Annotated in this window: 45 protein-coding genes, 7 tRNA genes, 4 rRNA genes, 1 riboswitch and 1 other annotated feature (1 of these 58 running past the window's edge); of the genes, 38 read left to right on the top strand and 18 right to left on the bottom strand. The window is 47.1% G+C overall.

The features are described from left to right. Window positions 1-1,174, bottom strand: the 5' portion of a protein-coding gene (gene glyS, locus A8140_RS00295; RefSeq protein ID WP_005532861.1) for a glycine--tRNA ligase subunit beta. Its footprint begins 893 nt before the window's first position; 1,174 of the gene's 2,067 nt are visible here — the first part of the coding sequence; the start codon lies at window positions 1,172-1,174; the stop codon falls past the left edge of the window. A 13-nt stretch (window positions 1,175-1,187) separates the two neighbouring features. Beyond that, window positions 1,188-2,105 (bottom strand): glycine--tRNA ligase subunit alpha, encoded by a 918-nt coding sequence (gene glyQ, locus A8140_RS00290; RefSeq protein ID WP_005440855.1) that lies wholly within the window; start codon window positions 2,103-2,105, stop codon window positions 1,188-1,190. Window positions 2,106-2,590: 485 nt separating this feature from the next. Between glyQ and A8140_RS00285 the strand changes: the two genes are divergently transcribed. Both A8140_RS00285 and A8140_RS00280 read left to right on the top strand, forming a co-directional pair. Further along, the gene (locus A8140_RS00285) at window positions 2,591-3,145 is read left to right on the top strand and encodes a TMEM165/GDT1 family protein (RefSeq protein WP_005532864.1); all 555 of its coding nucleotides are present in this window, start codon (window positions 2,591-2,593) and stop codon (window positions 3,143-3,145) included. 158 nt (window positions 3,146-3,303) lie between these two features. Next, the gene (locus A8140_RS00280; RefSeq protein ID WP_005532869.1) at window positions 3,304-3,564 is read left to right on the top strand and encodes a hypothetical protein; all 261 of its coding nucleotides are present in this window, start codon (window positions 3,304-3,306) and stop codon (window positions 3,562-3,564) included. Between the two features lie 44 nt (window positions 3,565-3,608). On the opposite strand, the gene tusA is transcribed toward A8140_RS00280, so the two are convergent. Continuing rightward, on the bottom strand, window positions 3,609-3,857 hold the full coding sequence (gene tusA, locus A8140_RS00275; RefSeq protein ID WP_005532872.1) for a sulfurtransferase TusA: 249 nt from the start codon (window positions 3,855-3,857) through the stop codon (window positions 3,609-3,611). A gap of 132 nt (window positions 3,858-3,989) precedes the next feature. Here tusA and A8140_RS00270 point away from each other — a divergent pair, with 132 nt between their 5' ends. Beyond that, on the top strand, window positions 3,990-4,172 hold the full coding sequence (locus A8140_RS00270; protein WP_005426049.1) for a hypothetical protein: 183 nt from the start codon (window positions 3,990-3,992) through the stop codon (window positions 4,170-4,172). A gap of 167 nt (window positions 4,173-4,339) precedes the next feature. Next, the gene (locus A8140_RS00265; RefSeq protein ID WP_005532874.1) at window positions 4,340-5,281 is read left to right on the top strand and encodes a LysR family transcriptional regulator; all 942 of its coding nucleotides are present in this window, start codon (window positions 4,340-4,342) and stop codon (window positions 5,279-5,281) included. Window positions 5,282-5,354: 73 nt separating this feature from the next. Here A8140_RS00265 and acuI read toward each other — a convergent pair whose 3' ends face one another. The 3 genes from acuI to fadB all read right to left on the bottom strand — a co-directional run bounded on the left by acuI (window position 5,355) and on the right by fadB (window position 9,963). After that, window positions 5,355-6,335, bottom strand: a complete 981-nt coding sequence (acuI, locus tag A8140_RS00260; protein WP_005532876.1) for an acrylyl-CoA reductase (NADPH) — start codon at window positions 6,333-6,335, stop codon at window positions 5,355-5,357. Between the two features lie 266 nt (window positions 6,336-6,601). Continuing rightward, window positions 6,602-7,777 carry an acetyl-CoA C-acyltransferase FadA gene (gene fadA, locus A8140_RS00255; RefSeq protein WP_005426042.1) on the bottom strand — a complete coding sequence of 392 codons (1,176 nt, stop codon included), beginning with the start codon at window positions 7,775-7,777 and terminating at the stop codon, window positions 6,602-6,604. A gap of 14 nt (window positions 7,778-7,791) precedes the next feature. Then, a complete protein-coding gene (fadB, locus tag A8140_RS00250; RefSeq protein ID WP_005532879.1) occupies window positions 7,792-9,963 on the bottom strand; it encodes a fatty acid oxidation complex subunit alpha FadB in 2,172 nt (723 codons plus the stop codon). A gap of 268 nt (window positions 9,964-10,231) precedes the next feature. Between fadB and A8140_RS00245 the strand changes: the two genes are divergently transcribed. The 19 genes from A8140_RS00245 (at window position 10,232) to thiH (ending at window position 27,773) form a co-directional block, all read left to right on the top strand. After that, complete coding sequence (locus tag A8140_RS00245) at window positions 10,232-10,855, top strand: YigZ family protein (protein ID WP_005532881.1); 624 nt, start codon at window positions 10,232-10,234, stop codon at window positions 10,853-10,855. 46 nt (window positions 10,856-10,901) lie between these two features. Next, on the top strand, window positions 10,902-12,359 hold the full coding sequence (locus A8140_RS00240; protein WP_005532883.1) for a TrkH family potassium uptake protein: 1,458 nt from the start codon (window positions 10,902-10,904) through the stop codon (window positions 12,357-12,359). Window positions 12,360-12,368: 9 nt separating this feature from the next. Continuing rightward, window positions 12,369-12,896, top strand: coding sequence for a menaquinone-dependent protoporphyrinogen IX dehydrogenase (gene hemG / locus A8140_RS00235; RefSeq protein WP_005532886.1), 528 nt, complete (start codon window positions 12,369-12,371; stop codon window positions 12,894-12,896). Between the two features lie 441 nt (window positions 12,897-13,337). Next, window positions 13,338-14,890 (top strand): 16S ribosomal RNA (locus tag A8140_RS00225). A gap of 91 nt (window positions 14,891-14,981) precedes the next feature. Next, a tRNA-Glu gene (locus A8140_RS00220) sits at window positions 14,982-15,057 on the top strand. Between the two features lie 2 nt (window positions 15,058-15,059). Beyond that, a tRNA-Lys gene (locus tag A8140_RS00215) sits at window positions 15,060-15,135 on the top strand. Window positions 15,136-15,159: 24 nt separating this feature from the next. Further along, a tRNA-Ala gene (locus A8140_RS00210) sits at window positions 15,160-15,235 on the top strand. Between the two features lie 35 nt (window positions 15,236-15,270). Then, a tRNA-Val gene (locus A8140_RS00205) sits at window positions 15,271-15,346 on the top strand. A 294-nt stretch (window positions 15,347-15,640) separates the two neighbouring features. After that, window positions 15,641-18,530, top strand: a 23S ribosomal RNA gene (locus tag A8140_RS00200). A gap of 165 nt (window positions 18,531-18,695) precedes the next feature. Beyond that, window positions 18,696-18,812 (top strand): 5S ribosomal RNA (rrf, locus tag A8140_RS00195). Together the 16S, 23S and 5S rRNA genes with 5 tRNA genes alongside form the textbook arrangement of a ribosomal RNA operon. 31 nt (window positions 18,813-18,843) lie before the next feature. Then, a tRNA-Asp gene (locus tag A8140_RS00190) sits at window positions 18,844-18,920 on the top strand. A gap of 294 nt (window positions 18,921-19,214) precedes the next feature. Beyond that, window positions 19,215-20,597: a multicopper oxidase family protein gene (locus tag A8140_RS00185; protein ID WP_005535874.1), complete on the top strand. Its 1,383-nt coding sequence runs from the start codon at window positions 19,215-19,217 to the stop codon at window positions 20,595-20,597. A gap of 123 nt (window positions 20,598-20,720) precedes the next feature. Continuing rightward, window positions 20,721-21,104: a fluoride efflux transporter CrcB gene (gene crcB, locus A8140_RS00180; RefSeq protein ID WP_005535872.1), complete on the top strand. Its 384-nt coding sequence runs from the start codon at window positions 20,721-20,723 to the stop codon at window positions 21,102-21,104. A 61-nt stretch (window positions 21,105-21,165) separates the two neighbouring features. Continuing rightward, window positions 21,166-21,264: riboswitch (TPP riboswitch) on the top strand. Between the two features lie 165 nt (window positions 21,265-21,429). Then, window positions 21,430-23,370, top strand: coding sequence for a phosphomethylpyrimidine synthase ThiC (gene thiC / locus A8140_RS00175; RefSeq protein ID WP_005535870.1), 1,941 nt, complete (start codon window positions 21,430-21,432; stop codon window positions 23,368-23,370). Continuing rightward, window positions 23,370-24,785, top strand: a complete 1,416-nt coding sequence (locus tag A8140_RS00170) for a thiamine phosphate synthase (RefSeq protein ID WP_005535868.1) — start codon at window positions 23,370-23,372, stop codon at window positions 24,783-24,785. Before thiC ends, A8140_RS00170 begins: the two co-directional genes overlap by 1 nt. Continuing rightward, window positions 24,772-25,545 carry a HesA/MoeB/ThiF family protein gene (locus A8140_RS00165; protein WP_005535865.1) on the top strand — a complete coding sequence of 258 codons (774 nt, stop codon included), beginning with the start codon at window positions 24,772-24,774 and terminating at the stop codon, window positions 25,543-25,545. The genes A8140_RS00170 and A8140_RS00165 overlap by 14 nt, the downstream gene beginning before the upstream one ends. A gap of 38 nt (window positions 25,546-25,583) precedes the next feature. Beyond that, window positions 25,584-25,838, top strand: coding sequence for a sulfur carrier protein ThiS (thiS, locus tag A8140_RS00160; RefSeq protein ID WP_005535863.1), 255 nt, complete (start codon window positions 25,584-25,586; stop codon window positions 25,836-25,838). A gap of 5 nt (window positions 25,839-25,843) precedes the next feature. Further along, entirely contained in the window at window positions 25,844-26,611 is a 768-nt protein-coding gene (locus A8140_RS00155) for a thiazole synthase (RefSeq protein ID WP_005535861.1), read from the top strand. Between the two features lie 34 nt (window positions 26,612-26,645). Continuing rightward, window positions 26,646-27,773 (top strand): 2-iminoacetate synthase ThiH, encoded by a 1,128-nt coding sequence (gene thiH / locus A8140_RS00150; RefSeq protein WP_005535859.1) that lies wholly within the window; start codon window positions 26,646-26,648, stop codon window positions 27,771-27,773. A 135-nt stretch (window positions 27,774-27,908) separates the two neighbouring features. Here the strand turns inward: thiH and A8140_RS00145 are convergent, their stop codons facing one another. Continuing rightward, entirely contained in the window at window positions 27,909-29,699 is a 1,791-nt protein-coding gene (locus A8140_RS00145) for an aminopeptidase P family protein (RefSeq protein WP_005535857.1), read from the bottom strand. A 203-nt stretch (window positions 29,700-29,902) separates the two neighbouring features. Further along, window positions 29,903-30,844: a LysR substrate-binding domain-containing protein gene (locus tag A8140_RS00140; RefSeq protein ID WP_005447244.1), complete on the bottom strand. Its 942-nt coding sequence runs from the start codon at window positions 30,842-30,844 to the stop codon at window positions 29,903-29,905. A gap of 107 nt (window positions 30,845-30,951) precedes the next feature. On the opposite strand from A8140_RS00140, the gene A8140_RS00135 reads away from it, so the two are divergent. Both A8140_RS00135 and tsrA read left to right on the top strand, forming a co-directional pair. Next, on the top strand, window positions 30,952-32,145 hold the full coding sequence (locus A8140_RS00135) for a multidrug effflux MFS transporter (protein WP_193789254.1): 1,194 nt from the start codon (window positions 30,952-30,954) through the stop codon (window positions 32,143-32,145). Between the two features lie 91 nt (window positions 32,146-32,236). Beyond that, window positions 32,237-32,518 carry an H-NS-like global regulator TsrA gene (tsrA, locus tag A8140_RS00130; protein WP_005535853.1) on the top strand — a complete coding sequence of 94 codons (282 nt, stop codon included), beginning with the start codon at window positions 32,237-32,239 and terminating at the stop codon, window positions 32,516-32,518. A 31-nt stretch (window positions 32,519-32,549) separates the two neighbouring features. On the opposite strand, the gene A8140_RS00125 is transcribed toward tsrA, so the two are convergent. From A8140_RS00125 to A8140_RS00110, 4 genes are all read right to left on the bottom strand, one after another. Then, window positions 32,550-33,005, bottom strand: a complete 456-nt coding sequence (locus tag A8140_RS00125) for a DoxX family protein (protein ID WP_038863561.1) — start codon at window positions 33,003-33,005, stop codon at window positions 32,550-32,552. 10 nt (window positions 33,006-33,015) lie between these two features. Further along, complete coding sequence (locus tag A8140_RS00120) at window positions 33,016-33,774, bottom strand: HvfC/BufC N-terminal domain-containing protein (protein ID WP_005536403.1); 759 nt, start codon at window positions 33,772-33,774, stop codon at window positions 33,016-33,018. Continuing rightward, on the bottom strand, window positions 33,771-34,643 hold the full coding sequence (bufB, locus tag A8140_RS00115; protein WP_005536404.1) for an MNIO family bufferin maturase: 873 nt from the start codon (window positions 34,641-34,643) through the stop codon (window positions 33,771-33,773). The genes A8140_RS00120 and bufB overlap by 4 nt, the downstream gene beginning before the upstream one ends. 87 nt (window positions 34,644-34,730) lie before the next feature. Then, complete coding sequence (locus A8140_RS00110) at window positions 34,731-34,991, bottom strand: BufA1 family periplasmic bufferin-type metallophore (protein ID WP_005536405.1); 261 nt, start codon at window positions 34,989-34,991, stop codon at window positions 34,731-34,733. A 279-nt stretch (window positions 34,992-35,270) separates the two neighbouring features. Between A8140_RS00110 and uvrD the strand changes: the two genes are divergently transcribed. Then, window positions 35,271-37,445: a DNA helicase II gene (uvrD, locus tag A8140_RS00105; RefSeq protein WP_033000658.1), complete on the top strand. Its 2,175-nt coding sequence runs from the start codon at window positions 35,271-35,273 to the stop codon at window positions 37,443-37,445. A gap of 819 nt (window positions 37,446-38,264) precedes the next feature. Here uvrD and ggt read toward each other — a convergent pair. The 4 genes from ggt to rarD form a co-directional block, all read right to left on the bottom strand. Then, on the bottom strand, window positions 38,265-40,031 hold the full coding sequence (gene ggt, locus A8140_RS00095; protein WP_005536407.1) for a gamma-glutamyltransferase: 1,767 nt from the start codon (window positions 40,029-40,031) through the stop codon (window positions 38,265-38,267). A gap of 111 nt (window positions 40,032-40,142) precedes the next feature. Then, window positions 40,143-40,802, bottom strand: a complete 660-nt coding sequence (locus A8140_RS00090; RefSeq protein WP_033000660.1) for a LysE family translocator — start codon at window positions 40,800-40,802, stop codon at window positions 40,143-40,145. A gap of 91 nt (window positions 40,803-40,893) precedes the next feature. After that, entirely contained in the window at window positions 40,894-41,691 is a 798-nt protein-coding gene (locus tag A8140_RS00085; protein ID WP_005536409.1) for an AraC family transcriptional regulator, read from the bottom strand. Window positions 41,692-41,762: 71 nt separating this feature from the next. Further along, a complete protein-coding gene (gene rarD / locus A8140_RS00080) occupies window positions 41,763-42,677 on the bottom strand; it encodes an EamA family transporter RarD (RefSeq protein WP_038863559.1) in 915 nt (304 codons plus the stop codon). A 176-nt stretch (window positions 42,678-42,853) separates the two neighbouring features. Here rarD and recQ point away from each other — a divergent pair, with 176 nt between their 5' ends. The 3 genes from recQ (at window position 42,854) to A8140_RS00065 (ending at window position 45,913) form a co-directional block, all read left to right on the top strand. Further along, the gene (gene recQ / locus A8140_RS00075; protein WP_005536003.1) at window positions 42,854-44,689 is read left to right on the top strand and encodes an ATP-dependent DNA helicase RecQ; all 1,836 of its coding nucleotides are present in this window, start codon (window positions 42,854-42,856) and stop codon (window positions 44,687-44,689) included. A gap of 9 nt (window positions 44,690-44,698) precedes the next feature. After that, the gene (locus A8140_RS00070) at window positions 44,699-45,004 is read left to right on the top strand and encodes a DUF3630 family protein (RefSeq protein ID WP_005536002.1); all 306 of its coding nucleotides are present in this window, start codon (window positions 44,699-44,701) and stop codon (window positions 45,002-45,004) included. A gap of 234 nt (window positions 45,005-45,238) precedes the next feature. Beyond that, entirely contained in the window at window positions 45,239-45,913 is a 675-nt protein-coding gene (locus tag A8140_RS00065) for a 7-cyano-7-deazaguanine/7-aminomethyl-7-deazaguanine transporter (RefSeq protein WP_005378770.1), read from the top strand. A 203-nt stretch (window positions 45,914-46,116) separates the two neighbouring features. On the opposite strand, the gene gppA is transcribed toward A8140_RS00065, so the two are convergent. Together gppA and rhlB are read right to left on the bottom strand one after the other, a co-directional pair. After that, window positions 46,117-47,610: a guanosine-5'-triphosphate,3'-diphosphate diphosphatase gene (gene gppA / locus A8140_RS00060; protein WP_005536001.1), complete on the bottom strand. Its 1,494-nt coding sequence runs from the start codon at window positions 47,608-47,610 to the stop codon at window positions 46,117-46,119. A 19-nt stretch (window positions 47,611-47,629) separates the two neighbouring features. Further along, window positions 47,630-48,943 (bottom strand): ATP-dependent RNA helicase RhlB, encoded by a 1,314-nt coding sequence (rhlB, locus tag A8140_RS00055; protein WP_005536000.1) that lies wholly within the window; start codon window positions 48,941-48,943, stop codon window positions 47,630-47,632. 111 nt (window positions 48,944-49,054) lie between these two features. Between rhlB and trxA the strand changes: the two genes are divergently transcribed. From trxA to A8140_RS00010, 9 genes are all read left to right on the top strand, one after another. Next, window positions 49,055-49,381, top strand: a complete 327-nt coding sequence (gene trxA / locus A8140_RS00050; protein WP_004745500.1) for a thioredoxin TrxA — start codon at window positions 49,055-49,057, stop codon at window positions 49,379-49,381. Window positions 49,382-49,577: 196 nt separating this feature from the next. After that, the gene (gene rho / locus A8140_RS00045) at window positions 49,578-50,837 is read left to right on the top strand and encodes a transcription termination factor Rho (RefSeq protein WP_005535997.1); all 1,260 of its coding nucleotides are present in this window, start codon (window positions 49,578-49,580) and stop codon (window positions 50,835-50,837) included. 106 nt (window positions 50,838-50,943) lie between these two features. After that, on the top strand, window positions 50,944-51,936 hold the full coding sequence (locus A8140_RS00040) for a hypothetical protein (RefSeq protein WP_005535995.1): 993 nt from the start codon (window positions 50,944-50,946) through the stop codon (window positions 51,934-51,936). Between the two features lie 130 nt (window positions 51,937-52,066). Next, a complete protein-coding gene (gene ubiD / locus A8140_RS00035) occupies window positions 52,067-53,920 on the top strand; it encodes a 4-hydroxy-3-polyprenylbenzoate decarboxylase (protein WP_005535993.1) in 1,854 nt (617 codons plus the stop codon). Next, window positions 53,917-54,186: a 2Fe-2S iron-sulfur cluster-binding protein gene (locus A8140_RS00030; protein WP_005535991.1), complete on the top strand. Its 270-nt coding sequence runs from the start codon at window positions 53,917-53,919 to the stop codon at window positions 54,184-54,186. Before ubiD ends, A8140_RS00030 begins: the two co-directional genes overlap by 4 nt. 14 nt (window positions 54,187-54,200) lie before the next feature. Beyond that, on the top strand, window positions 54,201-54,914 hold the full coding sequence (gene fre, locus A8140_RS00025) for an NAD(P)H-flavin reductase (protein WP_005535989.1): 714 nt from the start codon (window positions 54,201-54,203) through the stop codon (window positions 54,912-54,914). Between the two features lie 471 nt (window positions 54,915-55,385). After that, window positions 55,386-56,938: ribosomal RNA gene (locus A8140_RS00020) — 16S ribosomal RNA — on the top strand. Window positions 56,939-57,003: 65 nt separating this feature from the next. Further along, window positions 57,004-57,080 (top strand) — tRNA-Ile (locus A8140_RS00015). 43 nt (window positions 57,081-57,123) lie between these two features. Continuing rightward, a tRNA-Ala gene (locus A8140_RS00010) sits at window positions 57,124-57,199 on the top strand. Window positions 57,200-57,478: 279 nt separating this feature from the next. After that, window positions 57,479-57,671: a sequence feature (23S ribosomal RNA rRNA prediction is too short), on the top strand.

Below are 57,671 nucleotides of genomic sequence, written 5' to 3'. Positions count from 1 at the left end.
CTAGTAGACCAGCACGCTTTGATTTCTCAACGTCAGCACCGATTTGCTCAGCAATGTAGCCAGCAAGTTCTGTGATGCGGTCTGTTTTATCTTTGATCGTACCCAGCTGCTTTTGGAAGATCGCTTGCTCTAGTTCAGGCAGACGGTCGATAAGCGGACGCTTACGGTCTGTGTTGAAGAAGAACTCTGCGTCAGCAAGGCGAGGACGAACCACTTTCTCGTTACCTTCGATTACGTAACGAGGCTCTTTTGATTCGATGTTCGATACGAAGATGAAGTTAGGTAGTAGCTTCTTGTTGTCATCGTAAACAGGGAAGTATTTTTGGTCACCTTTCATGGTGTACACCAACGCTTCAGAAGGCACTTTTAGGAACTCTTCTTCGAACTTCGCTGTTAGTACTACTGGCCATTCAACCAGAGACGTTACTTCTTCTACTAGGTCATCTTCTAGATCAGCGATACCGCCAACCGCTGCTGCCGCTTTTTGTGCGTCAGCTAGGATGATTGCTTTACGCGCTTCGTAATCTGCCATTACTTTACCGCGCTCTTCTAGGATCGCAGGGTATTGTTCAGCAGAATCGATAGTGAACTCTTGCTCACCCATGAAGCGGTGACCACGGATAGTGCGGTCAGAAGCGACACCAAGGATCTCGCCTTCGATTAGGTCGCTGCCCATTAGCATGGTTAGCGTCTTAACTGGACGGATAAATTGAGTCGTTTTGTTACCCCAGCGCATTGGTTTTGCGATAGGTAGGTTTGCTAGTGCTTTCGCTGCAAGTTCAACTACGATCTCAGACGTTGGCTGACCTTTCACTTCTTGTTTGAACAGTAGCCATTCACCTTTGTCTGTAACCATGCGCTCTGCTTGGTCAACCGTGATGCCACAACCGCGTGCCCAGCCTTGAGCCGCTTTTGTTGGGTTGCCTTCCGCGTCAAACGCTGCAGAAACCGCAGGGCCTCGTTTTTCAACAACTTTGTCAGACTGGCTGTCTGCTAGTGCTGCAACTTTAAGTGCAAGACGACGAGGCGCCGCGAACCATTTAACGCCTTCGTGAGCAAGCTCAGCGCCTTTTAGTTCTGCTTCGAAGTTTGCTGCGAATGCTTCAGCTAGAGTGCGAAGTTGTGTTGGTGGTAGCTCTTCTGTGCCTAGCTCGATTAGAAATTCTTTTGCCATGTTACTCTACCCCTTACGCTTGTTCTTTCTTACACATTGGGAAGCCAAGAGCTTCACGCGATGCGTAGTATGCTTCTGCAACTGCTTTCGTCAGGTTGCGGATGCGTAGGATGTAACGTTGGCGTTCAGTTACTGAGATCGCTTTACGCGCGTCTAGTAGGTTGAATGCGTGACCAGCTTTTAGAATGCGCTCGTAAGCAGGCAGTGGCAGTGGCTTTTCAAGCTCAAGCAGCTCTTTACACTCTTTCTCACACTGTTCGAAGAAACCAAATAGGAATTCAACGTCTGCGTGCTCGAAGTTGTAAGTCGATTGCTCTACTTCGTTTTGGTGGAAGATGTCACCGTAAGTCACTTTGCTGCCGTCTGGTGCGATGTTCCAAACTAGGTCGTAAACAGAGTCTACTTCTTGGATGTACATTGCTAGACGCTCGATACCGTAAGTGATCTCACCAGTTACTGGCTTACACTCAAGACCGCCAACTTGTTGGAAGTAAGTAAACTGAGTCACTTCCATGCCGTTTAGCCAAACTTCCCAGCCTAAACCCCATGCGCCTAGTGTTGGGTTTTCCCAGTTGTCTTCTACGAAACGGATGTCGTGAACAAGTGGGTCGACACCAAGAACCTCTAGAGAACCTAGGTACAACTCTTGGATATTGTCTGGCGATGGTTTTAGCGCTACTTGGAATTGGTAGTAGTGCTGAAGACGGTTAGGGTTTTCACCGTAACGGCCATCAGTAGGACGACGTGAAGGTTGTACGTAAGCTGTAGACATTGGCTCTGGGCCAAGTGCTCGTAGACAGGTCATTGGGTGAGAGGTACCCGCACCAACTTCCATATCTAGTGGTTGAACAATGGTACAACCATTTTGAGCCCAATAATCCTGCAGCGCGAGGATCATTCCCTGGAAGGTTTTGATATCGTATTTTTGCATAAGTCAGGTTCGCGCGATTCTCTTATTACTCGTGAATTCGTCTCTTTTTTTGTTGGTTTTTCTTGTCCCAACAATGGCGATTCAAAGTAATTACGGTTGAATAAATTAACAATCAAGTATACCCAGATATTGAGCATGGGAGTAGAGCTAATCTTGATTAATTCGTGGGCAATTTTCTCCTTTAATGGATTTTTACCGCTTTATCTGCTGAATTTTTCCTAAAAGGGAGTTTTCACTGGCTTTCACTCTTGAGGTGATGAGGAAACATGGCTAGAATTGCGCTGTCTTTGGGGAGTAGCTTACTCGATGAAATGTCTGTTTCATCCAGTTCGTTCGTCAACATAATTGGTGCAAAATCACCATGGCGTTCGAGACTCATCAGCCCGATGAGTTTAGCAAGACCTTAGACAAATCATCACGAACCGGGGTGGGGCGTGAGATTTGTCTTAGGTTAAAAATAATTATCCCGCCCCAATGAGCATGTCGTGAGCGTTTTAGCTATTTCAATTACTACTGTAGCGTTAGCAGAAATTGGCGATAAGACCCAATTGCTATCTCTATTACTTACCAGTCGTTACCGCAAGCCAATCCCTATTATTGCAGCAATCTTTTTGGCAACTATTGCCAACCACGCTTTGGCTGCATGGTTAGGTGTGGTGGTAGCCGATTATTTTTCGCCTGAAGTTCTCAAATGGGTGCTGGTGGTCAGTTTTGTCGCCATGGCGGCTTGGGTGTTGATCCCAGATAAACTGGATGACAACGAGCAGATCTCCAACCGTGGTCCATTCATTGCCAGCTTTATTGTTTTCTTTGTTGCGGAGATTGGCGACAAGACTCAGATTGCGACTTCTATCTTGGGTGCGCAATACGCAGATGCGTTGAGTTGGGTAATTCTTGGTACTACGATCGGTATGCTTCTGGCTAATGTGCCTGTAGTTTTAATCGGTAAGCTATCGGCGGATAAGATGCCTTTAGGGTTGATTCGTAAGGTAACCGCTTTCCTATTTGTTGCTCTTGCTATCGGTGCAGCACTATTCTGACTTTTTTACATAAATAGTGTTAATTATCAATACTTTGTGAACTAGTGCGCGAATTAAAACTCTGGCTTAAAATCGTTCAAGACCGTGACGGGTGACATATTAGTGCCATACTTGTCATGGTACTTTAATGGTGTGAATGATGGCGAGAGGGCAAGTTGATGCTTACACGTTATATGGGGATGTCCCCAAAGAGTCAGAGTTATTTATTCACCTTTGGTTTGGCGTTGTGCTTGTTGGCTATGGTGCTGACTGATATGTGGTTGCCGATTGTGGCAGGGACCTTCATTCTTACCGGTCTAACGGTAGAGGCTTGGATTCGAGTCGCGCATATTATCCCAATGCACGAAGAGATGCGTGCAATGAGAAAGCAACTGAAAAAGCTACAATCTGAAGTTCGCACACTAGAATACGATGAATAAACAAACGGCAGCCTATTGGGCTGCCGTTTTTGATCTTGCTGAGATTATTCCAAACCTTTCTTGATCAGGTACTGGTATGGAAGTTGATCCGTTTGTGCCGCAATCAACTGGTGATCCATAAATCGGCAGAAACTCGGGATATCTCGAGTCGTAGATGGGTCGTCCGCTTTCACTAGCAATACTTCACCATCTTGCATGTTTCGAATTGTCTTCCTGACCATCATCACTGGCTCTGGGCAGCGTAATCCTTCCGCCTCTAATGTTTTGGTCGCCAGTTCAGGATTAAAACTCATAGTGTGATTCTCGTAACTAACTGAGCATTGAATTTTACTTTCGTTGAAAAAATATTCAATAACCACTTGGCAAACCGAATTTTTTGATTTACCTTAAATTAACAATTTGGTAACAACTGGCAAGGAGAGACGATGTTAACAGCGTTAGACAGACTAACCATCTATTCGGTTTTATGTTTCATCTCGTTCTGTGCATTGGTACTTAGGACGCCAGGTGAAACCTCATTGATGCCTCTCGTAGGCATGAGTGCAACAATTATTGGGATTTGGATTGAGATGCACAAATGGTCAGGTGCATCTGAGCAAGAAAATTAGCGCTTCTTGCTGTAATCGGAACCTATTTATATACCGCTCACCAAGTTTAACGACACTTCATTCCGACACTATCCCCATTTTTCTTGGGCTTCCCCGCTGAAAGGCGGGATTTTTTTTGCCTGAAGAGTACAATTTATCTAAATCCCCTACATGTTAAGTGGTAAATCGTGGAATTAGAAGACATCTATCGTCGAGATCTGAACTTATTGGTTGCGTTACGTGTGCTGATCGAAGAGAGTAGTGTAAGTAAAGCTGCAACGCGTCTCAATTTAAGCCAATCGGCTATGAGTCGTGTACTAGGGCGTTTACGTGACCTGCTTGGTGACCCACTGTTTACTCGTCAAGGTCAGCACTTGATCCCAACCCAAAAAGCGTTAGAAATCGATCGCTCTTTGGGTGAGCCGCTGGAATCACTGCGCCAATTACTTTCTCCACGCGAGTTTGATCCACGCAGTTGCGATCAGACGTTTAATATCGCCACGACTGACTACGCGATGCAAACCATTCTGCCTTTCGCTTTGCCACGTATCTATAAGGAAGCGCCGAACGTGTCGTTTAACTTCTTGCCGCTGCAACATGACCGTTTATCTGATCAATTAACATACGAAGGCGCGGACTTAGCGATTTGTCGTCCTACAGGTCCTGTGGAGCCACTGCGTAGTGAAGTGCTAGGGCGAGTTGGTGTGTTGTGTCTGCTATCTAAGCAGCATCCGCTAGCTGAGAAAGAGATGAGTCTGGATGATTATCTCAGTCATCCGCATGCCATGATTGCCATCAGTGATGGGGTTAAGGCACTGATTGAACAAGCGCTCGTGGAGAAGCCGCAACGTCAGATGGTATTGCGCGCTTATCACTTGGAAGCGGCGCTGGCGATTGTTGATACTTTGCCAATCATCATTACCGTACCAGCCGATTTAGCGTACTTGGTTGCTGATCGTTATGACTTGGTGGTGAAGCCATTACCATTCCAATTCACGCCGTTTGAATATTCGATGATTTGGCATGCACGGTGCGAGCTCTCTCCCGCTCAAGAATGGTTGCGTGCGGTGGTTCGAGAAGAATGTAGCCGTCTTATTGCCAAACGAATTGAAGATATGGGATTGGACTAATTTTTCCTAGAATCCAAATAGCAAAAAGCCGGGTGATGACCCGGCTTTGTTCATTCTATTAAAGAGTTAACGCTTATAGCTTGATAACCACGCGACCAGTTACTTGACCGTTTGTGATGTCTTCAGCGTATTTTGGTGCTTCTGCCAGTTCAACTTCAGTACAAGCTTGTTCGAAGTAGCTGTCTGGTAGTAGCTCAACCAATTTTTCCCATGCTGCAGTACGTTTTTCAAATGGGCATGAAACAGAATCCACACCTTGTAGACGAACGTTACGTAGAATGAATGGCATCACTGTCGTCGGTAGATCGAAGCCACCTGCAAGACCACAAGCCGCAACTGCACTGTTGTAATCCATTTGTGCCAATACTTTTGCTAGTACTTTACTGCCCACAGTATCAACGGCTCCTGCCCATACTTGCTTTTCAAGCGGGCGTGCTGGCTCTTCAAATTCAACGCGGTCGATGATACGGCTAGCACCAAGTTTTTCTAGTAGTGGGCCATTTTTATCTACGCGACCTGTCACTGCAGCAACTTTGTAGCCAAGCTGTGCTAGGAGCGTTACGGCTACTGAGCCTACACCGCCACTTGCGCCAGTTACTAGGATTTCGCCATTTTCAGGTTTGATGCCTGCATCAAGCAGTGCTTGAACACATAGCATGCCAGTGAAGCCAGCAGTACCCACCATCATTGCTTTCTTGCTGTCTAGACCTTTTGGTAGTGGTACTAGCCAATCCGCCTTTAGACGAGCACGTTGAGACATACCGCCCCAATGGTTTTCACCTACACCCCAACCAGTAAGAACAACTTTGTCGCCTGCTTGGTAGCGGTCGTCTTCTGAGCTTACTACTGTACCTGCTAGGTCAATACCCGGCACCATCGGGAAGTTACGGATGATTTTACCTTTACCTGTAATTGCAAGGCCGTCTTTGTAGTTCAACGATGAGTAATCAACGTCAATCAGAACGTCGCCTTCAGGCAGTTGTGTTTCATCGATTTGCTCGATGCTAGCGATAGTACGTTTGTCTTCTTGATTAAGAACTAGAGCATTAAACATAAGGTTCTCCGATTGTGCGGTGGCGTGACTCTGGGTCACATGCAGCAAGATATCAACTGCTGCTAAGTGTATGTCTTCTTTGTCTATGAATAAAATGAAACTTGAGCATTTAATGTATGCTTATTGTGCATGTAAGCAATGTTTGGCGTAAAACAAAGGGCGACATCAGATGCCGCCCTTAAGTGTAATACTAAAAATTTTCAGTATTGGTTCATTTGCTCGTGATTGTTGGATTGATCACTACAACCTAGCGTTTCTTATACAAACTATGGTCGTTCAAATACCGTCGCAATACCCTGACCTAAACCGATACACATGGTTGCCAGGCCGTATTTCGCGTCTTTGGCTTCCATTAGGTTGATCAGAGTCGTCGAGATACGTGAGCCAGAACAACCAAGCGGGTGACCCAATGCAATCGCACCACCGTTAAGGTTGACCTTCTCATCCATCACATCAAGCAGACCCAAGTCTTTAGCACATGGTAGAGATTGCGCGGCAAATGCTTCGTTTAGCTCAACCACATCCATGTCTTCAATTGAAAGACCAGCACGTTTGAGTGCTTTTTGCGTCGCAGGTACAGGGCCGTAACCCATGATAGAAGGATCACAGCCGGCAATTGCCATACCTTTAATGCGTGCGCGAATCTTCAAACCAAGTTCATTGGCTTTTTCTTCGCTCATGATCAACATCGCTGATGCACCATCAGACAGCGCCGATGATGTACCGGCTGTTACTGTACCGTTTGCTGGGTCGAAAACAGGACGAAGTTGAGACAGACCTTCAACGGATGTTTCAGGGCGAATCACTTCATCGTAATCCAAAGTGAACAGCGTGCCGTCAGCTGCATGACCTTCAATTGGTAGGATTTCGTTTTTAAAACGACCCTCTACGGTTGCAGCATGTGCACGAGCATGAGAGCGCGCAGCAAACTCGTCTTGTTGCTCACGGCTAATGCCATGCAGCTTACCAAGCATTTCTGCCGTTAAGCCCATCATGCCTGCTGCTTTTGCAACTGTCTTTGACATGCCAGGGTGGAAGTCCACGCCGTGGTTCATTGGTACGTGTCCCATGTGCTCAACACCACCAATTAGGCAGATTTCAGCGTCACCCGTCATAATGGCACGTGTACCGTCGTGAAGCGCTTGCATGGATGAACCACACAGGCGGTTAACCGTCACGGCGCCAATCTCAATTGGTAGGCCAGCAAGCAACGCCGCATTACGGGCAACGTTAAAGCCTTGTTCTAGGGTTTGTTGTACACAGCCCCAGTAGATATCTTCAATCTCGCTTGGGTTTACCTGTGGGTTACGCGCAAGAATGCCCTTCATCAGGCGCGCAGATAGATCTTCTGCTCGTGTATGACGGAAAGCACCACCTTTAGAGCGACCCATTGGCGTACGTAGACAATCGACTACGACAACATTTCTTGTTTGATTAGTCATTTTAGAATCCCTCCTTAGATAGAACCTTGCTGTTGTGCACCGTAAAAGCTTTCACCTTTCGCCGCCATATCAATCAGCATCTGTGGTACTTGGTACATAGCACCAAGCTCTGAGTATTGTTTTGCCATTGCAACAAACTCAGCAATACCTACGCTATCTAGGTAGCGGAATACGCCGCCGCGGAATGGAGGGAAACCAAGACCGTAAACCAATGCCATATCCGCTTCTTGTGGAGTGGCAATGATGCCTTCTTGTAGACACAGTACCACTTCGTTGATCATTGGAATCATCATACGTTGAATGATGGTGTGATCGTCAAAGTCCTGCTTATCGGCACAAACGTCAGCGAGCACCGGCAAGATCTCTTCAGAGAAGGTTTTCTTCGGCTTACCTTTTCTATCTATGGTGTAGCTGTAGAAGCCACTGCCATTCTTCTGACCGTATTTGCTTGCTTCGAACAGTGCATCGATCGCATCACGACCTTGTTTACCCATACGCTCTGGGAAACCTTGCGCCATAACGGCTTGTGCGTGGTGAGCAGTATCAATACCAACAACATCGAGCAAGTATGCAGGTCCCATCGGCCAGCCAAACTTACGTTCCATGATTTTGTCGATTTTCGTAAAGTCAGCACCGTCTCGAAGTAGCATGCTGAAGCCACCAAAGTATGGGAATAACACGCGGTTTACAAAGAACCCAGGGCAGTCATTAACGACAATTGGTGATTTACCCATTTTCGCTGCGTACGCAACAACACGATTGATGGTTTCATCAGAGGTATGTTCACCACGGATGATCTCAACAAGAGGCATGCGGTGCACTGGGTTGAAGAAGTGCATGCCACAGAAGTTTTCTGGGCGTTTTAGTGATTTCGCTAATAGATTGATAGGAATCGTCGAGGTGTTTGAGGTGATAACCGTGTCGTCACCGACATGTGATTCCACTTCACTCAAAACTGCTGCTTTTACTTTCGGGTTTTCTACTACGGCCTCAACAATCACGTCTGATTCTTCGATGCCTGCGTAATGTAGGCTTGGTGTGATAGACGCTAAAATACCAGCCATCTTAAAGCCATCAATGCGACCACGAGATAAGCGTTTATTTAGTAGCTTAGATGCTTCAGTCATGCCTAAATCGAGTGAAGGTTGCGCGATGTCTTTCATTAACACCGGTACGCCTTTTAATGCAGATTGGTAAGCGATGCCGCCGCCCATAATGCCCGCACCAAGCACAGCCGCACGTTGCGTGTCTTTACTCGTTGACTTAGCGGATTTTTTAGCAAGCCCTTTAATGTATTGGTCGTTAAGGAACAAACCAACCAGTGATTTTGCCTCTTCAGACTTAGCCAGTTTTACGAAGTGTTTACGCTCAATGTCGAGTGCTTCGTTACGAGCAAAGCGAGCACCTTCTTCAATAGTAATAACGGCTGTCATTGGAGCAGGGTAGTGAGGACCCGCTTTTTGTGCCACCAGACCTTTCGCCATGGTAAAGCTCATCATTGATTCGAGCTTACTTAGCGTAAGTGGTGATGTCTTTTGCTTACGACGAGCTTGCCAGTCCAACTTCTCGTTGATTGCGGAGGTCAGTGTCTTGAGTGCTGATTCGTAAAGTGCGTCGCTATCGACAACCGCATCCAGAAGACCAATCTTTAATGCCTCATCCGCACGACACGCTTTGCCTTGTGTGATCACTTCCATCGCACTGTCGGCGCCAATAACACGTGGCAGACGCACACAACCACCAAAGCCTGGCATGATGCCCAGTTTTGTCTCTGGTAGACCGATGCTGGTGGTCTTGTCACCAATTCGCATGTCAGTGGCAAGCACGCACTCACAACCGCCACCTAACGTGTGACCTTTTAGTACCGAGATAGTCGGAACCGGTAAGTCTTCCAGCTTGTTAAAGATGCTGTTAGCAAATTGCAGCCACTGATCGAGTTCAGCGTCTGTCTTAGCGAAAAGACCCAAGAATTCGGTGATATCAGCGCCAACAATGAACGCGTCTTTATCTGAGGTGAGCATCAAGCCCTTCAGTCCTTGGTGCGCTTTTAGTGCATCAAGGGCTTTGTCGAGTGACTCTAGTGTCGCTAGGTCGAGCTTGTTAACGGATTTTGGAGAGCAGAAGCTTAGTTCTGCAATACCATCTTGTACTTCCTTTACCTGTAGGGTTTCGGCTTGGTAAATCATTGTCTATCTCCATGACATACAATCTTGGATTGTCTGTATACCGATTTGATGCGGGCTGAGCGCCTGTAGGGCAACAAATAGATATAGAGGAAAGTCGTTATATTTGTTGTTCTGGTTTGACCAGTGGAGTTAGTTTGGACCTCGGATTGGTTAATTTCAATACATTTCTTAAACAAGTGTTTAACATTGTGCGCTGGTGCAGATCTTATGCGACTCACAATTCCGTCTCGTGATAGACTTTGAACAAAGAGAAAAGTGAGCTAATCCTATGAATGACCTGCCTTATCTGATTCCTGCCCAACCAGCTCAATTTGAAGAAGAGATTAAAAAGAGTGTCTTTATTACTTACTTAGCGCATACACCAAGCGTGGAAGCGGCGAAAGCATTCGTTGAGCAGATCAAAACCAAACATTCTGATGCAAGGCACAACTGCTGGGGATTTGTTGCTGGTCGACCAGAAGATTCGATGAAGTGGGGCTTTAGTGATGATGGAGAACCTTCAGGGACGGCAGGTAAACCAATCCTCGCGCAGCTGTCTGGCTCTGGAGTTGGAGAGATCACTGCGGTGGTCACTCGTTACTCTGGCGGCATTAAGCTTGGCACAGGCGGTTTGGTCAAAGCTTATGGTGGTGGAGTGCAACAAGCGCTCAAGCTGCTTCAAACAATTGAGAAAAAAATAACCACAAAACTCCGACTAGAGTTAGACTATGGGTTTATGCCTATCGCACAGTCGCTTATGCCCCAGTTTGGTGTGGTTGAAGTGGATGCTGAATACAGCGATCAGGTGGTATTAGTGGTGGAAATTGAGCTACGTGAAGTGAGCGCGTTTACCCAAGCTATCATCAACAAAAGTGGTGCAAAGGCAATTGTCACCCCACTAGACGGAAAATAATGAAAAATAGGAAGCCACAGGGACAGCTTCGCTAGTCAATCAATCCATGCAATTTCGTTCAATTATTCGAATCGTCGGGCTATTGCTCGCACTTTTTAGCGTCACAATGCTCGCGCCTGCGCTGGTTGCGCTTATTTATCGAGATGGTGCGGGTGTACCTTTTGTCACGACTTTCTTCGTACTTCTCGTATGTGGTGGGATCTGTTGGTTCCCAAACCGCAGGCACAAACACGAGCTAAAAGCACGCGATGGCTTCCTTATTGTTGTTCTTTTCTGGACTGTACTTGGCAGTGCGGGCTCTATCCCTTTCCTTATCTCAGATAATCCCAATGTATCTGTGACTGACGCATTTTTTGAGTCTTTCTCTGCTTTAACGACAACGGGAGCGACGGTCATTGTTGGGCTCGACGAACTGCCAAAAGCGATCTTATTTTATCGCCAGCTCCTGCAATGGTTTGGCGGCATGGGTATCATCGTGTTGGCGGTAGCCATTCTTCCTGTTCTTGGTATCGGTGGTATGCAGCTGTATCGAGCTGAAATACCAGGACCGGTAAAAGATACTAAGATGACCCCGCGTATTGCTGAGACAGCAAAAGCACTGTGGTATATCTATTTGAGTCTGACTATTGCGTGTGCCTTGGCATTTTGGTTAGCAGGTATGACACCGTTTGATGCCATTAGTCACAGCTTCTCAACCATTGCTATCGGTGGTTTCTCTACCCACGATGCCAGCATGGGCTATTTCGATAGCTATGCGATTAACATGATTACCGTCGTCTTCTTGTTGATTTCGGCATGTAACTACTCTTTGCACTTCGCCGCATTCGCGTCTGGCGGCGTGCATCCTAAATACTATTGGAAAGATCCAGAGTTCCGCGCGTTCATCTTTATACAAGTTGTTTTGTTCTTGGTGTGCTTCTTATTATTGTTGAATCACCATTCTTACGACTCAACCTATGACGCATTCGATCAAGCGCTTTTTCAGACCGTGTCCATTTCAACTACGGCTGGCTTTACCACAACCGGGTTTGCTGATTGGCCATTATTCTTACCAGTGCTGTTGTTGTTCTCTTCTTTTATAGGTGGTTGTGCTGGCTCGACTGGCGGCGGCATGAAAGTGATCCGTATTCTGCTACTGACCTTACAAGGTGCGCGTGAGCTGAAGCGTTTGGTGCACCCTCGTGCGGTGTACACCATCAAAGTGGGTGGTAGTGCGCTACCGCAAAGAGTCGTTGATGCGGTTTGGGGATTCTTCTCTGCTTACGCTTTGGTATTCGTGGTTTGTATGTTGGGCTTGATTGCTACAGGGATGGATGAGCTAAGCGCGTTCTCTGCGGTTGCAGCAACGCTCAACAACTTAGGTCCTGGCTTGGGTGAAGTTGCGCTTCACTTTGGTGATGTGAACGACAAAGCAAAATGGGTATTGATTGTTTCTATGCTGTTTGGACGTTTGGAAATCTTTACCTTACTTATTCTACTTACGCCGACGTTTTGGCGTAGCTAAGGGGAAATCGTGGCAAAAGCATTATTTCTATACTCTTCCCGTGAAGGGCAGACGAAAAAAATTCTCCACTATATAGATGAACAACTACCAGACTTCGATTGCGAGCTGGTGGATTTACATAATGTAGAGGCGATGGATTTCAGCCAATACGACAGAGTATTGATTGGCGCATCTATTCGTTATGGCCATCTTAATAAGAAGCTATACCAGTTTATTAAGAAAAACCTAACTCAACTAGAGCAAAGTAAAGTGGCATTTTTCTGTGTGAATCTAACCGCTCGTAAAGAAGACCAAGGAAAGGATACGCCTGAAGGCAGTGCTTACATTCGTAAGTTCCTAATTAAGTCGCCATGGAAACCAACCTTAATTGGTGTTTTTGCTGGTGCACTTTATTACCCACGTTACAGCTGGTTCGATAGAACTATGATTAAGTTCATTATGTCGATGACTGGTGGCGAAACCGATACGACTAAAGAGGTGGAATACACCAATTGGGAAAAAGTGGCTCTTTTCGCAGATAAATTCAAAGAACTGTAGAAATAACGTGCTCTTTTGACCGCTTTTGATGCAAATTTATCCGAACGATAAAAAAAACAAAAAAAACGAGAAAAAGGGCTTGCCAATGTGATCGCAATCTCTATAATGCCACCTCGCTGACACGGCAACGCTTCGAAAGAAACGAAAGCCAAGTTAGCAAGCCAATTAGCCAAGCGGAAACGCTTGAAAAAAGTGATTGACACTAAACTTTAACTCGCTAAAATGGCCGTCCGATTTGAGCAAAGCTCAATAGGAAAGCTCTTTAACAATATAGACCTATCAATCTGTGTGGGCACTCGTTGATGATAATCCAATTAGAAGCTTCGGCTTCAAATTAGGTTTCAATGAAACGAAGTGACCATTGAATCAAAAGATTCAGCACAGTCAATTCAAACATTACTTTATGTAATGTTCAGTATTCATTGAGCCGAACAAAATCTTAAATTGAAGAGTTTGATCATGGCTCAGATTGAACGCTGGCGGCAGGCCTAACACATGCAAGTCGAGCGGAAACGAGTTATCTGAACCTTCGGGGAACGATAACGGCGTCGAGCGGCGGACGGGTGAGTAATGCCTAGGAAATTGCCCTGATGTGGGGGATAACCATTGGAAACGATGGCTAATACCGCATAATGCCTACGGGCCAAAGAGGGGGACCTTCGGGCCTCTCGCGTCAGGATATGCCTAGGTGGGATTAGCTAGTTGGTGAGGTAAGGGCTCACCAAGGCGACGATCCCTAGCTGGTCTGAGAGGATGATCAGCCACACTGGAACTGAGACACGGTCCAGACTCCTACGGGAGGCAGCAGTGGGGAATATTGCACAATGGGCGCAAGCCTGATGCAGCCATGCCGCGTGTGTGAAGAAGGCCTTCGGGTTGTAAAGCACTTTCAGTCGTGAGGAAGGTAGTGTAGTTAATAGCTGCATTATTTGACGTTAGCGACAGAAGAAGCACCGGCTAACTCCGTGCCAGCAGCCGCGGTAATACGGAGGGTGCGAGCGTTAATCGGAATTACTGGGCGTAAAGCGCATGCAGGTGGTTTGTTAAGTCAGATGTGAAAGCCCGGGGCTCAACCTCGGAATTGCATTTGAAACTGGCAGACTAGAGTACTGTAGAGGGGGGTAGAATTTCAGGTGTAGCGGTGAAATGCGTAGAGATCTGAAGGAATACCGGTGGCGAAGGCGGCCCCCTGGACAGATACTGACACTCAGATGCGAAAGCGTGGGGAGCAAACAGGATTAGATACCCTGGTAGTCCACGCCGTAAACGATGTCTACTTGGAGGTTGTGGCCTTGAGCCGTGGCTTTCGGAGCTAACGCGTTAAGTAGACCGCCTGGGGAGTACGGTCGCAAGATTAAAACTCAAATGAATTGACGGGGGCCCGCACAAGCGGTGGAGCATGTGGTTTAATTCGATGCAACGCGAAGAACCTTACCTACTCTTGACATCCAGAGAACTTTCCAGAGATGGATTGGTGCCTTCGGGAACTCTGAGACAGGTGCTGCATGGCTGTCGTCAGCTCGTGTTGTGAAATGTTGGGTTAAGTCCCGCAACGAGCGCAACCCTTATCCTTGTTTGCCAGCGAGTAATGTCGGGAACTCCAGGGAGACTGCCGGTGATAAACCGGAGGAAGGTGGGGACGACGTCAAGTCATCATGGCCCTTACGAGTAGGGCTACACACGTGCTACAATGGCGCATACAGAGGGCAGCCAACTTGCGAGAGTGAGCGAATCCCAAAAAGTGCGTCGTAGTCCGGATTGGAGTCTGCAACTCGACTCCATGAAGTCGGAATCGCTAGTAATCGTGGATCAGAATGCCACGGTGAATACGTTCCCGGGCCTTGTACACACCGCCCGTCACACCATGGGAGTGGGCTGCAAAAGAAGTAGGTAGTTTAACCTTCGGGAGGACGCTTACCACTTTGTGGTTCATGACTGGGGTGAAGTCGTAACAAGGTAGCGCTAGGGGAACCTGGCGCTGGATCACCTCCTTATACGATGATTACTCACGATGAGTGTCCACACAGATTGATACGGTTTATAAAGTAAAAGAGATAGAACATCTCCCAAGATGTTCAACTTAGTGTCCCGTTCGTCTAGAGGCCTAGGACACCGCCCTTTCACGGCGGTAACAGGGGTTCGACTCCCCTACGGGATACCATTGGGTCGTTAGCTCAGTTGGTAGAGCAGTTGACTTTTAATCAATTGGTCGCAGGTTCGAATCCTGCACGACCCACCATTCTTTAAGAATGACTATCAAGATGGGGCTATAGCTCAGCTGGGAGAGCGCCTGCCTTGCACGCAGGAGGTCTGCGGTTCGATCCCGCATAGCTCCACCATTCTTGACGTCTACCACAAGACGAAAAACTTATGTGGGCGATTAGCTCAGTTGGGAGAGCACCTGCCTTACAAGCAGGGGGTCACTGGTTCGAGCCCGGTATCGCCCACCATCTTTAAACATTCTCTCTTGAGAGTTTTTAAAAATGGTTACTTCATAAGAAGTGATTAGCTCTTTAACAATTTGGAAAGCTGACAAAACAATCTTTAAGATTGTTTGTAAAGTTCTCAAAGTATTCTTAATTGAATACTCCAAACAACACATTCAAGTGTTCTTGGGTTTTGTCTTACTGTTTAAGTAAAACAAAACATATTTGAGTCCGGCAAAATCGAGTCTGCATCATGTATAAAAATTGCAGACAACTTTGGTGACTTGTTCATCAACTCGAAACTCCTTCGGGTTGTATGGTTAAGTGACTAAGCGTACACGGTGGATGCCTTGGCAGTCAGAGGCGATGAAGGACGTATTAACTTGCGATAAGCCCAGATTAGGTAGTAAAAACCATTTGAGTCTGGGATTTCCGAATGGGGAAACCCACTAGCATAAGCTAGTATCGCTGCGTGAATACATAGCGCAGCGAGGCGAACCGGGGGAACTGAAACATCTAAGTACCCCGAGGAAAAGAAATCAACCGAGATTCCGAAAGTAGCGGCGAGCGAAATTGGATTAGCCCTTAAGCTTTTTATGCGTCAGGTGAAACTTCTGGAAAGTTGTGCGATACAGGGTGATAGCCCCGTAACCGGCAACGCATTTAAAGTGAAATCGAGTAGGGCGGGACACGTGATATCCTGTCTGAATATGGGGGGACCATCCTCCAAGGCTAAATACTACTGACTGACCGATAGTGAACCAGTACCGTGAGGGAAAGGCGAAAAGAACCCCTGTGAGGGGAGTGAAATAGAACCTGAAACCGTGTACGTACAAGCAGTAGGAGCACCTTCGTGGTGTGACTGCGTACCTTTTGTATAATGGGTCAGCGACTTATATTCAGTGGCAAGGTTAACCATCTAGGGGAGCCGTAGGGAAACCGAGTCTTAACTGGGCGTTCAGTCTCTGGATATAGACCCGAAACCAGGTGATCTAGCCATGGGCAGGTTGAAGGTTGAGTAACATCAACTGGAGGACCGAACCGACTAATGTTGAAAAATTAGCGGATGACTTGTGGCTAGGGGTGAAAGGCCAATCAAACCTGGAGATAGCTGGTTCTCCCCGAAAGCTATTTAGGTAGCGCCTCGGACGAATACTACTGGGGGTAGAGCACTGTTAAGGCTAGGGGGTCATCCCGACTTACCAACCCTTTGCAAACTCCGAATACCAGTAAGTACTATCCGGGAGACACACGGCGGGTGCTAACGTCCGTCGTGGAGAGGGAAACAACCCAGACCGCCAGCTAAGGTCCCAAATTACTACTAAGTGGGAAACGATGTGGGAAGGCTCAGACAGCCAGGATGTTGGCTTAGAAGCAGCCATCATTTAAAGAAAGCGTAATAGCTCACTGGTCGAGTCGGCCTGCGCGGAAGATGTAACGGGGCTAAGTAGTAAACCGAAGCTGCGGCAATGCACTTTAGTGCATTGGGTAGGGGAGCGTTCTGTAAGCGGTTGAAGGTGTGTGGTAACGCATGCTGGACGTATCAGAAGTGCGAATGCTGACATGAGTAACGATAAAGGGGGTGAAAAACCTCCTCGCCGGAAGACCAAGGGTTCCTGTCCAACGTTAATCGGGGCAGGGTAAGTCGACCCCTAAGGCGAGGCCGAAAGGCGTAGTCGATGGGAAACGGGTTAATATTCCCGTACTTCTTACAATTGCGATGGGGGGACGGAGAAGGCTAGGTGGGCCTGGCGACGGTTGTCCAGGTTCAAGTGCGTAGGCTGAGAGATTAGGTAAATCCGGTTTCTCTTAAGGCTGAGACACGACGTCGAGCTACTACGGTAGTGAAGTCATTGATGCCATGCTTCCAGGAAAAGCCTCTAAGCTTCAGATTGTAAGGAATCGTACCCCAAACCGACACAGGTGGTCGGGTAGAGAATACCAAGGCGCTTGAGAGAACTCGGGTGAAGGAACTAGGCAAAATGGTACCGTAACTTCGGGAGAAGGTACGCTCTCGACGGTGAAGTCCCTTGCGGATGGAGCTATTGAGAGTCGCAGATACCAGGTGGCTGCAACTGTTTATTAAAAACACAGCACTGTGCAAAATCGTAAGATGACGTATACGGTGTGACGCCTGCCCGGTGCCGGAAGGTTAATTGATGGGGTTAGACTTCGGTCGAAGCTCTTGATCGAAGCCCCGGTAAACGGCGGCCGTAACTATAACGGTCCTAAGGTAGCGAAATTCCTTGTCGGGTAAGTTCCGACCTGCACGAATGGCGTAATGATGGCCACGCTGTCTCCACCCGAGACTCAGTGAAATTGAAATCGCTGTGAAGATGCAGTGTACCCGCGGCTAGACGGAAAGACCCCGTGAACCTTTACTACAGCTTGGCACTGAACATTGACCCTACATGTGTAGGATAGGTGGGAGGCTTTGAAACTAGTACGCCAGTATTAGTGGAGCCGTCCTTGAAATACCACCCTTGTAGTGTTGATGTTCTAACGTCGACCCCTTATCGGGGTTGCGGACAGTGCCTGGTGGGTAGTTTGACTGGGGCGGTCTCCTCCCAAAGCGTAACGGAGGAGCACGAAGGTGGGCTAATCACGGTTGGACATCGTGAGGTTAGTGCAATGGCATAAGCCCGCTTGACTGCGAGAATGACAATTCGAGCAGGTGCGAAAGCAGGTCATAGTGATCCGGTGGTTCTGAATGGAAGGGCCATCGCTCAACGGATAAAAGGTACTCCGGGGATAACAGGCTGATACCGCCCAAGAGTTCATATCGACGGCGGTGTTTGGCACCTCGATGTCGGCTCATCACATCCTGGGGCTGAAGTCGGTCCCAAGGGTATGGCTGTTCGCCATTTAAAGTGGTACGCGAGCTGGGTTTAGAACGTCGTGAGACAGTTCGGTCCCTATCTGCCGTGGGCGTTGGAAGATTGAAGGGGGCTGCTCCTAGTACGAGAGGACCGGAGTGGACGAACCTCTGGTGTTCGGGTTGTGTCGCCAGACGCATTGCCCGGTAGCTAAGTTCGGAATCGATAACCGCTGAAAGCATCTAAGCGGGAAGCGAGCCCTGAGATGAGTCTTCCCTGATACTTTAAGTATCCTAAAGGGTTGTTCGAGACTAGAACGTTGATAGGCAGGGTGTGTAAGCGTTGTGAGGCGTTGAGCTAACCTGTACTAATTGCCCGTGAGGCTTAACCATACAACACCCAAGGGGTTTTGATGGACTCAAAGCAAGAACGAATTGAATGTGTATAAATAGAACTTAAAATCAGTTTTCCGAATTATTCGATTTGCAAGCAAATCTCACCCTAAAGGGCCGTACTAAAGTACGTTTGAATTTGCGAGCAAATTGATAAAGAATTTGCTTGGCGACCATAGCGATTTGGACCCACCTGATTTCCATTCCGAACTCAGAAGTGAAACGAATTAGCGCCGATGGTAGTGTGGGGCTTCCCCATGTGAGAGTAGGACATCGCCAGGCTTTAAATTTAGACTTAAGGTCTAACCAGTGCGGAGCGGTAGTTCAGTTGGTTAGAATACCGGCCTGTCACGCCGGGGGTCGCGGGTTCGAGTCCCGTCCGCTCCGCCACTTATTTAGAAAGCCTTGCTAGAAATAGCAAGGCTTTCGTCGTTTCTGAAGCCTTCAATTTCCTACTTGCTTTAGCCTTATTTACCATTAGACTCTCTTCTTCTTAAACCGATCTCTTTTATTTACTATATGTGTGTGGGTGCTTACTATCTTGTTAGTGACCATTAAATATAGGTCTTCATTTATAATCTCTGAATCTAAGCATTATGACTGCACATCTTTAAAAGATAACTGAGAATCATTATTAATATTTAGTTACACTCACATCAATTGGAATAATGGGTGACTAAATACATGGATATATCTCGTCGACGCTTTCTTCAATCTTCCTTAGCGATCTCTGCGCTTACCGTTCTGCCTGCATGTTCTCTATCTAGGGGCACTAACAAACAAGGTCAGCATATATACGACATCACTGCAGAGCCCTCTATTGCTGAATTGGTACCAGGATTTAATACGGATGTACTCGCGTTTAATGGATCGATTCCAGCTCCTACGATTCGTTGTCGCCAAGGCGAGAAAGTTATTATCCGATTTACCAACAAGCTTTCAGAGCCAACTACGATCCACTGGCATGGCTTGCGAATCCCTATTGAAATGGATGGTGTCCCTTTCTTGAGCCAGCCGCCTATCATGCCGGGTGAAACATTTGTTTATGAATTTACACCGCCAGATGCGGGCACATTTTGGTATCACCCACACATGAATAGCGTTAAGCAGCTTGGTATGGGGTTAGTTGGTCTAATTATCGTTGAAGAGGCTGAGCCCGTTCAGTTTAATGAAGAGCATGAAGTCGTTCTCAAGCATTGGCATTTAGACAAACAAGGTCAGTGGAAGAATCTAATGGTGCCGCGCTTGAGTGCACGCATGGGAACGCCAGGAGAGTGGAGTAGTGTTAATGGTGTTCATGAGCCTGTTTATGCGTTGAAGCAGAATGCTACCACACGTTTAAGAATTGCTAATGTCGATAACACCATTACTTACCCGATCGCTATAGAAGGCACAGAGGCTTGGGTTATTGCTATTGATGGGAATCCTGTTAAAACGCCTTATATGCTCACTCAACACAAAATTGGTCCGGGAATGAGGTTAGATGTCGGATTGATTGCTCCGAGGGCAGGAGAACGTGTTTATGTGCGTCAAATGAAAGGGCGCTTCCCATTCCCTTTGTGTGAGTTCGAAGTTGTTGAGTCTGACCTGCCGACCAATCAGAAACTGCCTTTATTGCCTCTTAACCCTGTGCCTGATCTTGATTTGGAAAATGCTGAGCAAATTGATTATGTGTTTGAATGGGAGGGGGCAGTCACTCCTGCCGATAAATCGGGCAAAGCGATACCTAAGTTTTGGCTAATGAATAAACGAGCTTGGGAGGGAATGAGCAAAGATAATATTCCTGCGCCGCTTTCAACATTGGAGGTGGGAAAAACCTATATCTTCAACCTTAAGAACGTCACCCAATATCATCATCCTATTCATCTTCATGGACATACATTTACCGTTCTTGAATTAGATGGCAAAAAACTCGATGAGCCGTTTCATACCGATACGGTCTTACTTGGAAAAAATGGCAGTGCGAAAGCGGCATTTGTTGCAGATAACCCAGGGCGTTGGATGTACCATTGTCATGTGATCGAACACATGAAGACGGGGTTGATGGGTTATATTGAAGTAAAGTGACTCCTGTAACTTTTTAAATCTTGATAAGTTTTAAGCGCTATACTTTGCTGAATTCTAAGATTGTATAATCACTATTGCCGTAAATTTGATTACAATGTCGCCATTAACTTTTCTGGGGGAATTATGGGGCAACTATCCATTTTGGGTTTTATTGCATTGGGTGGGGCATTTGGTGCATGTTCTCGTTACTTAATTTCTGAACTTTGTGTGATGCTACTTGGTCGTGGTTTTCCATACGGTACATTAACGGTTAACGTTGTTGGCTCATTTATTATGGGTCTACTAATTGCTGCGTTTGAAACTGAGTTAATGGTCACTGACCCATGGCGTCAAATTATCGGGCTTGGCTTTTTGGGCGCATTAACTACGTTCTCGACTTTCTCAATGGATAACGTGTTGCTTATGCAGCAGGGAGCTTTCTTTAAGATGGGATTGAACGTATTGCTGAATGTCGTGTTAAGCATTTCGGCTGCGTGGATTGGTTTCCAATTATTGATGCGTAGCTAGCAAAAACACTCAAATCTTCATCAGGTCGGCTTGGTTTAACCAAGCCGTTTTTATATACTGATCTCACTTGTCGGAGTGCCATAAGGCTGAGACCGTTAATTCGGGATCCGTTGAACCTGATCAGATTAGAATCTGCGAAGGGAACAAGAGAAGATATCTACACCAGAGTTCTATCTGGTTGACCTATCAAATATTCGAATGTTGTTATAGACGAAGAGCACTCGCTCGACTTGTCTTTAATTCGATTCCTCTTGTCGCATCTATCCGCCAAGCATTTTTATCCCAATACTTTTTATCTAAGCATAACAAAGCAAGGAAAAATGCTATGTCGAGTCGCAAGCAAGCGAGACTGGAAGCAAAACAGTTCATTGATACACTCTCGGTACAACCGTACCCAAATTCAAGCAAAGTCTACGTAGAGGGTTCACGTCCTGATATTCGTGTGCCAATGCGTGAAATATCACTCGCTGATAGCCTTATTGGAGGCACAAAAGAAGCGCCTATTTTCGAGCCTAATGAGCCAGTACGCGTTTACGATACCTCGGGTGTATACACAGATCCAGAACACACCATTGACCTCTACAACGGCTTACCTAAGCTGAGAGAAGGGTGGATTGAAGAGCGCTCCGATACTGAGCTACTTGATGAAGTAAGCTCGGTGTACACCAAAGAGCGCTTAGAAGACGAAACGCTAGACGATCTTCGTTACGGAAATCTACCACGTATTCGACGTGCCAAAGATGGGCAATGCGTGACTCAATTGCACTATGCTCGCCAAGGTATAATCACCCCAGAAATGGAATACATCGCTCTACGTGAAAATATGGGGCGTGCTCAATACCGTGATGAAGTGCTGAATCAACAACATCCGGGTCAAAGCTTCGGAGCGAATCTTCCAAAAGACATTACCGCCGAGTTTGTGCGTAAAGAAGTCGCCGAAGGTCGCGCGATTATCCCTTCTAATATCAACCACCCAGAATCCGAACCAATGATCATTGGACGTAACTTTTTGGTCAAAGTGAACGCCAACATCGGTAACTCATCGGTCACTTCTTCGATTGAAGAAGAAGTAGAGAAGTTAGTATGGGCAACGCGCTGGGGTGGAGATACCGTTATGGATCTCTCTACTGGACGTAATATTCACGAAACTCGCGAGTGGATTCTACGTAACAGTCCAGTTCCGATCGGTACCGTACCAATGTATCAAGCGCTTGAGAAAGTGAATGGTGTGGCGGAAAACCTTAACTGGGAGGTGATGCGCGATACTCTGATCGAGCAAGCAGAGCAGGGCGTTGATTACTTCACCATCCATGCCGGTTTACTACTGCGCTATGTACCGATGACAGCAAAACGCGTTACTGGCATCGTCTCTCGTGGTGGTTCTATCATCGCTAAATGGTGTTTAGCACATCACCAAGAAAGCTTCTTATATACTCACTTCCGAGAGATCTGTGAAATCTGTGCTAAGTATGATGTGGCACTTTCTCTCGGTGATGGTCTTCGTCCTGGTTCGGTTGCCGATGCTAACGACGAAGCGCAATTTGCAGAGCTTCGTACTCTTGGCGAATTGACCAAGGTTGCGTGGGAATACGACGTACAGGTGATTATCGAAGGTCCTGGTCATGTTCCAATGCATATGATCAAAGAGAACATGGAAGAGCAGTTAGAGCACTGTCATGAGGCTCCTTTTTATACCCTTGGTCCATTGACGACAGACGTCGCTCCAGGTTACGACCATATTACTTCAGGCATCGGCGCTGCCATGATTGGTTGGTATGGCTGTGCAATGCTTTGCTACGTAACTCCTAAAGAGCATCTTGGCTTACCAAACAAAGAAGATGTAAAGGTAGGTATGATCACTTACAAGCTTGCTGCGCACGCCGCTGATTTGGCGAAAGGACACCCTGGTGCACAAGTTCGTGATAACGCGCTTTCTAAGGCTCGCTTCGAGTTCCGCTGGGAAGACCAATTTAACTTGTCGCTCGACCCCGATACTGCTCGTGCCTTCCATGATGAAACCTTGCCTCAAGAGTCTGGAAAAGTTGCTCACTTCTGTTCGATGTGCGGACCAAAGTTCTGCTCCATGAAGATTTCGCAAGAAGTCCGAGAATATGCGAAAGACACTAAGCAAGTTGCTGCGGACCAAGCTATCTCAATCAAAATGCTAGATGATCCTCTTGAGGGGATGCGTCAGAAATCGCAAGAATTTAGAGACACAGGTTCTGAGTTATACCACCCTGCAGTACATGCCGAGGTAAGTGACTGATGAGCAAAATCCTTATTCCGTCATCATTGATTGAACTAACTGGTTTAGTTCAACAATGTTTGTTGTTGGCGAAAGAACAGGGTTTTAGCATCGAAGACGTTGAGTTGGGTGTGAGCCCAACTCAATCTATTCAGCTTGTTCGCAACCAACAGACCACACGCATAACGACAGATCTTGTTGATGGTTATGACTCCGAGCATGAGAGTTCATTTGTGCTCTACTACCGCTCTTCTTTATCGGTAGAAGCGTGTGCTAAGCAACCGTCGAAAGCGATTTATATTGGCATTGCTGATACGCAGGTATCCGATGAAAAAGAGAAAGTGCTTCAGTTTGATATCTGGCGTCACCCCATTAACAACGAAGTGAGAGCGCTTTCCGTTAAGTCCAAATTCAACGCAATGTTCGATCCCGAACATCACCTTGCTTGGATTGTAACGCTGACAGTCCTCGACTTTCCTATCGAAGATGCGTTAACACTTGCTCGAGGAATGCTAACTCAACAAGCGAATGTTTCACGTGAAACACTGTTGAATGACAACCTTGACGAGGGAAGATCTACTCAGTGGGCTGACCAATTTGATGATTTCCCCACACCTGTACTGGAGGATAACCGACTCGATATTCAAGTTGGTTGGTCTGCACAAGGGGAGTGCGTTAGCTTTCCAACTCTAACCAAGCAAAGTCTTGGGCTCTACCCAGTCGTTGATGATGTTGCTTGGATTGAACGTCTATTGCCACTAGGCATCAACACTATCCAACTGCGAATCAAGAACCCACAACAAGCCGATTTAGAACGACAGATCATTCGAGCAATTGAGCTAGGTCGTCAGTATCAAGCACAAGTGTTCATCAATGACTATTGGCAGTTGGCAATCAAGCATGGCGCTTATGGCGTTCACCTAGGACAAGAAGACATAGAAGAATCGAATTTGGCTCAGCTAACTAAAGCCGGTATTCGTCTTGGTCTTTCTACTCATGGATATTACGAACTACTGCGCATCGTACAAATTCATCCTAGCTACATCGCGCTAGGGCATATTTTCCCAACCACCACAAAACAGATGCCATCGAAACCACAAGGTTTAGTGCGCTTGGCACTGTATCAAAAGCTGATTGATAGCATTCCTTATACAAATACAGAGGCTGCTTTCCGTCCAGCAAAAGACAAAGCAGGTAGTGACTATGTGCTTGGCTTTCCGACGGTTGCGATTGGTGGTATTGACCAATCTAATGCAGCCCAAGTTTGGCAAACAGGTGTTTCTAGTTTGGCAGTTGTGCGAGCTATTACGTTGGCAGAATCACCTCAGTCCGTCATCGAGTTCTTCGCAAAACTGATGAAGGAAAGACAGCTAACGTTTACTGATCAGAATAGTGAATTGGCGCATAACAAGAGAGGCGAGCATGCTCACGGATAAGCAGTTTCTTCGCTATCAGCGCCAAGTCGCTCTGCCTGAAATTACCGAAATTGGGCAAGAACGTTTGAGCAAATCTCATGTGCTGATCATCGGTTGTGGTGGGTTAGGGAGCGCAGCGAGTTTGTACTTGGCATCCGCGGGTGTTGGTAAATTGGTTGTGGTCGATGACGATGAAGTTGATAGCAGTAACCTGCAACGCCAGATCATTTATCGCGAACAAGACCTCCAAGTTGCGAAAACAAAAGCGACTGTAAAGCAACTGAGTGACCTTAATTCTATGGTTCAAATTCGCGCTCTTAATAAGCGATTAGACAAAGCACAGCTGCAGCTTGAGGTGATGCTAGCGGATTTGGTGCTCGACTGCACCGATAACATGCCAACGCGCCAGCTAATTAACCAAGTTTGTTTCGAGCAAAATACGCCGCTCATCTCGGCGGCGGCAATTGGTTGGCAAGGCCAATTCGCTGTCTTTGATTACCAAACACCAAGTGAACAAGAAGCGCAGAGTAAAGCCTGTTACCGCTGTTTGTATCCGTTCGACGAATTACCGCAAACGCAAAAGTGCAGTGAGAGCGGTGTCGTTGGTCCGGTGGTGGGTACACTTGGCAACTACCAAGCGATAGCGGCAATTCAAAAACTGGCGACGGGAAAGTTTCATGTCGAGACTGCCAAGTTACACCTGTTCGATGGATTGAAGCTGCAATGGCAAACCATGGCGATAAGTAAAGATAAACAGTGCCAAGTGTGTGCTCAGATTTAGTTTACGAGTAATGGGCAGAATTAAGAGAGTTGGAAGCAATGACGTTATCAGAACAACAAACAACACAAATAACAGCTGCTGACTTAGATGTGATCACTATTGTCATCAATGACCAGTCACATCAAGTTGCCAGTGAGTCAAATCTACAGCAAATCATTAGTCAATTTGCGCTGCCTGAAATGGGCTGTGTTTTTGCAATTAATAACAATGTTGTGCCGCGCAGTGAGTGGGCTAGCACAGTTCTTTCACAGGGAGATAGCATCTCTTTGTTTCAAGCGATCGCAGGGGGTTAACGTCGATGCTTAAAATTGGTGATAAACAATTCGAATCAAGACTGTTCACGGGAACAGGGAAGTTTGCCAACAGCCGATTAATGGCAGAAACGATTCAAGTATCGGGTTCTCAACTTGCGACCATGGCGTTGAAGCGTGTGGATGTGAACGACCAACAAGACGATATTTTGCTGCCGTTAGTACAAGCGGGGGTGAACTTATTGCCGAACACCTCGGGTGCAAAGAATGCTAAAGATGCTGTGTTTGCTGCACGACTGGCGCGAGAAGCGTTGGGCACTAACTGGCTAAAACTGGAAATTCATCCAGACCCGAAGTACTTGATGCCAGATCCAATTGAGACACTTGCAGCCGCTGAGCAACTGGTTCGTGAAGGCTTTATTGTGCTTCCTTACTGTCATGCTGACCCGGTTCTGTGTAAACGATTGGAAGAAGTAGGCTGTGCTGCGGTCATGCCATTAGGTGCACCGATTGGTTCCAACAAAGGGATAGTTTCTCACGATTTCCTAGAGATTATTATCGACCAAGCTAATGTTCCTGTGGTTGTGGATGCGGGTATTGGCGCTCCTTCACATGCCGCGCGTGCGATGGAAATGGGTGCGGATGCTGTGCTCGTCAATACTGCGATTGCAGCTTCGAGCGATCCCGTTGCGATGGCGAAGGCATTTAAGTTGGCGGTAGAGTCGGGGCGTATGGCTTATGAAGCCGGACTTGCCGGTAAGGTTTCTCATGCGGTTGCGTCGAGTCCACTGACGTCATTCCTAAATGAGCTTTAGTCCTAGATTGGTTTAGCTATTAAGCGAGGAAAAAATGAGCTTCGTTGAACAATTTAAGCAGCTTAATTGGGATGACATTTCGATGTCGATCTATGCGAAAACGGCACAAGATGTCGAGCGAGCATTGAATAAACCCAAGCGTGATTTAGAAGACTTTAAAGCGCTAATTTCACCAGCGGCTGAAGCATACTTAGAGCAAATGGCGCAGCTGTCATACTCGGCAACTCGTAAGCGTTTTGGTAATACCATGTCGCTTTATATTCCATTGTACCTTTCTAACTTGTGCGCCAATGCTTGTACTTATTGTGGCTTCTCAATGGAGAATAGAATCAAGCGTCGTACCTTGAATAGGGACGAAGTGGCTGCAGAAGTTGAAGCTATTAAACGCATGAAGTTTGATAGCGTATTGCTGGTGACTGGCGAGCACGAAACCAAAGTGGGCATGAAATACTTTCGCGAAATGGTGCCGATGATTAAGCAACGCTTTAACTATTTAGCGATGGAAGTACAGCCGCTAGATCAAGACGAATACGCCGAGCTTAAGACATTGGGTTTGGATGCGGTGATGGTCTATCAAGAAACGTATCATCCTTCGACTTATGCCGAGCACCATTTGCGTGGCAATAAGATGGATTTCGAATACCGATTGGATACACCCGATCGTCTTGCAAAAGCGGGCATCGATAAGATCGGTATTGGCGCTTTGATAGGATTGGAAGAGTGGCGTACCGACTGCTTTTATGTGGCAGCGCACTTAGACTATCTTGAGCGCACGTATTGGCAGACTCGTTACTCTATTTCATTTCCGCGTTTGCGTCCTTGTGAGGGGGCCAGTTCTTTAAACGGAAAGCAGCCAAAATCAGTCATGACGGATAAGCAACTTGTTCAGTTGATTTGCGCTTATCGCTTGTTGAATCCAGAGGTGGAGTTGTCATTATCGACTCGTGAATCACCCAAGTTCAGAGACAATGCATTGCCGTTAGGCATCACCAGTATGTCTGCTGCATCGAAAACTCAGCCGGGGGGTTATGCGATGGATGATGTTGAACTCGAGCAGTTTGAGATCAGCGATGAGCGAAGCGCGGGTTCTGTGGAAGATATGATTCGAGCCAAAGGATTTGACCCTGTATGGCGAGATTGGCACTCAGCGTATTCTGGTTAAGTAGCAAAGAAAGCCACTGGTCATCGTTATGTTTCACGTGAAACATAGGCAAAAAAAGAGGGTTGATGCAAAACATCAACCCTCTACTTTTTTCTAGCTTCTAGCTTCTAGCTTCTAGCTTCTAGCTTCTAGCTTCTAGCTGTGTGCTACTGGTAGCGTTGCTTGACGAAGCCACTCTTTCACATCACCTTCAATCAGCGGGCTGATCTCATCCCATACTTTATGATGGTAGTCATTCAGCCAAGCAAGTTCTGGGCGAGTTAGCATATCTACGTTGATATTGCGCTTGTCGATTGGACAGCGTGTTAGCGACTCAAATGACAGAACAGGGAAGTCACCGTTAGTTGGTGTTTCAACAACAAGCTCTAGGTTTTCAATACGTATACCAAACGCATCTGCACGGTAATAACCTGGCTCGTTGGACAACACCATACCTTCTGTTAGAGGCACGTCGATTTGCTTCTTCGAAATGCTCGCTGGACCTTCATGAACACTTAGGAAGTGACCAACCCCGTGACCAGTACCGTGATCGTAATCGTAGCCTTCCGCCCACAGGTGCTGACGAGCTAGCGTATCGATTTGGTAACCACGTGTGCCTTTCGGGAAGCGTGCACGAGCAACACCGATGTGACCTTTTAGCGCGAGAGTGAATTGTTTAATCATCTCTTGTGAAGGCTGACCGATCGCAATAGTACGCGTGATGTCTGTTGTGCCATCTAGGTACTGACCGCCTGAATCCACTAGGTAAAGTGTGTTCAGCTCTAGCTTGCCAGGTTCAGGTTGGTTCTCGTGGTTGTAGTGACACATCGCTGCATTGCCACCTGCTGCCGAAATAGTATCGAAGCTAAGATCCATAAGTGTTGGGTCTTCGCTACGGAACGCTTCCAGTTTGTCTGCCAACGTCGCTTCATCATGCAGGTTACCCGCAACGACTTCCGCATCTAACCAAGATAGGAACTTACTCATCGCCACGCCATCACGGATATGACACGCTTTCATACCTGCGATTTCAACTGCGTTTTTCGCCGCTTTTGGCATTAGGCATGGGTCAGCCTTACTCACCACTGACGCGCCAGCATTTTGTAGAACCAGCTTAAACCATGCGTTACTTGTCGCAGGGTCAACCAGTACATTCTTGCCAGTTAGAGTTTCTAGTCGTGCTTGCAATGCTTCTGGGTGATGAACTGTTACGCCTGCACCTACGTGAGCGTCAAACTCAGCAGGTAGGCGAGCTGGATCTAGGAAGTATTCTACGCTTGAATCTGAGTGCAGGATCGCGTGAGAAAGCAGAACTGGTAGGCGTGATACATCTAGACCACGAACGTTGAGCAACCAACAGATAGAATCAAGTGCTGTTATCACTGCGCTGTCTGCGCCGGCTTTTTTCACCAGTTCTGCGATTTCTTGGCGTTTGCTTTCACTTGATTGGCCAACTGCTTCTGTTGCCATTAGGCGAACATCAGAAACCACAGGAGCAGGGCGGTCGTGCCACAGCTCATCAATTGGGTTGCTGTCGAGAATCTTAAGCTCAAGTGCACCTGCAAGTTTTGCTTGTGCCATGTCTAGCCAAGCAGAGTTGTGCATGCGAGGGTCGATTGCCACAGAGGCGCTATTTGCAAGATGGTCTTTAATCCAATCTAGTGCAGGCTCTTCAATCAGGTGACGGTATTCGAATAGATCAGCAGGAACCTGCTTAGTGACTTGTACCGTGTAGCGACCATCAACAAAGATAGCGGCTTTGTCTTTGGTGATTACCGCAGCACCAGCAGAACCGGTAAAACCAGTTAGCCAATGTAAACGCTCGTTGTGCGCTGGTACGTATTCGCCCAAGTACTCGTCTTCATGAGGGACAAGTAGGGCATCAATATTATGTTGTGCTAGCCATTCGCGAATTGCATTCACGCGGGTTTGGGTATCGTTGTGCATCTGTGTTATTCCTTCAAATTACCGCTCCTTCATGCTCAGGTGTGGGAGCTGTTTCCATCTGCTTCATGCAGTTTACGATTCCATTGAGGTTCGCAATCACTTCAATAGAGTCGGAGTACAACAGGCCATAGATGAGCCAAAAAGGACTATCGACTGTTAAGCTACTCATTTTACCGTAAGAGCGCAAATCGCGTCCGGGATTTTTATCTAAGATGATCGGTTTTTTGCGTGATCATGGTACGTAGCCAAGTTAAAGCCGGGTCATTTTCTCTGTCTCGGTGCCAGAACAAAGTGTAAGCCATTGGCGGGAATTCGAGTGGCAGCGGCAGCAATGCCATGTCATGTTGTTTGGCTGCCAGCTTCACAAAGTGGCTTGGCGCGGTAAACACAAAATCGGTGTAAGAACACAAACTGGCAGCGCTGTTAAAGTCCGGGACGGTGACTGCGATGTCACGCTCACGACCAATGTCGGCTAAACGATAGTCGAGCAGCCAACGGTCGTTGCCATCACAACGTACCTGAACATGACGCAGGGCTAGATAAGCTTCTAAATTCCAATTTCCACGCAAAGCCGGGTGGTCTTTCCGAACGATGCACATTTGGTGGTCACGATAGATTTCCTGCTCACAAATGTCATCTGGCGGCAGCATAGTCAGCTTGGCATCGTTGATGTCGATGTCTCGACCTGTCATGCCCAAATCGATTTCACCACGCTGAATCATCTTGAAGGTTTGCTCCGACCAAGAGTGGGTACTGATTGTCACGCCTGGCGCTTGTTGGAAAATCGCTGGCAAGAAGTGAGGCAGAATGAGCGGGTAGACACTCTCTACCGCTGCGATTTGAAATCGGTACTCACTGCTCTGCGGCGAGAACTCTTCGGGTTGAGTCAGCACCTCAAGTTGGTTTATCAACAGATCCAGTTTCGGTTTAAGGAACAATGCGCGCGGTGTTGGCGTCAATCCGTGTGAATTTCGAGTGAATAGGGGATCATCAAACTGGGTACGTAATTTCGCTAAGGATTTGCTCACGGCAGACTGACTCAAGCACAGTCGATGGGCGGCTCGGGTGACATTCAACTCTTCAATCAGCACTTTAAAACAGACCAGCAAATTGAGGTCGATGCGTGCCAGTTTCTCTACGTTCACAGTGATTTTCCCCATTGGAATAATGGTCATGAGTATACATCATTTCCATTCATATCATCAGATGATTAAGCTTCGCTCAAAAGTTCTTGTTCAATTTGGAGTGTTTTGTGTCTAGCCATATTACAAATAGCAAAAAACAGATGGCGCTGTTGACCATGTTAGTTCTGTTCAGTCCACTTGCGATTGATATCTATCTACCCGCTTTGCCTCTTATTGCGTCCACTTTTCAGGTAGAAAATGCATTGGCACAAGACACCATCACTTGGTTCCTATTTGCTATGGGTGTTGGTCAGCTATTTGCTGGTCCCTTGGCAGATAAACTCGGACGTCGAACTGTTGCATTGGGAGGCATCACCATCTACGCATTGAGCGCTTTATTGGCGTGGAGTGCTCAAAATATTGAGTGGATGTTGGCGGCTCGCTTGCTACAAGGCTTAGGTGCATGTGCAACATCTGTGGCAGCCTTTGCAACAGTTCGCGATATCTTTGGTCCGGAAAAAAGCGGCAAAATGATCAGTTACCTTAACGGTGCGATCTGCTTTATTCCGGCACTAGCACCAATTCTTGGTAGCTGGTTAACCCAACAATTTGATTGGCGTGCAAACTTCAGCTTTATGGCAGGTTTCGCTGTGATTGCTGGCTCGATGATGTTCTTCGGCATGAAGGAAACTAACCCGGCAACTGAAAAGCAAGCCGTGTTTAAGCTCAGCCGCTATTGGTCTGTACTAAGTACACCATCATTCATCTTCCACGCTTCACTGTGTTTGATGGCGATGGCCGTGATTCTTGCTTACGTGACTTCTGCTCCAGGCGTCTTGATTACAGGTATGGGTTTGTCGATGAACGAATTTACTTTCTGGTTTGGCCTTAACGCGGTATTTAATATTACGGCATGTATGCTAGCGCCTAAGTTTATGGATCGCTGGGGCACACATAACTCGCTTGTGGTTGGTATCAGCTTGTTAGCAATTGCTGGCGTGATCATGATGGTAATGAAAGAGCACAATACGGCGTTGGCTTTCATGTTGCCAATCTTTATCTCATCGGTTGGCTTTGCTTGGATTCTTGGTGCGGCTGCAGGTAAAGCACTAGAACCATTTGGTGATAAGGCGGGGACCGCGGCAGCACTAATTGGTCTTTTCCAGATGAGTGGCTCTGGTTTATTGGTAGGTACACTGCAACGCCTATCACTTGAACCACAAACCCTGATCGCGATTCATATGTGGGTACTGCTTCCAGCGTTGGTGATTCTGTTTAGTAAAGCAGGTAAGAGCTGGCATGCAAAATTGGCGAATGCATAAAACTCGACAATTTAGTATTTTCCAATGCACTTAACGCGTGTATATTTGTCGTTCAAACTTTTCTCGACACCATAACGGAACTCATAAAGTAATGTCGTTAACCACGTATGAAATGGCTCGTATCCTAGAGCAAATGGAAGAATCACCAGAAAAAGTGATGTTTGGTAAGTTGCTAAATGAATTAGGCAACCAAAGCTCTGAGCGTATTCGTAGCGCGGCAAAACAAGTTCCTGTACCAGTCTTACGTGACCTTGTGTATCAATTTCAGCAAGTGATTGAGTCACGCAAAGGTGAGCAGGTTGAGTTGATGGCGAAAGACCTTGCTCAGCAAGGTATCTCAGCTGAAGAGCTAATGGCTTACTTAAACAAATAATAAAAAATCCCCGCTTCATGCGGGGATTTTTTTAGTGAGTGATTTTCTCCTTCAGTATGTGATCGAAGGATAACGGTCCTGGCCCCCATACAATTACAACAAGAATCATCAATCCCCAAAGTTGGTGATCATAGAAACCTTTCTCCCACAGCAATGGGTAAGAGACTACAGCGATGATGTTGAACACAAACAGAATCGCAGCCATCGGGCGGGTAATCAATCCGAGTGCTAAGAGCACAGGTAGAACCAATTCCGCCGCCGTACCTAAGTAAGCTGCCAACTCCCACGGTAGTATTGGTACTTGGTACTCCAGCTCAAATAAATACAGTGTGCTATCCCAAGACGAGATTTTGATTAGCCCTGAATTGAAGAACACCCATGCAACCCACAAGCGACAAAAGAGAAGTAGTAAAGGGACAAAGCCAGCTTGTAGGGTACTGATTAAATCGTCGTACCGATTCACTAAGTTTTTAGCCGTATCCGTCATAGAGTGCTCCTTAGATTGATTTCAATGCAAAGCCGTCAACGAGATCGAGTGCCATGATGCTATTGAGGTGAGCGAGTAAAACTTCAGGTATTTCGCTCAAACTCTGTTTCTGCTCGAAACATTGCAGCAGTTGGAACGCATCGGCGTCGAGTGCGTGACACAAGGCTTCTCCATTGGCTTGAATCGAGATGACACCTTGCTGTAATTGGTTGATATTAAGTTGTTCGAATTGCCCAGTTTGAATCGCGCCAAACAAATCAAATACGGCGTAGCTAGAGTCAAAGCTGCGGCAGCCTTTTTTAAGGTGCAAAATCAAAGCGGGCTGTTGCTCTTCACTCACTTCGCCAAGTGCCGCAAGCGGTTTGAATTCTGCTGCATTGGATTGTTCATACTGCGCTTGACGAGCAAGGTCGATATGCCACTCGAAGCGAGCGACTTCAGGGCTGTATGGTGCTTGTGCGATCACCTGACTAAACTGCATGATGGTGTCTTGAAAACCTTCGCCATAATGGGCCACATTTCCTTCTTCTAATGGATAAGTGAGAACATGCTGGCGAGCCATCTGTTCAAAGCATTCTTTACCAAGCAGCGCTTCAACCATCGGGTAGGTCGCGGATAACACCTCGCTTAAGCTGACGATAAAGTTATTGCGGTAAATCTGCATGCGTTCATCAGCGGTAAACTCATCACTGGCAATATCGCAATCTTCACCGAGTGCTTGATAGTGTAGAGCTTTAGCAAACTGGCTTTGTAAGGTGGCTAGATTCATGATGCCTTCCTTGATTCGCTTTGTTCACTTGGGATTGTGCCTTGCAATAGCAGTTGCGATGCTTTCTGCGCTTCTCCGAGCAAGACTTCTGGCGCGGGGATATCCAAATCCCATTCAATCAACGTATGGCGTGGACCGTGTTTCTCTGTCCACTGCGCGAATAACTGCCAAACTTCATCACTAACTGGGCGGCTATGGGTATCAATCCATATCTCACCTTTGTCGAGTTGTTTGATGGTAAAACCTGCCAAGTGAATTTCATCTACTTTGTCGGCTGGAATTGCATCTAGGTATGTGTCGCAATCAAAACCGTGGTTAAACGCCGCAACATAAACATTGTTTAAATCGAGCAACAAACGACAGCCAGTGCGCTGTTGCACTTCGGTAAGAAACTCCCATTCGCTGATGGTCGAATGTTGAAACCTCACATAACTAGATGGGTTCTCTATCAAGATCTCGCGTTGCAAATAATCCTGTACTTCATTCACGTTACGCGTGAATACTTTGAGCGCTTCTTCCGTATACGGAAGTGGAAGTAGGTCATTAAAGTAATGACCACCGTTCTCGCTCCAACTTAAATGGTCAGAAACAAGAATCGGGTTGATCGAGTCAATCAGCGCTTTAAGTTGAGCAAGGTGCTTCTGATTCACACGTTCCACCGAACCTAATGACAGGCCAATGCCGTGGCAGCTAATTTGATACTGCTCGCGCAGCGCGTGCAGTTGATTGCGCTCTGCAGCGTTGGGTTGAAAATAGTTTTCACTGTGGATTTCTAACCAAGACAACTTGGGTCTGTTTTGGCTAAAGTAATCGAGGTGAGGGGTTCTTAATCCAACTCCAACATGGTCGTGGAAGGTGTGGTGTTTCACGTGAAACTCCTTTTTCAAAGCGGTCGGGAAGAGAAGAGTGCGTTGCTTGAGCATCAACGCACCCTCGCAGCAATTAGCGATGAAAGATTACGAAGAAGAAGTGCTACCGCCAGTCAGTTTGTCACACAGACCTTTTGGTACGACTACGAATGCGTCTTTTTGGTTATCTTCTTTAGAAGTACCGGCACATGAGCTGCTTTTCGTTGCACAGTCGTTTTTACCTGCTTTAGAAACGCCGTAGCACTTTTCTTTCTCAGCAGCCACCGCTGGAGCCGCGGTTAGCATTGTGCCGCCAAGTGCTAGAAGACCAGTAACAGCAGCAGTAACGGCTAGATTCGACTTTTTCATAATAAATTCCTCTGAATGATGTCCTTTACTTTAAGTTGGCAAGGTGAACCGCCTGTTCTGGCGTTTTGTTATCAGCTTGCTTAATTTAAGAGATAGGAAACGGACTAAAAAACTTTCATAAATATTTTAGAAATCAATAGATTTGAAAGGTAGAATTTATATAAACCCTTGATGTTTAGAGTGAAAATTCAACGATTTTTTTATGAAATTTTGTCTAATCTGAACTGGTTGTTTAGGTTATAATCTATTTTTATGTATAAATAACCAGTAGCTCTCATCATGATGGATCCATCTCTATTACTCGACGGTTTGAACGACAAACAACGTGAAGCCGTTGCAGCACCTCTAGAAAACTTGCTCGTCCTTGCTGGTGCAGGGAGTGGTAAGACACGCGTTCTTGTTCACCGTATCGCTTGGTTGATGTCGGTAGAGCAGGCTTCTCCGTTCTCAATCATGTCGGTAACCTTTACCAATAAGGCGGCGGCAGAGATGCGTGGACGTATCGAAGAGCTAATGATGGGCAGTGCAGGCGGTATGTGGAATGGTACTTTCCACGGCATTTGTCACCGTATTCTGCGTGCGCACTATCTTGATGCCAAGCTACCGGAAGATTTCCAAATCATCGACAGTGACGACCAACAGCGTCTACTAAAGCGTTTGATCAAAGCGCAAAACCTTGATGAGAAGCAGTGGCCAGCACGCCAAGTGGCATGGTGGATCAACGGTAAGAAAGACGAAGGTCTGCGCCCGTCGCACATTGATGCGTACCATGATCCAGTGACCAAGACATATCTGCAGCTGTACACCGCTTACCAAGAAGCGTGTGATCGTGCTGGTTTAGTCGATTTTGCGGAAATCTTGCTGCGCGCACATGAGCTACTGCGTGATAACAAGTTCGTCCGTGAACACTACCAAGCACGCTTCAAGCATATCTTGGTGGACGAATTCCAAGATACCAACAACATTCAATACGCTTGGCTACGTATGATGGCGGGCCCTGAGTGTCACGTGATGATCGTAGGTGATGACGATCAGTCGATTTACGGTTGGCGTGGTGCAAAAGTCGAGAACATTGAGAAATTTACGCTGGAATTCCCAAGCGTGAATACCATTCGTCTTGAGCAAAACTACCGTTCAACCAAGACCATTCTGGAAGCGTCCAACGCTCTGATCGCGAATAACACCGAGCGTATGGGTAAAGAGCTTTGGACTGATGGCGTTGTCGGTGAGCCTATCTCGGTATACAGCGCTTACAACGAACTAGACGAAGCACGTTTTGCGGTAAACAAAATCAAAGAGTGGCAAGACAAGGGCAGTGCACTGAATGACGCTGCAATGCTTTATCGTAACAACGCCCAGTCGCGTGTACTTGAAGAAGCATTAATCCAAGCTGGTCTGTCTTACCGTATCTACGGCGGCATGCGATTCTTCGAACGTCAGGAAATCAAAGATGCCTTGAGCTACATGCGTCTGATTGCCAACCGTAATGATGATGCGGCATTTGAACGTGTAGTGAATACGCCAACACGTGGTTTGGGTGATAAGACGCTTGAAACCATCCGTTTTGCGGCTCGTGACCGTGGTTGCACCATGTGGGAAGCGAGTATGGCTATGTTGGATGAGAAGGTGCTTGCTGGTCGTGCTGCTGGTGCATTAAGTCGTTTTATCGAGCTTGTTACGGCACTAGAAGACGACACCATCGAGATGCCGCTGCATCACCAGACTGACCATGTGATCAAATACTCGGGCTTGTTCGCGATGTACGAGCAAGAGAAGGGCGAAAAGTCTAAGGCGCGTATTGAGAACTTGGAGGAATTGGTGACCGCAACTCGCCAATTCGAGAAACCAGAAGAAGCCGAAGACATGTCACTGCTGACGGCATTCCTAACCCACGCGGCACTAGAAGCGGGCGAAGGACAAGCGGACGAGTTTGAAGATGCGGTTCAGCTTATGACATTGCACAGTGCGAAAGGTCTAGAGTTCCCATTGGTGTTTATGGTTGGTGTGGAAGAAGGCATGTTCCCAAGCCAAATGTCGGCAGAAGAAGCTGGGCGTTTAGAAGAAGAACGCCGTCTGTGTTACGTAGGCATGACCCGTGCAATGCAGAAACTGTACATCACTTATGCTGAAATGCGCCGTTTGTACGGTCAGGATAAGTACCATAAACCGTCTCGCTTTATCCGTGAACTGCCAGAAACTTGTTTAGACGAAGTACGCATGAAGGCGCAAGTTAGCCGTCCTGCAAGCAGCGGTCGATTTAGCCAAACGGCGGTGAAAGAGAGCTTTAATGAAACTGGCTTTACGCTAGGTTCTCGTGTGATGCATCCAAAGTTTGGTGAAGGCACCATCATCAACTTCGAAGGCAGTGGTCCACAGAGCCGCGTACAGATTGCCTTTAATGGTGAGGGCATCAAATGGTTGGTGACTGCTTACGCACGACTAGAGAAGCTGTAAGGCTTTAACAAAACTAATCAACTTAAGAGCTGCTTCGGCGGCTCTTTTTGTTTGTGCTGTTTTTGTGTCGCTAACGCAGTAAAAAATGGAATGATAAATGGAGTGCAAAAGCGCGATTTAACGATGCCGTTTTAAGTGAAAGTAGGGTGTTGTTAGTGAATGTCTGTTTTCTGCAGGGCTGCTGAGAAAAATTTTAAGCAAAGAAAAACCCCGAGGGCTTGCGCCCATCGGGGTTATAGTCTTACTCGCAGCAATCCGGCTACTAAGAGTGCTCCATGCATCTAATCCATGATAGTGTGCTGAATCCGTCAGCTTAATCCTTACGTCGCCTTCCTAGCGGTGTCCTTAATGACCTTATCCTGGTCTGCTAACTATCCCCGTTAGCTCTCATCACTTGTTCCCTGAGCGGTGTCCCTGACATCATCCTGATGTTCAAATCCTTGCCTCGTCCAGAGGTGTCCATTTCCCGTCCTTAGTAGCAACCATCCTAGTCACTATTGATTCCGTTCAATGTCCAATTTTGCAATCCATGCCCGACCATTCATCCTGAATAACCGTTTCTTCTTCCTGAAGTTCACCAAGTCCGTGGTGTTTCCTGTTCCGTGTCAGCATCCTTCCGACAGGTTTAATATTACGTGTTTAACGGTTTCCAACAACGGACAAATCTCACATTTTTTTACTCTCTTAGCGTTTAAAAAAGATACATAACCATTTAAATCAATGCTTTATGGGTTTTTGTGCGTAGTTTTGCCATTAAAAAAGAGAGGTTTGCTCAACCCTTTGTGAGAGATCTCGCACAAAGGGTCGAGCTAAATGCGCTTATTGTCCGATAGCGGCACCTTCACGTCTTGGATCGGCCGCACCTTCTAGGCCTTGCCCAGTTATACGTATAGCATGCAGTCCAGAGTTCAAATCACGAACATCGGTCTTAAAGCCCATCTTCTCCAACGCAGGTTGCAAGCTTTCTGCTGCGGTACCTTGCTCAATATCTAAGGTACCAAAACGGTTCAGCAATCGTGGCTGATTAATCGCGCTCTGGATGTCCATATCCCATTGCGTGTGAGCGATAATGGCTTGTGCAACGTAACCAATGATGCGGCTGCCACCCGGTGAGCCAATTGCCATGTAAGGCTTGTCATCCTTCATCATAATGGTTGGTGCCATGGATGAACGTGGGCGTTTGCCCGGTTCTAAGCGGTTCGCGATTGGCACACCATCTTGATGAGTGCGGAAAGAGAAATCGGTCAGTTCGTTGTTGAGCAAGAAGCCGCGCACCATCAAGCGTGAGCCAAAAGCGTTTTCAATGGTTGTTGTCATTGAAACTACATTGCCTTGCTTATCGACGATATTGAAATGGCTGGTGGAAGGCAGCTCGATTGATTGGTCCATGCTTAAGTTCATCGTGTGCGACCAAGGAGGGGTGCCGGCTTCAACCTTAGTTAACGCTTTACCGACTTGAATAAGTTCAGCACGTTGTTTGAGATAGTCTTTATCAAGCAAGCCTTCGGTCGGCATTGGCACATAATCTTGGTCTGCCATGTACTTACCGCGATCTGCAAACGCAAGGCGAGATGCGTCGGCGATCACTTGCCATGATTTCGCGCTCTCGGCTCCCCAACCTTTAAGATCGTATTGCTCGGTGATCGCGAGAATCTGGCCAACCGTCAATGCGCCAGAGCTTGGTGGTCCCATACCGCAAATATCATAGCTTTGGTAAGCCGCACAAACCGGTTCACGTTGCTTGATTTGGAACGCATCAAAGTCAGGTTGTGCCAATACGCCAGGATTGCCCGGTGCATTTTGTACTGTCTTGATAATGTCTGTGGCGATATCGCCTTGATAGAAAGCTTTTGCCCCTTGCCCTGCAATTGCCGTCAGAGTTTGCGCGTATTGCGGGTTCTTCAACAACGTGCCTTCAGCTTTTGGTGAGCCATCAGGATTAAAGAAGTAAGCCTTAGTCGCAGGGAAGCGTGATAGGCGCTTGGCATCTTTCTCAATCAGACTCGCGAGGCGAGGACTGACTTCGAAACCTTGCTCAGCCATGGTAATCACAGGTTGGATGATCTTCTTCCATTCCAACTTGCCGTATTTTTGGTGCGTGTCCCACAGTAGTTTCACAGTGCCAGGAGTGGCAACAGAGCGCCCACCGACAACCGCATCGTAAAATTGCAGTGGTTGTCCTTTGTCATCCAGGAAGAGTTTCGGCGTCGCGGCGAGCGGTGCGGTCTCGCGTCCATCATACGTGGTTAGTTTTTGCTTCTCACTGTCCCAATACACTAAGAAGGCACCGCCACCAATGCCAGAAGATTGCGGTTCTACCAAGCCCAGCATCAGTTGCACGGCAACCATGGCATCAATAGCATTACCACCTTGTGCAAGAACATCCGCACCAGCTTGGGTGGCAAGTGGGTTGGCTGCGGTGACCATATAGTCTTTGGCTTTGACCAATTGCTTTTGCTCGAAGCCAGTACTGTGCTCCGGTGCAACGGCATCTGCTGCTTGGTTAGCAAAGGCTGAGGTAGATAAAACGAGTGGGGAAGTAAGAAAAAGACCCGTGGTCACGAGTCGGTTGAACGTCCAATGCATGATGACTCTCCATGTTGCCAGTTTTGTGCTTTCAGCTTGGCAGTCATGAAGAGTCACGTCGAGTCAGCAATCTTAGAAATGTCGATTGTGCTACGCTTTTAAATCAGTACTTTATCCGATAAAAGTGCTGATCGTTTGGTACAAAATACTGCCACCCACTAGGGTAAATACCACCCCACACAGACCGTCGATGTAGATGCCCGCTTGCTGCAATTTACGTTGTAAGCGCTGTGTTGATAGCATCCACGCGAGACTAGAGAACCAAAGCAGAGATAAACCAAACAGAATCACCAGAGCCATGCCTTTACCAGTCACTGACATGCTGGCAGGGACTAAGCTCGACATTAAACTGATAAAGAAAACCAAGGCTTTCGGGTTAAGAATGTTGGTCGCGAACCCTTTAGCAAATGCCTGACGTTTGTTGCTGATCACTAGGTTATTTTGCTTCTTAGGTTGATCCGCCTTTGGGTTTTTGATCATTGAGATCACGGCGCGCAATGCACCAATACCTAAATAGAGCAGGTAACTACCACCGAGCAGCTGCACTACGGAATACAACACTGGGTGCTGGTGGACGATATAACTCACGCCTGTCAGGCTGAACAAAGAGTGCAGCAAAATACCGGCAGACAAACCCAATGCGATGTACAAACCAGTTTGGCGCCCGTGGCGCGCTGCATTTTGTATCACGAGCGCAAAGTCTGGGCCTGGGCTCATTAGGGCAATAAAGTGGATGCTGGCCAATGTCAGCAATATAGTGGATTCATTCATAATACATCTCAAATATAACCAATGTGGCTATTGTCGTATCAAGCATCGTGTCGCGCTTGTAAAAAACTGACAGCTTTTTCGGTCAATGAAATTATCGAGTCACTTGAGAAGGGGAAACGCCGTAGGTCTGTTTAAATGCTTTGCTGAAATGCGCTTGATCATAGAAACCGATTTGATGGGCGACGTCGGTGCCGCATTGGCCAGATTGCAGTAACTTCATGCCTTGCTCGAGGCGCAAGCGAGCAAACCAAGCATAAGGTGTCATGCCTGTTTGCGCTTTAAAGTGGCGCTGGAACTGAGTTGGGCTCAGTTGGCACAGCTCTGAAAGTGAATCCAAACGCACCGCTTGGTCGAGATTCGCCATTAGATAATCTTTTAATGTTCCAAGCGATTGATTTCCTAACGGCACCACTTTCTCTCGCTCAAGCGATCCGTAGCGATCAAAAAGCTGGTTAAATCCTTCAAAAGGAAGGCAATCTTTGGTGAGCTGGCTGAGGTTTTCACGACGAAGTAGCCCGTGCAAGTTACTAAGTTGTGAAAATATCTGCGGATCCGAGATGATCAGCTCGTTGAAGTGTATTATTTGACCGTTTTGCTTAAGATCAGCCAGATCGCTCAATAGGTGAGGTTCGATCGCAAACACATTTACTTCATAGCCACTCTCTAGCTTAGATTGCCCGTCGTGCAGCTCATCTGGCGGCATAAGCACGATTTGCCCGTGGCCGACATGGTGACTGTTGCCTTGGAATTGGAACTTCTGCGCGCCATGCGTGATCAGACCGAGGTGAAAATCCAGATGGTAATGCCTTTGGAAAGTAAAGGTCTGGTATTTCGCCTCAATCAGACTCAAGTCGTTATGGTCGGTTGCGTAGTATTGAATATGTTCCATTAAAGAAAAAAGCTTGGTCACAATATAACCAAGCTTATCCATCAATTTCTTAAATGTCTTGTAAAAAACGATCACTGTGCCTGCATGGCTTTGCGTGACTTACGGTTGTTACGCAGACCATCAAAGCTAAATACCACCAAGGCACCCCAAATAAAGGCGAAGGTGATGGCTTTATCACTGGTGAACGGTTCGCCGTAAATCAGTACCGCCAATAAGAACATCAAGCTCGGTCCAATGTACTGAAAAAAGCCTAAAGTTGAGAGTTTTAGGCGCGTAGCTGCACCGGTAAAGCACAGTAGCGGCAAGGTAGTGATGACACCTGCGGCAACCAATAGAGTATTCAACTGCCATGGGTTCTCAAACATGTTTGAGGTCGGGGTGCTGGCAATAAAAAACAGAAAGATACTTGCCGCAGGTAACATGACGAGAGTTTCAATGAATAACCCCGTTTGTGCTTCCACACTGACTTTCTTACGCAGTAAGCCGTAAAAACCAAAGCTCATTGCCAGTGCGATAGCAACCACAGGGACAGAGCCAAACACGATCAGTTGCACTAATACACCACAAGCCGCCAGCGCGACTGCGAACCATTGCAGCTTACGTAACCTCTCTCCCAGAAATACCATCCCGAGTAACACATTGATTAACGGGTTGATGTAATAGCCGAGACTGGCATCGAGCATATGATTTGAAGTGACCGCCCAGATGAAGATCAGCCAGTTAGCCCCGACCAAAATGGCGGTGGAAACTAAATACATCATTTTGGTTTTATTTTTAATGATGTCTCGAACCGAGCGCCATTGGCGACCAAAGTGGAGGAGTGCGGCTAGTAAAAAGAAAGACCAAAATACTCGGTGGCTTAAGATCTCAAGTGGTGAGACTTCAGCAATCGATTTGAAGTAAATGGGTGCGATGCCCCACATGGTGTACGCACCAACTGCAAGCAGGACGCCTTGCCGTGCGCGTTGTTCTTCTTCTGGTGTCATGGGATGTCACCTAATTGAGTTTTTATAGAGCAGAAAATCAGTATACGAGTCGTGAGCAGAATCACCTAACAATTTGCGGTTTTATTCGCCATGAAACCCCATTACAATGTGCCCTCACTTTGCGTGCTAGTGGCATGCATAAGCACCTCTTTTTAAGACCCAATCTGAGATTTTTCATGACCTCGACTTTGCTAGCCGAACAATCTGATTCGCCTTTGACGCCTCAACGTGTGTTGGAGGATGTGTTTGGTTACCAAGAGTTCCGAGATGGTCAGCAACTGGTGATTGATGCTGCAGTAGAAGGTCGTGACAGCTTAGTTATCCTACCTACTGGTGGCGGTAAATCGCTGTGTTATCAAATCCCTGCTTTGGTTCGTTCTGGGATTACTTTGGTGATTTCTCCGCTGATTTCGCTGATGAAAGACCAAGTCGATCAGCTTAAAGCCAACGGCGTGGCAGCTGAGTGCATCAACTCGACCATGCCTCGTGAAGAATTGCTCAGTGTGTATAACCGTATGTATACCGGGCATATTAAGTTGGTGTACGTCTCGCCAGAACGCGTATTGATGCGTGACTTTATTGAGCGCTTGGAAAACCTGCCGCTATCGATGATTGCCGTTGATGAAGCGCACTGTATTTCCCAATGGGGACACGACTTCCGTCCAGAATACGCCGCGCTTGGTCAACTTAAGCAGCAGTTTTCCCATGTGCCATTTATGGCGCTGACAGCGACGGCGGATGACGCAACGCGCCGAGATATTCTTGAGCGCCTGCAACTGAATAATCCAGAGGTTTATCTAGGCAGTTTCGACCGTCCTAACATTCGATACAACTTAGTTGAGAAGCACAAGCCAGTTTCGCAAATCGTTCGTTATCTTGAAACCCAAAAGGGTAACTGCGGCATCATCTATTGTGGTAGCCGTAAGAAAGTTGAGATGGTGACCGAGAAGTTGTGTAACAACCACATTCGTGCTGCTGGTTATCACGCCGGTATGGATGCTGATGAGCGCGCTTACGTTCAAGAATCTTTCCAACGTGATGACATCCAAATCGTAGTGGCGACTGTGGCATTCGGTATGGGCATCAACAAACCAAACGTGCGCTTTGTGGTTCACTTTGATATCCCGCGCAATATCGAGTCTTACTATCAGGAAACCGGTCGTGCAGGGCGTGATGGTTTGCCTGCGGAAGCGATGATGTTGTATGACCCTGCGGACATCAGTTGGCTGCGTCGTATGTTAGACGAGAAAGACGACGGTCCACAGAAGCAGGTGGAAACCCACAAACTGAATGCGATGAGTGCCTTTGCTGAAGCGCAGACTTGTCGTCGTCAGGTGCTATTGAATTACTTTGGTGAGTATCGAGAGAAGCCATGTGGCAACTGCGATATTTGCTTAGATCCACCGAAACACTTTGATGCCACGGAAGAAGCGCGTAAGGCGTTGTCTTGTGTGTACCGAGTGAATCAGAGCTTTGGTATGGGCTACGTGGTAGAAGTGCTACGTGGCATGCAAAACATTCGTGTACGTGAAAACGGGCACGATAAGATTTCTACCTACGCGATAGGTCGCGACCACAGCCACGATTACTGGGTGAGTATCTTCCGTCAGTTAATCCACAAAGGGCTGCTGTTCCAAAACATCACGCGTAACTCAACGCTGCAACTTACTGAAGAGGCGCGTCCGCTGCTACGTGGCGATGTGACGCTAGAATTAGCGGTTCCACGTTTAGACACCGCAGCACGTGCGGCTAAATCAGATAAACTGACCAGTAAGAACTACGACAAAAAGCTGTTTGCTAAGTTACGTAAGCTGCGTAAGTCGATTGCTGATGAAGATGGTTTGCCACCATACGTGGTCTTCAGTGACGCTACTCTGATTGATATGGCGGAAATTCTGCCAACGTCTTACGGCGAAATGCTGGCAGTCAGCGGCGTTGGTCAGCGCAAACTGGAGAAGTACGCCGATCCATTCCTCGATTTGATTCAAGAACACATTACTCACCACGGATAAGGAACCAAGATGCAAAAGGAATTTGGCTTAGCGGACTACATGGCACAAGAAGGTCGCTTAATCATTACCGCGCCGAGCTTTGACCTTGATAGCTTTCCTGCTTTAGGTGAGCGTTTAGTCGGCTTGCTTTCTGCTACTGTGGTGGAAAAGCAGTGGGATGCAGATATTCACTCTTGGCTGATCGACTTTGAAGGTTGCCGACTGTTTATGAAAGCAGAGCATTACAGCGAAGCGATTTGGTTTGAAGCCCTAGCGATTGATGAGAGCAGGGAAGAGCTGGATTATCTTGCAGGATTGTTCCAACGCGGCTTCTAAAAATAGAATCTTTCTAAAAAGGGTGTTTCACATGAAACACCCTTTTTTATGCTCAAACGTTTGCGTAAAACAGACGGCTTGCGGCGGAAAGTGGTTAATGTATAATCGCCCACCGCTTCGCTCAGAAAGAGCCAAGCCAGTTTATTTTTCATTTTACATTGTTGGTAAGAGCCACTTTATTCAGTGACTCGATTTGGGTTCCCTCACCCCCAAACCAAACTAAAAAGGTATCGCATGAGTAACTTTACCCCTGCGCAGCAGCGCAACGCCCTTATCTATCTGGTTCTATTCCACCTAGTCATTATTGCATCTAGCAATTACCTAGTTCAGCTACCGTTTACTATTTTCGGTTTCCATACCACTTGGGGTGCATTCACTTTCCCATTTATCTTCTTAGCGACTGACTTAACTGTGCGTATTTTCGGTGCTCAGTTGGCGCGTAAAATCATCTTCTTAGTGATGTTGCCTGCTTTAGCAGTGTCTTACTTCCTATCGGTGGTGTTCTTCGAAGGTCAATTCCAAGGTTTTGGTCACCTAGGGGAATTTAACTTATTCGTTGCTCGTATCGCGATTGCTAGTTTCATGGCGTACCTACTTGGTCAGATCATGGATGTGCACGTGTTTAACCGCCTACGTCAAATGAAGCAATGGTGGGTGGCACCAACGTGTTCAACGCTTTTCGGTAATGCACTTGATACCATCGCTTTCTTCGCCATTGCGTTCTACCAAAGTCCAGATCCATTCATGGCGGAGCATTGGACGGAAATCGCGCTGGTAGATTACGGCTTCAAACTGATTATCAGTCTTGGTTTGTTCGTTCCTATGTACGGCGTATTACTGAATTACCTAATTAAGAAACTGACTGCGGTGAACCCTGATTTTAAGGTGACGACAAGCGTTCAGTCTTAATATCAGTGGGAACCCCGAAAGCCGCTTGCTCAAATCAAGCGGTTTTTTTGTATCTGTTTACTAGGGTTTGGAGCGTTTTGTACAGCGTGGGGGTAATTAGATCATGGGTGTCCAAAAGCTCCCTAAGCTGTACGAAGGTAAAAATGAGCAATAAAAAAGGCCCCGATAGGGACCTTCAACTAAGCAATAAGTTATCGTGAGGTTTAGCAAGTCACGATACTTAACGGCCAGCCAATGTCTGTTTGACGGTTGGACTCAATTTCCAACTCAGCGGTTGTCAGTGGGTTTGCCTCTAGCCATTTCGCATCAATACTTAGCGTCAGTTTGTCGCCTTCCGCAGTGAGAGTCACACATGGCTCTAGATCTGGATTACGACGATGGCTGAGTAAAACCGCAAGACGCAATAGGCGCAGTACGCGTTTACCACTGGTGCCTGAAAGGGCATGTTGCTCAGGCAGTGACGTCAGTTGTTCACGGTAACGGCGAGCAATTTCACCGATAAAGAACTTCTGTGCACGGGTGTAACCAGGCAAATCCAGATGCTGTAGCAGGTAAGCGCTGTGCTCACCGCCCTTTTTGAAGTCGATAGTTAGACCGATTTCGTGCAGTTTGGCTGTTGTTTCCAGCAGGACTTTACCCTGAGGTTCTGCAACCCAAGCTTCACCGCCAACTTGCTCAAGCAGTTTACCCGCAAGTTTTGCGACTTGTTCGCCGTATTGGCAATCTAGCTGGTAACGGTTTTGTACGCTGCAAATGGTGCGTGCACGGATGTCGTTTTGACGAAGCTCGTCAACCATCTCGTACACCAAGCCTTCACGCAGTGCGCCGCCAGCCAGTGTCATGGCATCGATTTCTAGTAGCTCAAAGATCGCAATTAAAATGGATAAGCCACTTGGGAATACCAGAGCACGCTCTAGGGTCAGACCTTCAATATCGAGTTCTTCCAAGTGATCAGCAAGCATCGCCTGCTTTTGTAGGCGCTTAAGTTTGGAGTGAGTAATTACTTCGTCCATACCCTGCGCTAGCATTATCTCTTGTAGTGCTTGAACGGTACCCGATGCCCCAACACATACATCCCAACCTAGGTCTGTGTACTGCTCTAATATCGGCATCAGAGTTTGCTTCGCGCCTTCAATGGCAGCGTCGAAGTTGCGTGCGTTCAGTTGGCGGTCTTTGAAGAAGTTCTCTAGCCAAGTCACACAGCCCATTTTCAGACTGGTCAGTGCTTTGGCTTCGAAACCTTCACCGATAATCAGCTCGGTACTTGCACCGCCGATATCGACCACAAGGCGACGACCACTACCGCCAGAGGTGTGTGCAACACCTTTATATATAGTGGCAGCTTCTTCTTCGCCGGTAATCACTTCGATAGGCTGACCTAAAATTTGGTTCGCCTTCTCTAGAAAAACATCCACATTGGTCGCGGTTCGCAATGTCGCGGTACCCACAATGCGGATGTTCTCTTTAGGAATATCCTGCAAGCGTTCTGCAAATAGACTTAAGCAGTCCCATCCTCGCTGCATAGCTTCCATACTAAGAGAGTTATGTTCATCTAAGCCCGCGGCCAGACGAACTTTGCGCTTAATTTTAGCCATAGTTTGAACGCTGCCATCGATGTGACGCACAACGAGCATGTGAAAACTGTTCGACCCGAGGTCGATGGCGGCGTATAGCGGTGATGATCCTGCTTGACTCATAAACGACTTCAGTTTCCTTTTATGATTGTTTTGGCGCTGATTGACGCGGCTGACGAGGACGACGTCCTTGCGGCTTACGGTTACCAGAGCGAGTGCCACCGGTATTGGTGCGACGTTGCTGAGAACGAGGCGCGCGCATACGAAGTGGTGCAGGCAGATCTTGGATTAGAGCCGAAGCGTCGTAATCAGAAACTGGGATTGCGTGCTCAATGTATTCTTCGATTGGTGGCAGGTTGATTGCGTAATCTTCACAAGCAAAGCTAATAGAGTGACCGCTTGCGCCAGCACGACCAGTACGACCGATACGGTGAACGTAATCTTCACAGTCATCTGGTAGGTCGAAGTTGAATACGTGTGTAACTTGAGGAATATGAAGACCACGTGCTGCAACGTCAGTTGCGACTAGTAGGTCAACTTCACCACGAGTGAATTGCTCAAGGATTTTTTCACGCTTCTTCTGTGGTACATCACCAGTCAGTAGACCAACACGGTGACCATCGGCTGCTAGGTGACCCCAAATCGACTCACACTTATGCTTAGTGTTAGCAAAAACGATCGCGCGGTCTGGCCATTCTTCTTCAATAAGCGTTTGAAGCAGTGCCATCTTGTCTTCATTCGAAGGGTAGAAAAGCTCTTCTTGGATGCGATGACCAGTTTTTTGCTCTGGCTCAACCACAACATGCTCAGGGTTGTGCATGTGTTCGAAAGCTAATTCTTGTACGCGGTAAGACAGCGTCGCTGAGAACAGCATGTTCAAACGCTCTTTTGGCTCAGGCATACGACGGAACAAGAAACGAATGTCTTTAATAAAGCCAAGATCGAACATACGGTCCGCTTCATCTAGAACAACGGCTTGAATGTTGTTTAGGTTGAATACGCGCTGCTTGTAGAAATCAATGATACGGCCAGTAGTGCCAATAAGAATGTCTACACCATCTTGAAGCTTGGCAAGTTGCTTATCGTAGCTTTCGCCACCGTAAGCTAAAGCCGCTTTAAGACCTGTGCTCGCAATCAAAGGCTCAGCATCGTTAAAGATCTGAATCGCTAGCTCACGCGTTGGCGCCATAATGATTGCGCGCGGTTGAGTTGGCTTACGACCTTCGTGCTCTGGTGTGGTCAGAAGGTGGTTGAAGGTAGCAGTAAGAAACGCGAGGGTTTTACCAGTACCCGTTTGGGCCTGGCCTGCAATGTCTTGGCCGGTGAGCAGTACCGGCAACGCCAAGGCTTGGATAGGGGTACAATATTCGAACCCTTTTTTCTCCAATCCTTCAATAACTTGGGGCTTTAAACCCAAATCGGCGAACTTTTGCTCTGTGATATGCGTCTTTTTCATGGCGATAGAATATCAGCTAAAGCTTGCAATAAGAAAGTAAATACATTCCAATAGGGCATCTATTTACTGGTTATCATCCAACCAGTTTCGAAAAACACATTGGAGTGGAAGATGAGTGATAAGATTTTGCAGCTTACTGATGACGGTTTTGAAAACGATGTAATCAACGCTGCAGGCCCGGTTCTAGTTGATTTTTGGGCAGAATGGTGTGGTCCTTGTAAAATGATCGCTCCTATCTTGGACGAAATCGCTGACGAGTACGAAGGCAAACTCACTATCGGTAAACTAAACATTGACCATAACGCAGGTACACCACCTAAGTTTGGTATTCGCGGCATTCCAACGCTACTGTTATTTAAAGACGGTAACGTAGCGGCAACGAAAGTTGGTGCTCTGTCTAAGACTCAACTAAAAGAGTTCCTAGACGCAAACCTATAATCACCAAGTGATTACAAACAAAACCGTGCAATATGACAATGCGCGGTTTTGTTTTTCTAACTCTGGACTAGAATATTAATTAGTGCTACCGTATCGCGCGTTAATTGAACAAATTTCTCTTCTTGGTCGATCCTGAGACCAAATCCATCTTAACTAGAAAACAGATCTTATTTTGACTAAACAAGCATCCACCACCATGAATCTTACTGAACTGAAGAACAGACCTGTGTCTGACCTTGTAAAGCTTGGCGAAAGCCTGGGTCTTGAGAACCTGGCTCGTCTAAGAAAACAAGACATCATCTTCGCAATTCTTAAAGCGCACGCAAAAGGCGGCGAAGACATCTTTGGCGATGGGGTTCTGGAGATTCTGCAAGACGGCTTTGGTTTCCTACGTAGCGCGGACAGCTCATACCTTGCTGGTCCTGACGATATCTACGTTTCGCCAAGTCAGATTCGTCGCTTCAACCTACGTACTGGTGACTCAATTGCTGGTAAAATTCGCCCACCAAAAGACGGTGAGCGTTACTTTGCCCTGCTAAAAGTCAACACAGTAAACGACGACAAACCAGACAATGCTCGTAACAAGATCCTATTCGAGAACTTAACGCCTCTACACGCTAACGAGCGTATGGTTATGGAGCGCGGTAACGGTTCTACAGAAGACATCACAGCACGTGTTTTAGACTTGGCATCGCCAATTGGTAAAGGTCAACGTGGTCTGATTGTTGCTCCGCCAAAAGCGGGTAAGACAATGCTTCTGCAAAATATCGCTCAAAGCATCGCGTACAACCACCCAGAGTGTGAGTTGATGGTACTTCTTATCGACGAACGTCCTGAAGAAGTAACAGAGATGCAGCGTCTAGTTAAAGGTGAAGTAGTAGCGTCAACGTTCGATGAGCCAGCTTCTCGCCACGTACAAGTTGCGGAAATGGTAATCGAGAAAGCAAAACGTCTTGTTGAACACAAGAAAGACGTGGTTATCCTGCTTGACTCTATCACTCGTCTAGCTCGTGCATACAACACCGTAGTGCCTTCATCAGGTAAAGTACTAACTGGTGGTGTGGATGCAAACGCACTACACCGTCCTAAGCGTTTCTTCGGTGCTGCGCGTAACGTAGAAGAAGGCGGCAGCCTAACTATCCTTGCTACGGCTCTAGTCGATACTGGTTCTAAGATGGACGAAGTTATCTACGAAGAGTTCAAGGGTACAGGTAACATGGAAATCCACTTGAACCGTAAGATTGCAGAGAAACGTGTATTCCCTGCGATTGACTTCAACCGCAGCGGCACACGTCGTGAAGAGCTTCTAACTAAGAACGAAGAACTTCAGAAGATGTGGATTCTACGTAAGATCGTTCACCCAATGGGCGAAACTGACGCGATGGAGTTCCTAATCGACAAGCTAGCGATGACTAAGACCAACGACGAGTTCTTCGATGCAATGCGTCGTCAATAGTCTCAGATAAGCAATTCTGCGAAGAGCCACCGTATATCGGTGGCTTTTTTATTGCTTTCTCCCGATAGAAGCAGCAGAATGAAGGAAATGTTATCGGGAGGTTAACATGCAACAAGGAATGTTGTCGTCATTACTCCTGAGCTTGTCACTTATCACACTACCCGCGACGTCAACTGCCAAGGAAATGCAGGAAACCGTGGTAGAGCAGTGGCTTCAGGACTCTCAAATACAGACCAAAGTATCTGAACTGCTTGATTACGCAGTCAGGGACGAGGTTGACTCGCTTAAATTTGCCCTAGACCGGCTTGCCTTTCCTCAACAAGAAGTCGTCCGTTTCCTTTTGCTCGAAAAGCTAGAGCAACAAGAACTCATCCTTACCCCAAGAATGTCGATTTTTGTCGAATCCCAAATCAGCATAACTCCAACTTACCAAGTGCTTGAGCGAGGGGATGGTTATGAGTTCAGTGTACCTGCGTTTAATTTCCCGGCCATTGCTAGCCGTCTGATAAAACGCTGGAAGCAGGATCAGAGAACGTTAGAATTTGTTTTGGAAGCAGAGCGGCAGGAGCTAAGCCTCAGGGATTGGTTAACAGGTACGACGCATCAAGTGCAAACCAGAGAAGCGTTACTTATCCGTGAGCTAGACAGCTTATCGCCAGACGCGCTTGAAGCACTGACCAAACAATTAACCCATGCTAATGTTACCAGCTGGCTGCCATCTACAGCCGTGATTGTGCGTTTGGCACAAGTAAGCCAAAATCAGGCGATGTACGATCTGTTGTGGCGTATGCGTGCTGATTACAACAGCCAAACAGAGTTAGCCAGATTAGCAGAAGTTGGTGATGAGTTTTCACTACAACAGTTGATGAATTCCACCGTCAATCCAACCTTAAAACCTTATGCGATTGAACTGCTCACAAGATCCAATCCACTCTCTCATGACGTAAAACAATTCCTAGTGGCCAAGATGGCACTTTCAGAAGAAGCTACTTTGGTTGCTAGAGAACTCGCAAAGCAAGGGCATCACTCGTGGTTAGAAGAGTTGGTCTCAAACAATCACCAAGTAAAAACACGACAGATTGCGGAATTCTTGGAATAACTGCTGTTGATGTTCTTTAAGTAACGATTCTTGTCGCTATCGAGTTCACATACCCACACAAAATAGGAGGATCTTAGCGTCCTCCTATTTGTTATACTGCGGACAGTTTAATCAGCCAGCATGAAGGCCTATGAGTTTTAAGGATTTACGTGAATTTATCGACCACCTAGAACAGAAAGGTCGACTTCAACGCATCACTCACCCCGTCGACCCCGCTTACGAAATGACAGAAATTAGCGACCGTACCTTGCGTGCTGGTGGCCCTGCGCTGTTGTTTGAGAACCCAATTGGTTACGACGTACCTGTTTTGACGAACCTATTTGGTACGCCAGAGCGTGTCGCGATTGGTATGGGACGTGAAGACGTTAAAGAATTAAGAGAAGTCGGTAAGCTGCTGGCTTATTTGAAAGAACCTGAGCCACCAAAAGGCTTCAAAGACGCATTGGAAAAATTGCCAGTGTTCAAGCAAGTATTGAACATGCCAGCCAAGCGCTTAAGAAAAGCATCGTGCCAAGAGATTGTGTGGCAAGGTGATGAAGTCGATTTGGATAAAATCCCGGTGATGAGTTGCTGGGCAGAAGACGTTGCGCCATTGCTTACGTGGGGCTTAACCGTGACCAAGGGTCCGAATAAGAAACGTCAGAACCTAGGCATTTACCGTCAGCAGAAAATTGCCAAGAACAAAATCATCATGCGTTGGTTAGCTCATCGTGGTGGTGCGCTTGACCTGCGCGATTGGATGGAAACCCATCCAGGTAAACCTTTCCCAGTTTCGGTCGCGTTTGGTGCAGACCCAGCTACCATTCTTGGTGCAGTAACGCCAGTGCCAGATACGCTATCGGAATACGCATTTGCAGGTTTGCTACGTGGCAGCAAAACGGAAGTCGTGAAGTCAGTTAGTAATGATTTGGAAGTGCCAGCGAGCGCTGAAATCGTGATGGAAGGCTATATTGACCCGAACGAGTTTGCCGATGAAGGTCCTTATGGTGACCACACTGGCTACTACAACGAAAAAGAAAAGCACCACGTGTTTACCATTACGCACATTACCATGCGTAAAGACCCAATCTACCACAGTACCTACACAGGCCGTCCGCCAGATGAACCCGCTGTATTGGGTGTGGCATTAAACGAAGTATTTGTGCCGATTCTGCAAAAGCAATTCCCAGAGATTGAAGACTTCTACCTACCACCAGAAGGTTGTTCTTACCGAATGGCGGTCGTCACCATGAAGAAGCAGTACCCAGGACATGCCAAGCGCATAATGATGGGTGTGTGGTCTTTCTTGCGTCAATTCATGTACACCAAGTTTGTTATTGTGTGCGATGAATCGGTAAACGCGCGAGATTGGAATGATGTCGTTAAAGCCATGTCAGAGCATATGGATCCTGTACGTGACACCTTGATGATAGACAACACGCCAATCGACTCACTTGACTTTGCTTCGCCTGTGGTTGGTCTTGGCTCCAAGATGGGGTTAGATGCAACTATTAAATGGGATGCCGAGCTAGCGACGCGAACCGGGGTCACTGAGCGAGACAGCAAAGCGATTACTGAAACAGAACTGAATGAGTTGAAACAGCAACGCCCTGAGATTGTCGATATCTATCTACCTGCAACAGCTAATAACCAGTTCGCTGTTGTGACCATGAAGAAAGACCAAGCTGGTCAATCGCAAGCCTTGATGGAATACCTGTGGGACTTCTTTGCTCAGTACACGGATAACAAATTCATTATCTTGTGCGACGATGACGTTAATGCACGAGATTGGAATGACATCATTTGGGCTGTAACAACCCGGATGGATCCAGATAGAGACACTATTCAAGTGCATGGTAAGACTCATAGTTCATCCAAATTAGGACTGGATGCGACCAACAAGTTCGAATCCGAAGTCACGCGCGAGTGGGGTACGCCTATCAAAAAAGATCCTAAACTTGTGGCTAAAGTCGATGAGATTTGGGACCAGTTAGGTATTCTATGAGTCATCAAGTCCACCTTCTACCAATGGACGTTAGGTTCCAAGTAAAAGAAGGGGAGACGGTGTTGGAAGCTGCGCTCAACAACAATATTCGCTTCCCACACCGTTGCCAAGTTGGCGCTTGCGCCATGTGTATGTGTAAAAAGCTAGCGGGCGAGGTGAGTTACCACCTCGAACCGATGCTAACCGAAAAAGAGCAACAGCAAGGTTGGATATTCCCTTGCCAAGCCTATACAGAAAGTAATTTAGTGCTTACTTTTGATGAGTAAGCGAGAGGAACACCATGACCATCCAATGTAAAGTAAAGTCTATTCAGCCGTTAGCTTGTAATACTTATCAAATCCTTCTTCATCCAGAATCACCTGTACCTTTCAAAGCAGGTCAGTACCTTATGGTAGTGATGGGTGAAAAAGACAAACGTCCTTTCTCTATTGCGAGCAGCCCATGTCGTCATGAAGGTGAACTTGAACTGCACATCGGTGCGGCGGAACACAACGCTTATGCACTAGAAGTCGTTGAAGCAATGCAAGCGGCACTAGAAACAGATGGTCATATCGAGATTGATGCTCCACATGGTGATGCTTGGGTTCAAGAAGAAAGCGAACGCCCACTATTATTGATTGCTGGTGGTACTGGCTTTAGTTACGTGCGTTCGATTCTGGATCACTGTGTTGCACAGAGCAAAACCAATCCTATCTATCTATACTGGGGTGCGCGCGACAATTGCCAACTTTACGCTAAAGAAGAGTTAGTCGAGATCGCTGCAAAGTTTGCTAACGTTCACTTTATTCCAGTAGTAGAAGAAGCACCTGCCGACTGGCAAGGTAAAGTTGGTAACGTACTACAAGCGGTGAGTGAAGATTTCGAAAGCTTAGAAAACTACGATATCTATATTGCAGGTCGTTTCGAAATGGCTGGCGCAGCTCGTGAACAGTTCACTCAGAACAAGAAAGCGAAGAGTGAACGTATGTTCGCAGACGCGTACGCATTCATTTAAATACGGCTTTTGAGGCAGAAAAAGAGGGTTTTTTACCCTCTTTTTTGCTTTTTTGATGAAATAGTCATCGAACAGTCAGTTTTTTCCATTTTTTTTCAAAAAAGGGTTGCGAACGGATCAGAGTTCCCTATAATGCGCATCCACCGACACGGCAGACGCCATAAGGCTTCAGCAGAGTCGGAGAGGTGAAAGCTTCTGAGAAAATAAATTGAAAAAAGTGTTTGACACTCTCAATTATCTCGTTAGAATGCACCTCCGCTTTGAGAGAAAATCTTCTCGATAAGCAAGCTCTTTAAAAATATAGACCTATCAATCTGTGTGGGCACTCGTTGATGATAATCCAATTAGAAGCTTCGGCTTCAAATTAGGTTTCAATGAAACGAAGTGACCATTGAATCAAAAGATTCAGCACAGTCAATTCAAACATTACTTTATGTAATGTTCAGTATTCATTGAGCCGAACAAAATCTTAAATTGAAGAGTTTGATCATGGCTCAGATTGAACGCTGGCGGCAGGCCTAACACATGCAAGTCGAGCGGAAACGAGTTATCTGAACCTTCGGGGAACGATAACGGCGTCGAGCGGCGGACGGGTGAGTAATGCCTAGGAAATTGCCCTGATGTGGGGGATAACCATTGGAAACGATGGCTAATACCGCATAATGCCTACGGGCCAAAGAGGGGGACCTTCGGGCCTCTCGCGTCAGGATATGCCTAGGTGGGATTAGCTAGTTGGTGAGGTAAGGGCTCACCAAGGCGACGATCCCTAGCTGGTCTGAGAGGATGATCAGCCACACTGGAACTGAGACACGGTCCAGACTCCTACGGGAGGCAGCAGTGGGGAATATTGCACAATGGGCGCAAGCCTGATGCAGCCATGCCGCGTGTGTGAAGAAGGCCTTCGGGTTGTAAAGCACTTTCAGTCGTGAGGAAGGTAGTGTAGTTAATAGCTGCATTATTTGACGTTAGCGACAGAAGAAGCACCGGCTAACTCCGTGCCAGCAGCCGCGGTAATACGGAGGGTGCGAGCGTTAATCGGAATTACTGGGCGTAAAGCGCATGCAGGTGGTTTGTTAAGTCAGATGTGAAAGCCCGGGGCTCAACCTCGGAATTGCATTTGAAACTGGCAGACTAGAGTACTGTAGAGGGGGGTAGAATTTCAGGTGTAGCGGTGAAATGCGTAGAGATCTGAAGGAATACCGGTGGCGAAGGCGGCCCCCTGGACAGATACTGACACTCAGATGCGAAAGCGTGGGGAGCAAACAGGATTAGATACCCTGGTAGTCCACGCCGTAAACGATGTCTACTTGGAGGTTGTGGCCTTGAGCCGTGGCTTTCGGAGCTAACGCGTTAAGTAGACCGCCTGGGGAGTACGGTCGCAAGATTAAAACTCAAATGAATTGACGGGGGCCCGCACAAGCGGTGGAGCATGTGGTTTAATTCGATGCAACGCGAAGAACCTTACCTACTCTTGACATCCAGAGAACTTTCCAGAGATGGATTGGTGCCTTCGGGAACTCTGAGACAGGTGCTGCATGGCTGTCGTCAGCTCGTGTTGTGAAATGTTGGGTTAAGTCCCGCAACGAGCGCAACCCTTATCCTTGTTTGCCAGCGAGTAATGTCGGGAACTCCAGGGAGACTGCCGGTGATAAACCGGAGGAAGGTGGGGACGACGTCAAGTCATCATGGCCCTTACGAGTAGGGCTACACACGTGCTACAATGGCGCATACAGAGGGCAGCCAACTTGCGAGAGTGAGCGAATCCCAAAAAGTGCGTCGTAGTCCGGATTGGAGTCTGCAACTCGACTCCATGAAGTCGGAATCGCTAGTAATCGTGGATCAGAATGCCACGGTGAATACGTTCCCGGGCCTTGTACACACCGCCCGTCACACCATGGGAGTGGGCTGCAAAAGAAGTAGGTAGTTTAACCTTCGGGAGGACGCTTACCACTTTGTGGTTCATGACTGGGGTGAAGTCGTAACAAGGTAGCGCTAGGGGAACCTGGCGCTGGATCACCTCCTTATACGATGATTACTCACGATGAGTGTCCACACAGATTGATACGGTTTATACGAAAGAGACGATACTGGGTCTGTAGCTCAGGTGGTTAGAGCGTTCGCCTGATAAGCGAGAGGTCGGTGGTTCGAGTCCACTCAGACCCACCAATTCCCTTCCCAAGGAATTGGCATACAGTATCGACACCTTGATGGGGCTATAGCTCAGCTGGGAGAGCGCCTGCCTTGCACGCAGGAGGTCAGCAGTTCGATCCTGCTTAGCTCCACCATCTTTAAGCGCACTTTCTTTGCTATAGAAAGTAGAGTGCTTTTAAAAATGGTTTCATTAAGAAATCTAGCTCTTTAACAATTTGGAAAGCTGACAAATCAACAATTTATTGTTGATTGTAAAGTTCTCAATGTTTGTCTTTATGACAAACACCAATACAACACATTCAAGTGTTCTTGGAATTTGAGTCCGGCAAAATCGAAAGCTATCTCGCTCATTCAAATAATGAGATAGCAACTTTGGTTGTTTAACTTCAATTCGAAACTCCTTCGGGTTGTATGGTTAAGTGACTAAGCGTACACGGTGGATGCCTTGGCAGTCAGAGGCGATGAAGGACGTATTAACTTGCGATAAGCCCAGATTAGGTAGTAAAAACCATTTGAGTCTGGGATTTCCGAATGGGGAAACCCACTAGCATAAGCTAGTATCGCTGCGTGAATACATAGCGCAGCGAGGCGAACCGGGGGAACTGA

The organism is Vibrio campbellii CAIM 519 = NBRC 15631 = ATCC 25920 (assembly GCF_002163755.1).
Taxonomy (GTDB): domain Bacteria; phylum Pseudomonadota; class Gammaproteobacteria; order Enterobacterales; family Vibrionaceae; genus Vibrio; species Vibrio campbellii.
Note: the sequence above shows the minus strand (reverse complement) of the source record. Positions and strands in the feature narration are given on the sequence as shown.

Excerpts from the sequence above, each read along its gene's own strand:
- uvrD (WP_033000658.1), top strand. The coding sequence starts at position 35,271 with ATGATGGATCCATCTCTATTACTCGACGGTTTGAACGACAAACAACGT.
- trxA (WP_004745500.1), top strand. The coding sequence starts at position 49,055 with ATGAGTGATAAGATTTTGCAGCTTACTGATGACGGTTTTGAAAACGAT.
- thiH (WP_005535859.1), top strand. The coding sequence starts at position 26,646 with ATGAGCTTCGTTGAACAATTTAAGCAGCTTAATTGGGATGACATTTCG.
- fadB (WP_005532879.1), bottom strand. The coding sequence starts at position 9,963 with ATGATTTACCAAGCCGAAACCCTACAGGTAAAGGAAGTACAAGATGGT.
- A8140_RS00085 (WP_005536409.1), bottom strand. The coding sequence starts at position 41,691 with ATGGAACATATTCAATACTACGCAACCGACCATAACGACTTGAGTCTG.
- A8140_RS00125 (WP_038863561.1), bottom strand. The coding sequence starts at position 33,005 with ATGACGGATACGGCTAAAAACTTAGTGAATCGGTACGACGATTTAATC.
- A8140_RS00030 (WP_005535991.1), top strand. The coding sequence starts at position 53,917 with ATGAGTCATCAAGTCCACCTTCTACCAATGGACGTTAGGTTCCAAGTA.
- A8140_RS00170 (WP_005535868.1), top strand. The coding sequence starts at position 23,370 with ATGAGCAAAATCCTTATTCCGTCATCATTGATTGAACTAACTGGTTTA.
- rho (WP_005535997.1), top strand. The coding sequence starts at position 49,578 with ATGAATCTTACTGAACTGAAGAACAGACCTGTGTCTGACCTTGTAAAG.
- A8140_RS00090 (WP_033000660.1), bottom strand. The coding sequence starts at position 40,802 with ATGAATGAATCCACTATATTGCTGACATTGGCCAGCATCCACTTTATT.
- rhlB (WP_005536000.1), bottom strand. The coding sequence starts at position 48,943 with ATGAAAAAGACGCATATCACAGAGCAAAAGTTCGCCGATTTGGGTTTA.
- tsrA (WP_005535853.1), top strand. The coding sequence starts at position 32,237 with ATGTCGTTAACCACGTATGAAATGGCTCGTATCCTAGAGCAAATGGAA.
- A8140_RS00280 (WP_005532869.1), top strand. The coding sequence starts at position 3,304 with ATGCTTACACGTTATATGGGGATGTCCCCAAAGAGTCAGAGTTATTTA.
- A8140_RS00270 (WP_005426049.1), top strand. The coding sequence starts at position 3,990 with ATGTTAACAGCGTTAGACAGACTAACCATCTATTCGGTTTTATGTTTC.
- glyQ (WP_005440855.1), bottom strand. The coding sequence starts at position 2,105 with ATGCAAAAATACGATATCAAAACCTTCCAGGGAATGATCCTCGCGCTG.
- thiS (WP_005535863.1), top strand. The coding sequence starts at position 25,584 with ATGACGTTATCAGAACAACAAACAACACAAATAACAGCTGCTGACTTA.
- ggt (WP_005536407.1), bottom strand. The coding sequence starts at position 40,031 with ATGCATTGGACGTTCAACCGACTCGTGACCACGGGTCTTTTTCTTACT.
- A8140_RS00245 (WP_005532881.1), top strand. The coding sequence starts at position 10,232 with ATGAATGACCTGCCTTATCTGATTCCTGCCCAACCAGCTCAATTTGAA.
- acuI (WP_005532876.1), bottom strand. The coding sequence starts at position 6,335 with ATGTTTAATGCTCTAGTTCTTAATCAAGAAGACAAACGTACTATCGCT.
- A8140_RS00165 (WP_005535865.1), top strand. The coding sequence starts at position 24,772 with ATGCTCACGGATAAGCAGTTTCTTCGCTATCAGCGCCAAGTCGCTCTG.
- A8140_RS00155 (WP_005535861.1), top strand. The coding sequence starts at position 25,844 with ATGCTTAAAATTGGTGATAAACAATTCGAATCAAGACTGTTCACGGGA.
- A8140_RS00040 (WP_005535995.1), top strand. The coding sequence starts at position 50,944 with ATGCAACAAGGAATGTTGTCGTCATTACTCCTGAGCTTGTCACTTATC.
- A8140_RS00070 (WP_005536002.1), top strand. The coding sequence starts at position 44,699 with ATGCAAAAGGAATTTGGCTTAGCGGACTACATGGCACAAGAAGGTCGC.
- fre (WP_005535989.1), top strand. The coding sequence starts at position 54,201 with ATGACCATCCAATGTAAAGTAAAGTCTATTCAGCCGTTAGCTTGTAAT.
- gppA (WP_005536001.1), bottom strand. The coding sequence starts at position 47,610 with ATGAGTCAAGCAGGATCATCACCGCTATACGCCGCCATCGACCTCGGG.
- A8140_RS00240 (WP_005532883.1), top strand. The coding sequence starts at position 10,902 with ATGCAATTTCGTTCAATTATTCGAATCGTCGGGCTATTGCTCGCACTT.
- ubiD (WP_005535993.1), top strand. The coding sequence starts at position 52,067 with ATGAGTTTTAAGGATTTACGTGAATTTATCGACCACCTAGAACAGAAA.
- crcB (WP_005535872.1), top strand. The coding sequence starts at position 20,721 with ATGGGGCAACTATCCATTTTGGGTTTTATTGCATTGGGTGGGGCATTT.
- rarD (WP_038863559.1), bottom strand. The coding sequence starts at position 42,677 with ATGACACCAGAAGAAGAACAACGCGCACGGCAAGGCGTCCTGCTTGCA.
- A8140_RS00110 (WP_005536405.1), bottom strand. The coding sequence starts at position 34,991 with ATGAAAAAGTCGAATCTAGCCGTTACTGCTGCTGTTACTGGTCTTCTA.
- A8140_RS00065 (WP_005378770.1), top strand. The coding sequence starts at position 45,239 with ATGAGTAACTTTACCCCTGCGCAGCAGCGCAACGCCCTTATCTATCTG.
- fadA (WP_005426042.1), bottom strand. The coding sequence starts at position 7,777 with ATGACTAATCAAACAAGAAATGTTGTCGTAGTCGATTGTCTACGTACG.
- A8140_RS00185 (WP_005535874.1), top strand. The coding sequence starts at position 19,215 with ATGGATATATCTCGTCGACGCTTTCTTCAATCTTCCTTAGCGATCTCT.
- recQ (WP_005536003.1), top strand. The coding sequence starts at position 42,854 with ATGACCTCGACTTTGCTAGCCGAACAATCTGATTCGCCTTTGACGCCT.
- thiC (WP_005535870.1), top strand. The coding sequence starts at position 21,430 with ATGTCGAGTCGCAAGCAAGCGAGACTGGAAGCAAAACAGTTCATTGAT.
- A8140_RS00120 (WP_005536403.1), bottom strand. The coding sequence starts at position 33,774 with ATGAATCTAGCCACCTTACAAAGCCAGTTTGCTAAAGCTCTACACTAT.
- tusA (WP_005532872.1), bottom strand. The coding sequence starts at position 3,857 with ATGAGTTTTAATCCTGAACTGGCGACCAAAACATTAGAGGCGGAAGGA.
- A8140_RS00145 (WP_005535857.1), bottom strand. The coding sequence starts at position 29,699 with ATGCACAACGATACCCAAACCCGCGTGAATGCAATTCGCGAATGGCTA.